The sequence below is a fragment of the Oceanisphaera psychrotolerans genome (assembly GCF_001870485.1).
Taxonomy (GTDB): domain Bacteria; phylum Pseudomonadota; class Gammaproteobacteria; order Enterobacterales; family Aeromonadaceae; genus Oceanimonas; species Oceanimonas psychrotolerans.
In genome coordinates, this window is the sequence record NZ_MDKE01000004.1 from 57,672 (window position 1) to 98,679 (window position 41,008).

Below are 41,008 nucleotides of genomic sequence, written 5' to 3' on the forward strand. Positions count from 1 at the left end.
TGGGATATGGCTTGGGTAAAATCGGCGCAAGCTGGTTGCAAGCACCTCAGCAAGTCATCCCTTTACCGAATCCCTATCCTGTTCCCGAGGAGACGACAGTGGCTGCCCCTACCACGGCCAGAACGCCGATAGTGATTGACTCCGCACCGGTACGCATCCTGCTGGATGATCCTCCCGCCCTGAGCATGAACCCTGCTCCGCCGGCCGGCGACACGGATGCACCCACCACGGGTAGTGCCCAGTCCGAACCCATGCCGTCTCCCGAGCCCGCAGTGATTCCCGAGCCGGAATTCGATCCCGGCGTGCCGGATCTGCGTGAACTGCCGGCCAGTATCAGGGCGAAGCTGCCCGAGCTTTCGCTGTCGGTTCACATCTACTCGAAAACCGCCAGCAGCCGGATGGCCAGCATCAACGGGCAGATGCTGCGCGAAGGCCAGCAACTCGGGTCATTGCGCCTGCAAAGCATCACTCCCCGCGGCGTGATCCTGAGTTTTGAAGGCAAAGAGTTTCATTTGAAATCAGTTGGAGGCTAGGCAGCAAATCCGGTCATCGCAGGCAACGCCATGATGACCGTTCGGGGCCGATACCGTGCCTGAACGGCTCATATCCGGTACCGTCGCGCCGCTCATATGGTGTTAATATCGCCGGAATTGTCTTTATCAAGGAACTGTATGAGTCACTTCACTCTGCTGGTGGGCTCCACCCTCGGCAATGCGGAAGATCTGGCCGATGAACTGGCCGGGATCCTGCAAAACCGTGGTCATCAAACGGTTATTCACACTTCTCCCCAGCTTGATCACATCTTGATCAGACCCGATCACTACCTGCTGCTGGTCTGTTCTACCCATGGCGCCGGTGATCTGCCCGACAATATTCAGCCTCTCTCCCGCCAGCTGGATGAACAGCAACCGGATTTGACCGGACTGCCGTATCTGGCGCTCGGTTTGGGCGATTCCGCGTACGATACCTTCTGTTATGCCATCCAGATACTCGATCGACAGCTTGAGGATCTGGGTGCACAGCGGATCGGGGATCGGTTGGAAATAGATGTCAGCCAGCCGGATCCACCGGAGCAGATCGCCGGAAAGTGGCTGGATCACTGGCTGTCCCACCGCTAGATCCTGGTTATTTCCCTCACGTTGCGGATCGATTTACCCGAAGATCCGCAACCGGCATCATTTCTTTCCACCAAGTTATCAACAGATCCCGCCGCCAGATCCATTCGTCCTCATCCCGGTGAAACACCAAGCCATGTGCATAACTAGGCTGTAAACCGGTGTTAAACCTATAGTTATCCTATTAATGAAATAAATATCCGCGGCCACCTGTTGATAACATGCCGGGTTACCCACCGGTCCAAACCGAGCTCCGGGAAGGTTGTCCACATCAATCGATCGCAAGTAACCGCATGATCTTAAAGATCAAAAAACGGTTATTCACAGATCTGGACGAGACTAATAATAGATCTAACAGAAGATCGATCTAGAGATCTAAGATCTATTAACGATCACGAGATCCTCTCGATCCGGTTTCCATCCGTTCGGTAAAACAGCTAAAATATCCGCCCTTCGGGATCCTTACACCTGCATGTTTCAAGAGTATCTGTTATGCAATATGAAGAATGGTTTGACGTCATTGTCGTGGGCGGTGGTCATGCCGGCACAGAAGCGGCCGCTGCAGCTGCACGTATGGGGGCAAACACCCTGTTATTGACCCATAACATAGATACCCTGGGACAAATGTCGTGCAACCCGGCGATCGGGGGTATCGGCAAGGGCCATCTGGTCAAGGAGATCGATGCCCTGGGCGGGATCATGGGCCAGGCTGCCGACAACGCCGGGATCCAGTTCAGAACACTCAACGCTTCCAAAGGACCGGCCGTTCGCGCCACCCGGGCTCAGGCCGATCGGCAGCTGTATCGTCAGGCCGTCAGAACCCGTCTGGAAAACCAGCCAAATCTGAAGATCTTCCAGCAGGCCTGTGATGATCTGCTGCTGGAAGGCGATACCGTGGTCGGTGTCGTGACCCAGACCGGCCTTAAATTCCGCGCCAAAACCGTGGTATTGACCGTAGGGACTTTTCTGAACGGCCTGATCCACATCGGCATGGACAACTACAAGGGCGGACGAGCCGGTGATCCTCCCTCTGTCGCCCTCGCCCAGCGTCTGCGCGAACTGCCGCTGCGTATCGATCGACTGAAAACCGGTACCCCGCCCAGAATCGATGCCAACAGCGTGGATTTTTCGGTAATGCAGGTTCAACCAGGTGATAACCCGACGCCGGTCTTTTCGTTTATCGGCAGCCGTGAGGATCATCCGCAACAGATCCCCTGTTACATCACTCACACCAATGAGCAGACCCATGAGGTGATCCGCAAAAACCTGGATCGCAGCCCTATGTATGCGGGGGTGATCGAAGGGATCGGCCCTCGCTATTGCCCCTCGATCGAAGACAAGATCATGCGGTTTGCCGACAAGAACTCCCATCAGATCTTCGTTGAACCGGAGGGCCTGACCAGCACCGAGCTGTATCCCAACGGCATTTCCACCAGCCTGCCTTTCGACGTTCAGCTGGCGATCGTGCGTTCGATCAAGGGCTTCGAACAGGCGCATATCATGCGACCCGGCTATGCGATCGAATACGATTATTTCGATCCTCGTGATCTGAAGATCAACATGGAAAACAAGTGCCTGCATAACCTGTTTTTCGCCGGCCAGATCAACGGCACCACCGGTTACGAAGAAGCCGGAGCCCAGGGACTGCTTGCCGGTCTGAACGCCGCCCTGCGTGCCTTCGACAAGGACGCCTGGTCACCGCGTCGGGATCAGGCCTACATGGGCGTGATGATGGATGACCTGTCCACCCTGGGTACCCAGGAACCCTACCGCATGTTTACCAGCCGGGCCGAGTATCGTCTGCTGCTGCGGGAAGACAATGCGGACATCCGTCTGACCGAAGAAGGCCGCAATCTGGGTCTGGTCGACGATCACCGCTGGGCCCTGTTCTGCGACAAGATGGAACGCATTACCCAGGAAAACCAGCGCCTGCGGGAAAACTGGATCAGCCCCGCTCATGCCGCCGCACCGGCGCTGAACGAATTACTGAAAACTCCGCTCAGTCGCGAGCACAATCTGGAAGAGCTGCTGCGCCGGCCCGAGGTGAATTACGCCAGCCTGATGGCGGTGGAAGGCATCGGTCCCGGTATCGAGCACGAACAGGCTGCCGAGCAGGTGGAAATCCAGATCAAGTACGCCGGTTACATCGAGCGGCAGAAAGACGAAATCCAGAAGCACCTGCGCAACGAGCACACCCGCCTGCCGCTGGATCTGGATTATGCCGAAGTCCCCGGACTGTCCCATGAGGTGATCGCCAAGCTCAATCAGGCCAGACCCGAAACCTTAGGGATGGCCTCGCGCATTGCCGGCGTCACGCCGGCGGCGATTTCGATTCTGCTGGTACATCTCAAGAAGCGCGGCCTGCTGCGCAAGTCGGCGTGAGGGCGGTGATGAACGACAATATGCACGACAAGCTGCAACGATTGCTCGGCAAGACCGAGCTCTCGGTGACCCCGGAACAGACCGACAAGCTGCTAGCTCTGGTTGCCTTGCTGGACAAGTGGAACAAGGCCTTCAACCTGACCTCGGTGCGGGACCCGGAGGCCATGCTGGGCCGTCATATCGTGGACAGCCTGGTAGTAAGCCCTTACCTGCAGGGCCGGCGTTTTATCGATGTGGGCACCGGTCCCGGCCTGCCGGGACTGCCGCTGGCCATCATCAATCCCGACAAGCAGTTCGTGCTGCTCGACAGCCTGGGCAAGCGCATCCGTTTTATCCGCATGGTGGTGCATCAGCTGGGGCTGACCAACGTCGAAGCGGTGCAGAGCCGGGTGGAAGCCTTTCAGCCCGAGCAAAAGTTCGATGGTGTGCTGAGCCGGGCCTTTGCTTCGCTGGATGACATGGTAAGCTGGTGCGCTCATCTGCCGGCTCCCGAAGGTCGTTTTCTGGCGTTGAAGGGACAATATCCGGAGCAGGAGTTACAATCATTGCCTGCTCATCTCGCGTTGGACCGGGTTTATCCGTTAACCGTGCCCGAGCAGGAAGGAGACCGCCATCTGGTGGTCATCAAACTAGCCAGCCAGTAGAGGTATTCGGTGGGAAAAGTCATCGCCATTGCCAACCAGAAAGGTGGGGTCGGCAAAACCACAACCTGTGTCAATCTCGCTGCCTCCATGGCCGCGACCAAGCGCAAGGTACTGGTGATAGATCTGGATCCCCAGGCAATGCCACCATGGCCAGCGGCATCGACAAGTATCAGGTCGCCAATACCGCCTATGAACTGTTGGTGGATGAGGTGCCGGTCGAGCAGGTGGTCGAGCGGGAAACCAGCGGCGGTTATGATCTGATTGCCGGCAACGGCGACGTCACCGCCGCCGAAATCAAGCTGATGGAGTTTTTCGCTCGCGAGGTGCGGTTGCGCAATGCCTTGGCGCCGGTCCGCGATTATTACGATTATATTTTTATCGACTGCCCCCCTTCCCTCAACCTGCTGACGGTGAACGCCATGTCGGCGGCGGATTCGGTGCTGGTACCGATGCAGTGCGAATATTTCGCCCTGGAAGGGCTGACCGCCCTGGTGGACACCATCAGCAAGCTGGCGTCGGTGGTCAATCCGGCGCTCAGGATCGAAGGCATACTGCGTACCATGTTCGATCATCGCAACCGGTTGTCCAATGAGGTGTCCGATCAGCTTAAATCGCACTTCGGCGACAAGGTCTATCGTACCGTCATTCCCCGTAACGTCCGTCTGGCCGAGGCACCCAGCTTCGGTACTCCGGCGATGTATTACGACAAGTCGTCATTGGGAGCCAAGGCTTATCTCGCCCTGGCCGGTGAAATCCTGCGCCGGGAAGAACTGGCAATGGATTCTAATGAACCTTCGGAACAAACAGCATGACCATCAAACGACGCGGCCTGGGCAAGGGCCTGGATGCCCTGCTCAGCACCAGTTCGGCCGCCAACCTGCGTCAGCATCAGGCCGATGTCCATTCTCAACCCGGCGCCAACGGCGAACTGCAAACCCTGGCCTTGAACGAGTTGCAACCGGGCAAATATCAGCCACGCCGGGACATGTCCCAGGTGGCGCTGGAAGAACTGGCAACGTCTATCCGTCAGCAAGGCATCATTCAGCCCATCGTGGTGCGCGCACTGGAATCCGGCGGTTACGAGATCCTGGCCGGTGAGCGGCGTTGGCGGGCGGCACGTATCGCCGGCCTGAGTCAGATACCCTGTTTGATCAAGGACGTGGCCGATCGGGAAGCCATGGCCATCGGTCTTATCGAGAATATCCAGCGCGAAGATCTCAACGTCATCGAAGAGTCCCGGGCCCTGTCGCGGTTGATCGACGAATTCGGTTTTACCCACCAGTCGGTGGCCGAAGCGGTCGGCAAGAGTCGCAGCACCGTCTCCAACCTGTTGCGTCTTGCCCAGCTCAACGACGACGTGAAACAACTGGTGGAGCATGGCTCGCTGGAGATGGGCCACGCCCGGGCGTTACTGGCGATTAGCGGCGAACAACAGACCGAGCTGGCCCGGCTGGTGGCCCAGAAAGCGCTGACGGTGCGAGAAACCGAAAGTCTGGTCAAGCGGAGCCTGGCGCCGAAAAAAGAGAAAGTCGAACAACCGAGATCCTTGCTGATGAGCCAGCTTGAGCAGGAAATCGGTGAAAAACTAGGATCAAAAGTAGAAATCAGATCTACCCACAAGGAGAAGGGTAAACTGGTGATCTCTTATAACTCTTTGAATGAGTTGGATAAAATAAGTCATTTTTTCGGAATTAACGATAATCCCGAAATCTGAGATGTAGTAAATGTTCAATCAATTTAACTCGTTGTAAATGGTCGGGAAAACCGCAGTAAGCCGTTAAAAATAAGGTTTTACTGCAATTGCATTTACGCCGTTCACGGGTATAATTTGACCTGCTTTTTTGGGGCTTACCTGACAACACCTCGGTGTGGCCAGCAAGCCCCTAACTGTGTCAGGAGTGTTTGTGAAGCAAATGAAGTGGCACCTGAGCGACAAGCAAGTGGCGCTGGTGATTTTGTCTGGTCAATTGCTCCTGGTGGTGGCTGTCGCCACCCTGTTTTTTCATCTGCAGGGAGAGGCAGCCGCTCGTTCCGCCCTCATTGGGGGCGGAATCTACTGGGTTCCCCAATGTCTGTTCAGCGTACGGGTTCTGGCGTTCAGCGCCGGGCGCGCCACGCCACGCAGTGTTGTGGCGGACTTTTACAGCGGGGCAGGGATTAAGTTTGGCAGCACTATCTTGTTGTTTGTGATAGCGCTCAAGTACATGGAGGTGCTTCATGCTCCTCTGTATACGGCTTACGCCCTAGCATTGCTGATGCAGTGGATTCTTTCATTCACTCTCAACAACCGTTACTAGGAAAACACATGGCTGCAACAGGAGATGTCTTAACTTCCCAGGGTTATATCTCTCACCATCTGCAACATCTGCAGGTTGGTTCGGGTTTTTGGGCGTTAAATATCGATTCTTTGCTTGTTTCCGTTGTCCTGGGAATGCTGTTCTTGTGGGGCTTCAACAAGGTTGCATCTCGTGCAACAAGTGGAGTTCCGGGCAAGTTGCAATGTGCCGTTGAGCTGCTGGTTGAATTCGTGGATAAATCCGTCAAGGACGTCTTCCATGGCAAGAGTGCGTTGATTGCGCCCCTGGCGCTGACCATTTTTGTCTGGGTCTTCCTGATGAACCTGATGGACCTTATCCCGGTCGACTATCTGCCCTATGGTGCTCAATTGCTGGGTGTTCCCTACCTGAGGGTTGTTCCTTCCGCCGATGTTAACATCACCATGTCCATGGCGTTCGGTGTCTTCTTCCTGATCATTTTCTACAGCATCAGGATGAAAGGCGTGTCCGGCTTCGTTAAAGAGCTGACCATGCAACCGCTGAACCATTGGTCCATGATTCCCGTTAACTTGGTGCTTGAGACCGTATCCATGATCGCCAAGCCCATCTCCCTGGGTTTGCGACTGTTCGGCAACATGTATGCCGGTGAGATGATCTTCATCCTCATCGCCGGTCTGCTGCCGTGGTGGTCTCAATGGGTCCTTAATGTGCCGTGGGCGATTTTCCATATTCTGGTCATCACCCTGCAGGCTTTCATCTTCATGATCCTGACCGTCGTCTATCTGTCGATGGCTTATGAAGAACATTAATAACAAAAAGATAACAACATATTAACAAGCAGTCGTTCTAACCGCTAACAATTGGAGAAAAAAAATGGAAATGATTTTCATCGCTGCCGCTCTTATGCTGGGTCTGGCTTCTATCGGTGGTGCTATCGGTATCTCTATGCTGGGTGGCAAATTCCTGGAAAGTGCGGCTCGCCAGCCGGACATGCTGCCTGCCCTGCGCGGCAACTTCTTTATCGTGGTTGGTCTGGTTGACGCCATCCCCATGATCACCGTTGGTATGGCTCTGTATCTGATCTTCGCCGTAGCTTAATGGCTCGGTCTATCAATCAGTCTGCTAACCATTTTAAAGGAGAGTTGCGATGAACATGAACGCAACAATCCTCGGTCAAACGATCGCGTTTATCCTGTTCGTTTGGTTTTGCATGAAGTTTGTATGGCCGCCCATCATGGCTGCCATTGAAAGTCGCCAGAAAGAAATCGCCGAAGGTTTGTCCTCGGCGGAACGGGCCAAGAAAGACCTGGCTCTGGCACAAAACAATGCAACCGAACAGTTGAAAGAAGCCAAGCTGCAGTCCGCTCAAATTGTTGAGCAGGCGAACAAGCGCAAGGCCCAGATCGTCGAGGATGCTACACGTGAAGCTCAGGCCGAGCGTGAGAAAATTTTGGCACAGGCCCAGGCGGAAGTTGAAGCCGAACGCAATCGTGTCAAAGAGGAACTGCGTAAGCAGGTTGCTGCTCTTGCCCTGGTGGGTGCAGAGAAGATCCTCGAGCGTCAGATTGATGCCGCTGCCAACAGCGACATTGTTGAGAAAGTAGTAGCTGAACTGTAAGGGACATAGAGCTATGGAAATGAAAACCATTGCTCGCCCCTATGCCAAAGCAGCTTTCGATTTTGCCGTTGAGAAAAAAGCGGTTGATAACTGGTTGACCATGCTGAGTTTTGCCGCCGAAGTGGTGCAAAACAAACAGATGGACGAGGTTATCAACGGCAATCTGAACGCGGAAAAGATGGCCGACGTGTTTTTGGCTGTCTGTGGCGAACAGCTCGATGAGCAAGGCCAGAACCTGATAAAGGCGATGGCCGCAAACGGACGCTTGAGTGTGTTGCCAGCAGTGGTACTGGAATTCGCCGCGATGAAGGCGGAGCTGGACCGGGAAGTGGAAGCCGATGTGGTTTCTGCTGCCAAACTGACCAAGCAACAAATGGCCAAGATTCAGGCTTCACTTGAAAAGCGCCTGGAGCGCAAGGTGAAGCTGAATTGCAGCGTCGATAAGAGCCTGATGGCCGGCATCATCATCAAAGCCGGTGACATGGTAATCGACGGAAGTGTTCGGGGCAGGCTGTCCCGCTTGGCTGAAACGCTGCAATCTTGATTGGGGAATAGAGCATGCAACTGAATTCAACTGAAATTGCCGAGCTGATAAAACAGCGTATCGAGCAATTCAACGTTGTCAGTGAAGCACGAAACGAAGGTACCATCGTCTCTGTAAGCGATGGCATCATTCGTGTTCACGGCCTTGCTGATATCATGCAAGGTGAAATGATTGAACTGCCGGGCGGTCGTTACGCTCTGGCATTGAACCTGGAGCGTGACTCCGTAGGTGCCGTGGTTATGGGTCCCTATGCGGATCTGGCCGAAGGCATGAAGGTTCAGTCCACCGGCCGTATCCTGGAAGTACCGGTAGGTCGCAACCTGCTGGGTCGTGTGGTTAACACCCTGGGTGAGCCGATCGACGGTAAAGGCGCAATTGAAGCCGATACCTTCTCTCCGGTAGAAGTAATTGCACCGGGCGTTATCGATCGTCAGTCGGTCGATCAGCCGCTGCAAACCGGTTATAAAGCCGTTGATGCCATGATCCCGGTTGGTCGTGGTCAGCGTGAGCTGATCATCGGTGACCGTCAGGTAGGTAAAACTGCCCTGGCCGTCGATGCCATCATCAACCAGAAAGACTCCGGCGTTAAGTGTGTGTACGTGGCCATCGGCCAGAAAGCGTCCACCATCTCTAACGTGGTACGCAAGCTGGAAGAGCACGGCGCTCTGGCGAACACCATCGTCGTGGTGGCTTCTGCCTCCGAGTCCGCTGCCCTGCAGTACCTGGCACCCTACTCCGGTTGTGCCATGGGTGAATTCTTCCGCGACCGTGGTGAAGATGCACTGATCGTATACGATGACCTGTCCAAGCAGGCCGTTGCTTACCGTCAGATCTCTCTGCTGCTGCGTCGTCCGCCGGGTCGTGAAGCTTACCCCGGTGACGTTTTCTACCTGCACTCCCGTCTGCTGGAACGCGCTTCTCGCGTGTCCGTCGACTACGTAGAGAAGTTCACCAATGGTGAAGTGAAAGGCAAGACCGGTTCTCTGACCGCGCTGCCGATCATCGAAACCCAGGCTGGTGACGTTTCTGCCTTCGTACCGACCAACGTAATCTCCATCACCGATGGTCAGATCTTCCTGACCACCGAGCTGTTCAACTCCGGTATTCGTCCGGCGGTTGACCCGGGTATCTCCGTATCCCGTGTTGGTGGTGCTGCGCAGACCAAGATCATCAAGAAGCTGTCCGGTGGTATCCGTACCGCTCTGGCTCAGTACCGCGAACTGGCGGCCTTTGCGCAGTTCTCTTCCGACCTGGATGAGGCCACTCGCAAGCAGCTGAGCCACGGTCAGAAAGTGACCGAGCTGATGAAGCAGAAGCAATACCGTCCGATGTCCGTCGCCGAACAGGGTCTGGTTCTGTTCGCCGCCGAAAATGGCTACCTGGACGATGTTGAGCTGAAGCTCATCACCACGTTCGAAGCCGCCCTGCTCGCTTATGCCGATTCAGAACATGCCGCCCTGATGGCGGAGATCAACGAGAAAGCTGACTTCAACAAAGATGTTGTTGCCAAGCTGACTGCGTTGCTGGATAGCTTCAAGGCTACCCAGTCCTGGTAACCATGTGGCAGCGTATGCTGCCACCTGAATTGGAGAAGCGACATGGCCGGCGCAAAAGAAATACGTAGCAAGATCGGGAGTGTTAAAAACACTCAGAAGATCACCAGCGCTATGGAGATGGTGGCCGCCTCGAAAATGCGCAAGGCGCAGGATCGCATGGACCACAGCCGTCCATACGCTGAAACCATACGCAAGGTGATCGGCCACATCGCGCAGGGGAACTTGGAATACAAGCACCCCTATCTGGCAGACCGTGAGGTCAAGCGCGTTGGGTTTATTATCATCTCGACCGATCGTGGCCTCTGTGGTGGTTTGAACATTAACCTGTTCAAGAAAGCCATCACCGACATGAAGACATGGGCCGACAAGGGCGTGGGTGTAGACCTGGCTCTGATTGGCAGCAAGGCGGTGAGCTTTTTCAACCGCCATGGCGGCAAAGTCGTCGCACAGGCCAGTGGACTGGGTGATAACCCGTCGCTGTCTGAGCTGATTGGCTCCGTCAATGTCATGCTGGAGGCGTACGACAAGGGTGAGATAGACAAGCTGTATCTGGTGTACAACAAGTTTGAAAACACCATGATTCAGAAACCCAAGGTCGATCAACTGTTGCCCTTACCTGCATCGGAAGAAACCGTAGCCAGCCACAGCTGGGATTATCTCTACGAGCCTGATCCAAAATCGTTGTTGGACAAGCTGCTGGTACGCTTTGTGGAAGCACAGGTGTATCAGGGCGTAGTAGAAAACCTGGCCAGTGAGCAGGCTGCACGGATGGTTGCCATGAAAGCCGCCACCGATAATGCCGGCAGTCTGATAGAAGATCTGCAATTGGTGTATAACAAAGCCCGTCAGGCTGCGATTACCCAAGAGCTGAGTGAGATTGTTGCCGGGGCCGGTGCCGTATAAGGCAAGGGTATTCAAAGGTTTAGAGGATTTGACATGAGTAAGGGTATCATAGTCCAAATCATCGGCGCCGTAGTAGACGTGGAATTCCCGCAAGATGCGGTTCCCCACGTATACGATGCGCTGAAGATCACGACTGAAGGCCAGAGCCAGGGCCTGGTTCTGGAAGTTCAGCAGCAAATCGGCGGCGGCGTTGTGCGCTGTATCGTCATGGGTTCCTCCGACGGCCTGCGCCGCGGTCTGGAAATCGAAAACACCAACAACCCCATCAAGGTTCCGGTCGGTACTCAGACTCTGGGCCGTATCATGGACGTGCTGGGTAACCCCATCGACGAGAAGGGTCCTATCGGTGAAGAAGACCGCTGGTCTATCCACCGTGAAGCGCCCAGCTACGAAGAGCAGGCGAACAGCACCGAGCTGCTGGAAACCGGCATCAAGGTTATCGACCTGGTATGTCCGTTCGCCAAGGGTGGTAAGGTTGGTCTGTTCGGTGGTGCCGGTGTTGGTAAAACCGTAAACATGATGGAACTGATCCGTAACATCGCCATCGAGCACAGCGGTTACTCCGTATTTGCCGGTGTAGGTGAGCGGACCCGTGAAGGTAACGACTTCTACCACGAAATGACCGACTCCAACGTTATCGACAAGGTATCGCTGGTATACGGTCAGATGAACGAGCCGCCAGGAAACCGTCTGCGCGTGGCACTGACCGGTCTGACCATGGCCGAGAAGTTCCGTGACGAAGGTCGTGACGTACTGTTCTTCGTGGATAACATCTATCGTTACACTCTGGCCGGTACCGAAGTATCCGCACTGCTGGGCCGTATGCCTTCAGCGGTAGGTTACCAGCCGACGCTGGCCGAAGAGATGGGTGTTCTGCAGGAGCGTATCACCTCCACCAAGACCGGTTCCATCACCTCCGTACAGGCCGTTTACGTGCCTGCGGATGACTTGACCGATCCGTCTCCGGCGACCACCTTCGCCCACCTGGACGCTACCGTGGTACTGAGCCGTCAGATCGCCGCCCTGGGTATCTACCCGGCCGTTGATCCGCTGGACTCCACCAGCCGTCAGCTGGATCCGCAGGTTGTTGGTGAAGAGCACTACTCTGTTGCCCGTGGCGTACAGACCGTGCTGCAGCGCTATAAAGAGCTGAAAGACATCATCGCCATCCTGGGTATGGACGAACTGTCTGAAGACGACAAACTGACTGTATCCCGTGCCCGTAAAATCGAGCGTTTCCTGTCTCAGCCTTTCTTCGTGGCCGAAGTATTCACCGGTTCTCCCGGTAAGTACGTGTCCCTGAAAGATACCATCGCTGGTTTCAAAGGCATTCTGGACGGTGACTACGACTCGATGCCCGAGCAGGCGTTCTACATGGTTGGTTCCATCGACGAAGCCGTCGAGAAAGCCAAGAAACTGTAAGCCTCGAAGGAGGACCTGATGGCTGAATATAGCTTTCACCTGGACATCGTCAGTGCCGAGGAGCGTTTGTACTCCGGCTCTGTCAGTGCGGTGACTGTCTCCGGCTCTGAGGGTGAATTGGGGATCCGTTACGGACATGCCCCCTTGCTGACGGCTATCCGTCCCGGCCTGGTGCAATACGTTACCAAGGCCGGCCAGCAAGAAGTTCTGTATGTTTCCGGCGGCATGCTGGAAGTGCAGGGCAGCAGTGTCATGGTTTTGGCCGACACTGCGATTCGCGCCGAAGATCTGGATAAAGCCAAGGCCGAAGAAGCCAAACGAGCGGCGGAAGCCAAACTGCAGAATTCCTCACACGATGTGGATTATGCAGAAGCGGCCGCCGATCTGGCCCGGGCTATGGCGAAACTGCGCGTGCTGCAGTTGGTTAAAAGATAACGTGCGTTAATAGCCGTGCGTAAAAAAGCGACCTCAGGGTCGCTTTTTTTTTATAAAAAAATCAGAATGACGGCAGTTTTTTATGACGGGATATGAATTCTAATGACAACACAGGCAGTGATTCTGGCGGCGGGCAAGGGCACCCGCATGCGTTCGTCCTTACCCAAGGTATTGCACCCGGTGGCGGGGCAACCCATGGTCAGCCACGTGATAGCGGCGGCCCGGGCCGGCGAGGTAGACGGCATTCATCTGGTCTATGGCCACGGTGCCGATCAGCTCAAGGCGCGTATCGATGAGCCGGGCATCGGCTGGGTGCACCAGGCCGAGCAGCTGGGCACCGGCCATGCGGTGGCGGTGGCATTGCCGGAAATCAACGATACCGACCGGGTACTGGTGCTCTATGGCGATACTCCGCTGCTGCAGCCGCAGACCCTGCAGGCGTTGCTGGCGGCGCAGCCAACCGGCGGTGTTGCTCTGCTGACGGTCAAACTCGACAACCCCACCGGCTATGGCCGTATCGTGCGGGAAAATGGCCAGGTAGTGGGCATCGTCGAGCAGAAAGACGCCAATGCCGAGCAGCTGGCCATCAACGAGGTCAACACCGGGGTGCTGGTGGCCGAAGCCGGCCAGCTCAAGCGCTGGCTGGGTGCCTTGAACAACAACAACGCCCAGGGTGAATACTACCTCACCGATATCTTCGCCATGGCCCATGCCGACGGCTGCGAGATTGCCACCGTGCATCCGGCCAGCACTGCCGAAGTGGAAGGCGCCAACGATCGGGTACAGCTGGCCGGACTGGAGCGGGCCTATCAGAAAATGCAGGCCGAGCGGCTGATGCGCGAGGGCGTGACCCTGCTGGATCCGGCCCGCTTCGATCTGCGCGGTACGCTTACCGTGGGCGAAGAGGTCACCATCGACGTCAACGTGGTCATCGAAGGCAAGGTCACCCTGGGTAACAGAGTCAGTATCGGTGCCGGCGCTATCCTCAAGGACTGCGTGATAGGTGACGATGTAGTGATCAAGCCCTATTCCATCATCGAGCAGGCCGAGCTGGGCAGCGCCAGCAGTGCCGGTCCCTTCGCCCGCCTGCGCCCCGGCGCCGTGCTGGCCGAGGATGCCCATGTCGGCAACTTCGTCGAAATGAAAAAGTCCCGCCTGGGCAAGGGGTCCAAGGCCGGTCACTTGAGCTACCTGGGCGATGCGGAGATCGGTGCCGGGGTCAACATCGGTGCCGGTACCATCACCTGCAACTACGACGGGGTGAACAAGTTCCAGACCGTGATCGAAGACGGCGTCTTCGTCGGTTCCGATTCCCAGCTGGTGGCCCCGGTGCGTATCGGCAAGAACGCCACCCTGGGCGCGGGCAGCACGGTCACCAAGGACGTGGCCGAAGGCGAACTGGTCATAACCCGGGTGCGCCAGCGTCATATCAAAGATTGGCACCGGCCCGTTAAGAAAAAGCCGTAAGCCTGTTTTTTGGTCACAAATCAGCTAGTGGGATAAAGAGGCAACCCTGTTGCCTCTTATTGACGCCCGAGTTAGCTGTTGGCATCACTAACAGGCGACGCCGGAGCTGGCCCTTTGTCCGACGTTGTCTGAATCAGCAAATCCCCCTTTCCGAAACTATCGATTGATCCCTTATCTTTTGATCTGCTAGCATTAAGTTTCAAATCGAAACTTAGACGAGTCATGTCGAAACGAAACACCCAACAACGCCGTCATACCATCGTCAGCCTGCTCAACGAGCAGGGCGAAGTGACCGTCGACGAGCTGTCGCAGCGTTTTGAAACCTCCGAAGTCACCATTCGCAAGGATCTGACCGCCCTGGAAAAAAACGGTCTCCTGCTGCGTCGCTATGGCGGGGCCGTGCCGGTGCCGAGCGAAATGGTGACGGAGAATGCGAGCGAGCCGGTTTCGAAACGAAAGCAGGCCATTGCCCATGCCGCGGCCGGACGGATCCGTGACCATAACCGCATCATCATCGACAGCGGCAGCACCACGGCGGCGCTGCTGGGCGAACTGGGCCAGAAGCACGGCCTGATCGTGATGACCAACTCGCTGAATATTGCCAATGCCCTGCGCGAACTGGAGCCGGAGCCGACCCTGCTGATGACCGGCGGTACCTGGGATGCGACCTCCGAGTCGTTTCAGGGCCAGGTCGCCGAGCTGGTGCTGAGATCCTACGATTTCGACCAGCTGTTTATCGGTGCCGACGGTATTGATCTCGAGCGAGGCACCACTACCTTCAACGAACTGACGGGCCTGTCGCGGGTGATGGCGGAAGTGGCCCGGGAAGTGGTGGTGATGGTGGAGTCGGACAAGCTAGGCCGCAAGATCCCCAATCTGGAACTGCCCTGGAGCGCCATTCATACCCTGGTGACCGACAAGGGAATATCCGAAGACTTTCAACAACAGATAGAGCTGAAGGGCATTAACCTGGTTATTGCCCCCTAATCCTGAGGAAACGATTATGTGCGGAATTGTAGGGGCAGTAGCCCAGCGTGATGTGGCGGAGATTCTGGTAGAAGGCCTGCGCCGTCTTGAATATCGTGGTTATGACTCTGCCGGGGTCGCGGTGATCGACGGTGAGGGACAGCTGGGCCGGTTACGCCGCCTGGGCAAGGTGCAGGCCCTGGCCGATGCGCTGAACGAACAGCCGCTGACCGGCGGTACCGGTATTGCCCACACCCGCTGGGCCACCCATGGTGAACCGTCCGAACGCAATGCTCATCCCCATGTATCCGGCAATATCGTGGTGGTACATAACGGCATCATCGAAAATCACGAGGAGTTGCGGGCCGAGCTGCAGGCCAGAGGTTATGAGTTCAGCTCCGACACCGACACCGAAGTCATTGCACACCTGGTGCATCATCACCGTCAACACTGCGATTCACTGCTGAGTGCGCTGCAGACGACCGTCAAGGAACTGCGAGGCGCCTACGGTACCGTGCTGATGGATACCCGGGACCCATCGCGCGTCGTGGTGGCCCGTTCGGGCTCGCCGCTGGTGATCGGGCTAGGCCTGGGCGAAAACTTCATCGCCTCCGATCAGCTGGCACTGCTGCCGGTCACCCGTCGCTTCCTGTTCCTCGAAGAGGGCGACGTGGCCGAAGTGACTCGGCGTGAAGTTCATGTCTACGATGTCGACGGTAACCCGGTGGTGCGCGACGAGCTGGAGTCCGACGTCACCCATGATGCGGGTGACAAGGGTGAATACCGTCACCATATGCTGAAGGAAATCTACGAGCAGCCCAAGTCGATCACCGATACCCTGGAAGGCCGGATCACCGACTCGGCGGTGGTGGTGGAGTCCTTCGGTAATGGTGCTCGCGCCATCTTCGAAAAGGTCGAGCACATCCAGTTGATCGCCTGTGGTACTTCCTATCACTCCGGCATGGTGGCCAAATACTGGTTCGAAGCCCTGGCCGGGGTGTCTTGCGATATCGAAATTGCCTCCGAATTCCGCTACCGCAAGTCGGTGGTGCGGCCGAACAGCCTGCTGATCACCCTGTCCCAGAGTGGCGAGACCGCTGACACCCTGGCGGCGCTGCGCCTGGCCAAGGAGTCCGGCTTCATGGGCAGCCTAGCCATCTGCAATGTGCCCGGTTCATCCCTGGTGCGGGAGTCGGATCTGGCCTTCATGACCCGGGCCGGTGCCGAAATCGGTGTGGCCTCCACCAAGGCGTTTACCACCCAGCTGGCGGGACTGCTGATGCTGGTGGCCGCCGTCGGTCGCTGCCGTGGCAACATGGATGCTGCGACCGAAGCCGGCCTGGTACAGTCGCTGCGCAGCCTGCCGGCCCATATCGCCGATACTCTGGCCCTGGCCAAGGACATCGAAGCGCTGGCAGAAGAATTTGCCGACAAGCAGCACAGCCTGTTCCTGGGGCGGGGCGATCAGTACCCCATCGCCATGGAAGGGGCGCTCAAGATGAAGGAAATTTCCTATATCCATGCCGAGGCCTATGCCGCCGGCGAGCTCAAGCATGGCCCGCTGGCGCTGATCGACGCCGACATGCCGATCATCGTGGTGGCGCCCAACAACGACCTGCTGGAAAAACTGAAATCCAACGTGGAAGAAGTGCGTGCCCGGGGCGGCATTCTCTATGTGTTTGCCGACAAGCAGGCCGGCTTCAAGGGCGATGGCACCATGCGGGTGATGCAGCTCAACCATGTGGACGAGGCGATTGCCCCCATCGTCTACACGGTGCCGATGCAACTGTTGTCCTACTATGTGGCGTTGATCAAGGGCACAGACGTGGACCAGCCCCGTAACCTGGCAAAATCCGTTACGGTGGAATAATCCGTAGCGTACTGCCGATAACTGTTGTGGGAGAGTAATAAAGTATCATACTAAGTATTAAAGTATCATACTAAGAAATAAAGTTGCATACTGAAACCGCCGATTCTATGCTCGTTTAATGAGCAGAGTCCGGCGGTTTTTTCATGGCGTCACACAATAAGAGATTTACTGAAGCCTTGTTTGCAAGGTGGATGAAAGAAGGTCGAGGCAGCGGCCAGCATGCTGACTACAAACCCTGGCTGACGGTTAGGGATTTGCCTTCCCTGGGGCGGGTCCATCGCGTCTTCGGCCACAAATCCAGGCGTACCCACCACCTGTTATCCGATCTCGAACTTTCCGTCTTTCTGCTTCTGGAGTGGCACAGCGACATTACCCAAGTCCGCGAGCAGTTTCCCCTTGAAAGAGATGTTACCCGTCAGCTGGCCACTGAGGCCGGAATAAAGCACCCGTGTATTGCGGGGGTCGATCAGTATATGTCGTCGGACTTTTTGGTGGACTCGGCCGATGAAAAAGAGTCCAGGTTTGTGCTGCAGGCGAAATACCGAGAGGCGCTTAACGATGTTCGAACGGTGGAAAAGCTGGAACTGGAGCGCCGATATTGGAAGGAGAAGGCCCTGCCCTGGTATCTGGTCACGGAAGCAGATGTGCCAGCCGTGGTGACTCAAAACATCAAGTGGTTCTATCAGGCACAGCGGGAGGAAGAAGAGGATGAAGAGCTGACGTTGCAGCAGATCGAGTTCTACGCCCATCACTTCGAAAGGAACCCGAACAAGACAGTACTCGCTATCTGTAAGGAACTGGATGCAGCCTACAGCTTGCCACTTGGCGAATCGCTTTACGAGGTGAGGCGGTTGTTGGCCAAGCGCTATTTTACCTTCGATATTTTTATTCCTACCACCAAGCTTAAAGCGAAGGACTTGAAAGCCGGAGATCTGGGGTTTATCCGGGAGGTGTATCTTGTTTCGAATCAATGAGGTGCTACAGATCGGTGAACGCCGTTACCGTGTGCTTCAACTGCTCGGCGAGCATCTGGTCTGGATCGACATAGACGATGACTCGGCCTTTCCTGAGATCACGTCGGTCGGTGAGCTGGTAGAAGCCATAGAGCTGGAGAATTTGCAGCGTACGGAAGACCCTTGCAAGGAACTTGCCTTTGAATCCCCGCAGGAGGGCAGTATCGCCAGAACCAAACGGAATAATAACTATGCTCTGATCAAACCTCTGCTTGAGCTGCCCGATTTCTTTGAGCCGAAAAGCCGGGGCAAAGTGATAAACAGCATTCTTGCCGAAAAGGGTTCTACCAAGCAGACGCTGTACCGGCTAGCCCGGCGATACTGGCAGCGGGGGCAGATGCCGAATGCTCTGTTGCCTGACTACAAGCACTCAGGGGGCAAGGGTCAACGACGGATTGCCAAAGACAAGAAACTGGGGCGTCCTCGCAGGGACATGCCGGGAGTCGGAGCCAAAGTAGACGAGTTTACTGAACGCCTGTTCCGTATGGCCATAGACAGATACCTGCTGAAGGATAAGGGGCACTCTTTTCCCTATGCTTATCGCCGCTTTCAGACTTTGTATCGCAACTATTTTCCGGATGTTCCGGAAGAGGAGCTGCCCAGCAATTGGCAGATGATGCACTTCTACAAACGCGAATATTGCCAGACGGAAACGCTTAGCAAGCGCGTGTCGAATATTGAATACAACAAGGACATCAGGCCTTTGCACAGTACGGCGAATACCCAGGTGCTTGGTCCCGGCTCCCGCTACGAAATCGACGCTACCATTGCCGATATCTATGTGGTTTCCGACAGCGAACGGGGAAACATCGTTGGCCGGCCCGTGGTCTACATGGTGATTGACGTATTCAGCCGCATGGTGGCCGGCTTCTACATAGGGTTCGAGACCCCTTCCTATGTAGCGGCCATGCAAGCCCTGTATATGGCAGTGACGGATAAAACGGGCCATTGCAGGAATCTGGAGTTCGATATCACTCTCGAGGACTGGCCGTGTGTGGGTCTTCCGGATGCCATACTGGCAGACAGAGGTGAACTGCTGGGGCATCAGATAGAAAGCCTGGAAAGCAATTTTACGGTCAGAATAGAAAATACGCCGCCTTATCGGGGCGATGCCAAAGGTATAGTGGAGCGCAATTTCAAGGCGATACAGGCGTCCTTCGGTCCTTTCGTGCCCGGTTTTGTATCCGGCACCAAGGTAAAAAAGCGAGGCGGAAAGGATTACCGGCTGGATGCCAAGCTGACAGTAAGGGATTTCGCTCAGATCATCTTGTCGTCCGTGCTCTACCACAACCAATATGCCCTCCTGGAGAAGTACGACCGGGATGCTGACATGCCTGCGGATTTGCCCTCCACTCCCATTCACCTGTGGAACTGGGGCTTGCAGCACAGAACCGGACGTTTGCATCAGGCTGATCCGGATGCCCTGCGTGTAGCCCTGTTACCGCGACAAAGGGCTACCATATCCGATAAAGGGGCCTGTATGTTCGGCATCTATTACACTTCATCGGAGCTGTTGCAGCAGGGCTGGTTACACCGGGGCCGGGGTGTTAAACGGCCGGCGAGTATTGCAGCTGCCTACGATCCTATGGTTGCCGATCAAATCTACCTTTTCCCGGAAAAGGACAGCATCAAGTACTGGACTTGCAACCTGGCTGATATATCCCGGGAATTTCGGGGCGCTTCGTTCTGGGATGTCTGGCAGATCAGAGACGAACAGAAGAAAACGATGGCCAAGGCCAAAGTGCTTTCGGGTTCTAAAAAGCGACAGCACGAGGAATTTGTCATCGACAAAATCGCGCATGCTGAAAAGTCGGCACCTGATACATCCGGCATCTCCAATGCTCAGCGGATCAGAGACATAAACGAAAACAAACGCAAGGAAAAGGAAAGGGAGCGATCCGAGAAGGCGTATCGTCCTGACACGGATAAAAGCCAGCCTTCAGGAAAGGTTATTCATATTTCCGAATCCGAGCCGGATCTGGACTATCCGGATTACATCGACGAATTGTTTGAGGACGACTGATGCCTTTGCCAGAAAACTTTGTTGATGCCGTTTACATCGACCCGGGTCTCGATCGTTATCGTGGTAATCCGTTAATCGAGGCCCTTCCACCCATCATGGATCTGCAAGCGCTCAAGGTTAAGCTGACCGGCAAGCTCACATTCAACCCACAGGATTGCTATGAAAAAGGGCATCTTCGTGCCCACCAGATCAGTGCACTGCTTGACGACTTCTTCCAGCCTTTGTCGATCCATAAGCAGCTGGAAGAGAAAATATCGGTGATGATCCGCGGAGGCTATGTGGGCCGCAACATAGCGGACGGTTCGTTGAATAAGAGGATGCAGGAAGGCTACCAGCGCATCATGTCCGGTGCTACAAACGACTTCCGCTTCGCTCAATCAAATTCTACCGCCAAAAGTCTGTCGCTGATCGGTTGTTCCGGCAGCGGTAAGAGTTCGACCATCAACCGGATCCTGGCAACCTACCCGCAGGCCATTTACCACCAAGAATACAATTTTGTTCAGCTGACCTATCTGAGAATCGAGTGTCCCTCTGACGGTTCGCTGAAGAGTCTGTGCCTGAACTTTTTCCGCGAGGTTGATCGTACACTCAGTACCGGCTACGAGGAGAAGTATGCACGCAAGCGCCACAGCACCGAAGTGCTCCTATCGCTGATGGGGCAGGTGGCAACACAGCGGGCGCTTGGTGTTTTGGTTATCGACGAAATACAGCGACTGACGCTGAAGCGTTCGATCAGCAAGGAAGCCATGCTGGAGTTTTTTGTTGCTCTGGTAAACGTGATCGGTGTTCCCGTGATTATGGTCGGCACGCCCAAGGCCAGATCCATATTTGAAATGGAACTGCAGGCCGGCAGGCGTAGCGCCGGATTCGGCTCGTTGTTCTGGGAGCCGGTACAGCGAGAGCCGGGCAGGGTCGATCCCAAGACCGGCAAGCCAAGAAAAACCGAATGGCAGGCTTTTACCGACAAGCTCTGGCAATACCAGTGGCTGACTCACCGTGACGAGGTACTGAGCGAAGAAATTCGTGATTGCTGGTTCGAACTGTCACAGGGCGTGCTCGATATCGTGGTTAAGCTGTTTGTCCTGGCACAGATGCGGGCCATATCGACCGGTCTGGAGCGAATAACCGTTAAACTGCTGCGTACCGTGTATGAGCAGGAACTGAAGCCGGTGCACCCCATGCTGGATGCCCTGCGCAGGGGAGATCCTGAGCTTATCGTCAAATATTCTGACCTGCAGTTGCCGGCGATGGACAAACGCCTTCTTGAGCTGAGAAAGCGGATCGACGAACGGCAGGCCGAAAAGGAAATCGACCCGGCCTTCAACGGTAACGATAAGGCACTGCGGTTGTATAACATGCTGCAGGCGATGGGCTGTGAATCGGAGCTGCTGCAACCCCTGATCGAAAATGCCTTCAAACAGCATCCAAACCTTTCCTTGCCGGAATTGAGCAAGCTCATACTGGAGTGGTACTCCGAACCACCCAAGCCCAAGAAGGCCCAAATCGAGAAGATGAAACCTTCCAACTGGCACACGCTGCCTTCCGAAGATTTGAGGTTCAAATTCTCCCAGACTGAAAAGGGGCGACTTTACGACGACTTGATGTACGGCAAGGAGCTGTTCGATGTGCCGAGTTGGTTGAAGAAAGTAGGGTGACATGCTGGGTTTCCCTCTGCCTTATTGCGACGAGCTTTTGTACAGCACCATCGCGAGGTACGGGATACACAGCGGCATAGTGTCGCCGAAAAAATTGCTGCAGGAGGTATTTGGCGATACCAAGATTATCGCGACTCCTGATTTACCCGGTCATCTGAAATGCATAGCAGATCTCTATCCCGAAGTTGTTGGAATCACGCCGGGCGACCTGCTTTATGAACATACCCTCTTCCCCCTTTATGCTCCATTTATCGATGAAGAACGGCGCAGGTGCCTGACCCGTGAGCTCATAGCAAACAGAAAAAGTACGGTTCATCTCACGGCTGGAGTTGCAGCTTCCCGGATCAAGCAACCTGCATTTCTCAGATATTGCCCTGGTTGCATAAAAGAACAGATCAACCTGTATGGGGAGTGTTACTGGCGGAGAGACTGGCAGGTAGCCGGGGCTGAGAGTTGTTCGGTACACGGATTACTGGTCGAATCTGATATTCGTCGTCACGATATGCACAGACATCTTTTCCAGGCCGCCAGTGAGAGTGCTTGCCCATCGGTCGTACAGCAGCCCGGAAGCTGGCAAAGTGACTTGATACTCAACAGCGTAAGAGAATTGCTGAAGCTTAAGAGTGGGTCTGTACCTGAACTTTGCCAGTGGAGCCTGTGGTATCGAAACCTGGCGGCTGATAACCATCTAAACAGAGGCACTCAAGTACGCCACGATTTGGTTGTTAACAGGATCGTCGAGTTCTGGGGAGAAATGTGGCTTGGCCAGTACGGACTGTTGCCTAATGGCGGTGAACCCTGCTGGCTGCGCAATATGTTCCGAAAGCACCGCAAGGCGTTCAGCTATCTCGAGCATTTGGTTGTACTCCATGCCTTATTGGAGTCAGGCTGGAAGCTGGCTGATGTCTTGCGAATCGTTGTTGGGTTTAATCCGGCTGCAAAGGCTTTTAACGAGGCGTTGAAGGGGACGGATAAGGCTCAGCTGAACGAATACCGAAACAAATGGCTGGCTGTAGTCGCACAGCATGGCACCAAGCGTGCCCGCAGGCATGGATACGGGAGTATTTATGCCTGGCTCTACCGCCGTGACAGAGACTGGTTAATGAAGATCAACGAAGCTCACAGAAAGCCGGAATATGAGCATCAGCCCAAGGTTAGTTGGGCTCAGCGGGACAGGCGAGCGGTCAGGAGGCTGATAGATCTTCGAGAGCAGAGCGAGGTGCAACTGAAAGCTCCCAGGCGATCGATGAACTGGTATTTAAATCAATTAGAGCACAAGGCAAGCGTTGAAAAACACCTGGATGTGCTACCTTTGTGTAGTTTGTTTTTTGCTCGGTACTGTGAAAGTATATTTGAATATCAAATAAGAAGAATCACCCGCACCGTCATACACATAACACGGGATGACGAGCCACTGAAACGTTGGCAGGTGCTGAGGGGAGCTGGCTTGAGCGAGCAGCGGCTTACCAACCTGGCCCGTCGATTTATTGAGGAGGTACTCGAAATTTGAACAGCAGCACCTACCTGAAAGGGTTCAAGGACGATACCTGGCTCAACGGGATTGGCGATTTTTTCTGCAGAATGGACGGAGTCAGGTGGGGGATCAACTTAAGCATCTACCCCAGCAAGGAGCATGGAAAGGATGCGATTTCTCTTTCCAATGCACCAATTTTGATACGCAAGAAAATAATCAATCCAACCAAAGACTATTACCGCAAGAATTACGAGATAACCTTTATAATAACCTCAACTCGTGAATGGCGAGATGATGAACTTGGTAACTGCCCAGCCATTGAACGGCGGTTGCATCAGGAAACCAAGCAACATTGCTTCGTGTTCCACCATCCGGACGGTACCAGGATCTATCTTCCCCAGTTCGAACTGGCGAGGGCGCTCTTTTTTCATAATGGCTATCTGGCCCGTTCTTCGGTAATTCACGACGTATTGAATAATGAGTTCACAGTTGAGTACGACAACGTGTGGGAAAAGGCCATCATCAACGTACTGGATACCTGCAATTGTCCGGCAGAGCTGTTTAACGATTATGGCTATCGCCGGGTACTTGCCTGGTTGCTGATGGATGCAGGTGCCAGACATTCATATGACAGCATTGGAAATATTCAGTTGCGTGAGGGAGAAGATAAAGGGCAATACAGAATATGGACCTTTCAGTTCGAGCCTCCAGCATTGGAAGGAGCCAGCCTGAAGTTGAAAGGCAATTTTGATCCGGAAAGCCAAACACTCTTGGTTTATGAGGTCACCAGCATAATAAATATTCCCGCCAACTTACCAGAGCATATCGAGTTTTATAGTCCCAAGTTTTTCACTCAAGTCACCGGGAAAGGAGTGGTAGCAGGCTCTGCTGCTGAGCGGCCGCCTGGGTATAACGTGGATGATGCGGCGGAAGGAAGCCGGGAAAACAAGCCGGTCATGATCAGGGAAAACACGACGGAGCTCGAGTTCAATCGTGCGGTGGAGACGTCGAAGATCAGCAAAAAGAGAAAAACCACGGGGAAAGGCCGCCAGGATGATGGCGAGCTGGGCGAGGCTTACAAGGACGTCAGTACCGAAGAGCAAGGGCCATACGGACATCTGACAAGCGCCGAGTGGAACAATCTTGATGATCAAACTGATGATGCTTACCTGTATCTGAATAAATTCAAGAGTTACTTAAAAATGCTCGGTTTGCTTGAGGATAGATATGGCTTTCAGGTCATCACCTACCAGCTCAGAAAGCTGCCGAGTATAGGAAAATGCAAAAAGCATATACTGGAAACTGATCAAAATCCGAGATGTATGTCGATATCCCATGTTACAGCTGGCCTCACAGGGTACTATCTGCTGGAAGTCGATACCTCGGATGCAAGCAAGGCCTTGTCGACTAAAGTGATCTTGGCCAAAGCCATTGGCGACATAGAGCCTCACTTGTTTGAGATAGAAAAGCAGTTGCTTAAGGCATCTTTATCCTGGCCGAAGCAGCATTTGGATAATCTGGTCGGTACGGAAAACCACACCTGGATTCCACACCAGAAGTCTGATAAGCCAGGAGCACTTATTGCTGAGGACATTAATAAGTGGGCTGAAAGAGTGTTTTTGAGGTTGAGTACTACCGGATAATAATGTCACTTGCCGGAACGCCGCAGCACTCGGTCAGCTTCAGCAAGGTGTCACCGGCAAGCAACGGGTTGGAGGTGGGTGCCAAGGTGTAAGTTGATTCAAAGGGTTGGAGTGAATTTTCTCCTTGGGAACACAAGGCATTTCTTGTGTCACAACTGGGATTCCCCTTTGATCGCTTTATCTTTCTCCCCACACCCGTAGGCACGCATGAATGTCGTAACGGTAGTATTTACCCAATGGTCAATCTGTACTGCCGATGCTGTCGCTTCTGGATGAGTAAAACACCGTAGTTGAGGTTCACTACGAACCAAGTTGATAAAAAGGCTGGCGGCTGTATCTGGACCTATTTCTCTAAGATCAACCTCACCAGAAGCCGCTGCACTTGCCAGTTGCTCGGACACCATGGCCGTTATGACCTGTGGCCCGGCCTGGTAGAAAGTTTGTGCTAGTTTAGGAAAACGTAGTCCCTCTGACACCACGGCACGAAACAATGCCAATCCCGAAGGGGAAAGCACAATATCCAGGTAGGTTTTCGCCAAAGTGGTCAAGGCTTCACCCAAGAGTGTTGAATGGAACTCTATCTCCTTCAATCTTTGTGTATGCGCGGTGCATTCCGCTTCAATTACTGCGGCAAAGAGCGTTTCCTTATTGGCAAAATGCGCGTAGACCGTGGATTTAGAGACACCTGCCTCTCGTTGAATCATATCAGTTGTTGCGGCGCTGAAGCCATGGGCCAAGAAGACATTCCTTGCAGCCAGCAGGACAGTAAGTGCCTTGCCGCTCAGTTTGGCTTCATTCGGGGATGAAACACTCTCAGGTGGATTGGCTTGTCGCATCTGATCAGCTTCCAGGCGTTGATGTATTGATTGAGGCTTGACATCGTACCAAACCGCTCGGTACGATTCAAGGTGTTCCATCGTTTGAGGAGCGCGAGATGGCCACGCTAATAGCGAATAAATCTTGTCACAGTCTTGTCTTTTTATTTTAACTCGAACCGAGCGGTTCGGTTTGATTTTTTGTAGGCTCATATGACGTCACAACCGTTATTTTCACCACGACTGTTTAGAGCCAGCGCGGCGCTAAGCATGCTTCTACTGGCCGGTTGCGCGGTAGGCCCCGATTTCGTCAAGCCCGACGACAGGCTTGCCAATGCTCGACTGTCGTCCGGAACGGACAACGCGTCCCTTCACGAACTGTTAGCAGTGAACGTTCCCGTTCAATGGTGGACATTGTTCAATGATCCAATACTGACCGACCTGCAGGATCGTGCACAGGTCGACAACCTGGGCCTGAAAATAGCATCGGAACGTATTGAACAAAGCCGGGCACAACTGGGCATCGCTTCTTCACAGTTACATCCCAGTGTTGGAGCAAGCGCCAGTTATTCTCGCAACGCTCTCAGTGAACACGGTCGATTCGCCGCGCTTGGTGCGCCAACGAATGCAAACGATTTCTGGCAACTGGGATTCGATGCCAGTTGGGAAATCGATCTGTGGGGTCGTGCGCGGCGTGCTCGTGAGGGCGCAGCAGCTGCGTTCGAAGCCACGGTGTACGATCGCGAGGCGGCACAAGTCGCATTATCTGCCGAAGTGGCCAGGGTCTATCTTCAATTGCGTGGAACGCAGGCACAACTGGACATCACACGACAAAACCAGTCAGTGGCCGAACGCACCCTGGAACTGACGGAAAGTCGCGAAGGAAACGGTGTCGCCACTCGCTTCGAGGTGTCTTCCTCCCGTGCGCAGGTGGCGACGATCAAAGCCATGATTCCCGAGCTGATCCAACGCCGAAATACGTTGATGAATGCGCTCGCCCTATTGCTGGGTGAGGAGCCGCGCGCACTTGATACACAGTTGCTTGAGACCATGCCTTTACCTTCGTTGCCAACCCGTGTGCCAGTGGGTGTTCCTTCTGAATTGGCACACAGGAGGCCGGATATCCAGCGGGCCGAAGCCCAGCTTCATGCGGCAACAGCAGCTATTGGTGTCGCCAAGGCAGATTTCTATCCCCGGGTCGGTTTGAGAGGGAGAGTGGGCGTAGAGGCCTTCGAGGCTGACGAACTCGACAGTTGGGACTCGCGTTTTTTCTCCGTTGGCCCAACCGTCTACCTCCCTATTTTTCAGGGAGGGCGCTTGAAACAAAGATTGGCTCTGAATGAAGCACGGCAAAAAACAGCTGCTCTCTCATATCGTCAAACGGTGTTGAAGGCCTGGCATGAAGTGGACAACGCCTTGGATGCGTGGGCCTCACAGCACAATATCCACGGGAACCTATTCGTTTCGTACGAGGAGAGCAAACAGGCACTGCATGCTGCCGAGCGAAGGTATCAGGAAGGTGCGGCTGACTATCTGAGGGTCTTATCGGCCCAACGCAATGTGCTTGCCAGTGAAAGCCGGTTGAATACCAGTGCGACCAATGCAACGCTTGTTTTGGTCAACCTCTACAAATCGTTGGGAGGCGGATGGAGCCCAGATGCATTTGACACTGCACTGCAAGCTTCCGTCGATAGTCAGCCGGCGGTGGCCGTGTCATCGGTAGTTTCACCTTTGAAGGTTGCTCAATGACTACCACAGCATTGCCATCGACCCCAAGTCCGTCCCCTGTAGCAGCAAAGCCTTCAAAGCGTGCGATCGCTGGGCTGGTGGGGATTCTTATCGCCGCCATGATGTCGGGCTTGAACAACCGTGTCGGTGCGCTGGCGTTGGCGGATGTGCGCGGTGTGCTGGGCTTCGGCCTGGACGATGCGTCATGGCTCACAACGGTGTATAGCGCAGGGGAATTGATCGCCATGCCCTTTGCTGCCTGGTTTGCCATTACGCTGTCCATGCGGCGCTTTGAGCTGTGGATGATTGGCACCTGCGCATTATTGGCCGCGGTGATGCCCTTTATTCAGCGTCTCGACCTATTGCTCGCCCTACGCTTCGTGCAAGGTGTCGCCAGCGGAACCATGATTCCCTTGTTGATGATGGCGGCATTGAAATTCCTCCCGCTCCATATACGGCTACATGGTCTGGCGTTGTATGCACTGACGGCTACCTTCGCACCCAATGTGTCGATCTGGTTGGCTGGGCATTGGACTGACGGGCTGCTCGACTGGCGCTGGGTGTATTGGCAGATCATACCCTTGGCCCTTATCGCAGGTGGGCTGATTGCCTGGGGACTGCCGAAGGATACCATTCAGACCGGGCGTTTCCGGCAAGCCAACTGGGTTGGCCTGGCACTAGGTGCGCCTGCGTTGGGTCTTATTGCGGTCGTTCTGGATCAGGGAGTGCGGCTTGATTGGCTCAACTCCCCCCTGATTGTCGTGTCATTGGTGGCTGGTTTCACTTTGCTGGGTGTCTATCTACTTACTGAATGGTACCACCCTTCGCCGTTCATCAAGTTGCAATTGCTGGGGCGGCGCAACCTGGGACTGAGCTTTACACTGTTTATCTTTCTGCTGGTGGTTATGAGCTCCGGGGTGATGTTGCCAATGCACTACCTCGGGCCATTACAGGATTACCGCCCCCAGCAGATAGCTCCCATTGGTTTGATTATCGCCTTGCCGCAACTGATCTTTGGCTCAGTAGTAGCGGTCTTGCTTTACCAGAAATGGGTCGATGCTCGCTTCGTTTTCAGCCTTGGCCTGCTTTTGATTGCGCTAGCGTGTTTCTCGGGCAGTCGGCTTACCCCAGATTGGAATCGGGATCAGTTCGTGATGGTACAGATGCTGCAAGCACTCGGCCAGCCCATGGCGGTGGTATCAATGCTGTTCCTTGCCACCAGTGTGGTGCACCCTAGTGAAGGCCCTTATGTGTCGGGAACCATCAATACGCTGCGCGCTCTGGGCTCATTGATAGGCGGTGCCGTGGTCGGGCAGTCCCTGGCGGTTCGCGGACGCTTTCACGGGGAAATGTTGCTGGATCATGCCGCGCTAGCTGGGTCCTCTCTCCCATCGGTGCCTGAGCCGTCTCAGTTGGTGGGCATTATCAGCCAACAAGCATTGGTGCTGTCGGTGGCGGATGCCTATCGCGCCTTGGGGATTCTGGCACTGCTCTTGATTCCTTTCGTGCTGCGGCTGACCTACATCCCTGCGCCTGACCTGCAGGCCAGTACTCCTTTATCATCATCTTCATAAGGATCATTTCATCATGCATTGCCAAAGAAAGCCAAAATCACCAGTGCAGTACTGCTATTGGCAGTCGCGATAGGCTGTGTGCTTTATCTCAATCGGCCAGAATCAAGCACATCAAGTCAGTCCACAAAAGATGCTTATGTACAGGCAGACTTCACTTTTGTTGTCCCACAGGTTGCTGGGAAGGTCGGCCAGGTATTCGTGGAGGAGAACCAGCAGGTGAAGGAAGGGAACTTGCTCGCGACCATTGACGACCGGGATTTCGTCGTCGCCGTGGATGCCGCTAAAGCACAAGTTGCCAGTGCCAACGCCAGTGTCGCCAGTCTGGAAGCTCGTCTGGCACAGCAGCAAAACGCGATACACCAAGCGCAGGCAGTCGTTGCCATGGATGAGGCCGAGTTAGTATTGGCGAGAGCTAACCACGAACGCTATCGCAACCTGGCCGCTGATGGTTCAGGTACTGTCCAAGCCATGCAACAGGCCCAATCACAGTTGAATATCCGTCGGGCGAGCCAAGAGAAGAACAAGGCGGGACTAAAAGCGGCCCAGCAGCAGGTGGCTATTCTGCAAGCTGAACTGGAAAAGGCCAAAGCAGCGCTAGCCCAAGCCCAGGCCGCTCAAGCCGCAGCGGAATTAAAATTGTCCTACACGCGCATCACGGCCCCAGTTGACGGTACCGTGGGACAGAAATCGGTTCGTGTCGGAGCCTTCGTCAATACCGGTACCCCACTGCTGGCAATTGTTCCACTTGATGCCGTCTATATCCAAGCGAACTATCGCGAAACGCAATTGGCTCATATCCAAACAGGGCAAACGGTGGACATCAAAGTAGATGCCTTGCCCGGCGTCGCCCTGAAAGGGACAGTAGAAAGCTTAGGCCCTGCTAGTGGGGTCAGCTACTCTGCCATTGCGCCACACAATGCAACTGGCAACTTTACCAAAATTGTGCAACGTTTCCCCTTACGCATTCGCGTGGATTCTGGTCAGCCTGAGGCGGATAAACTACGCGTGGGTATGTCTGTGGTGTCAACCATCCAAACCCGGAACTAATGAAGCGTAAGAGTTGAGTTTGAACTTGCTGCTGCTCAGTGGCGATTAAACCGGTGGTAGTTTAGGTCGGTCAAGGTCAGCCGAAAGCTGAATGGTTGCAGGCCTCTTTCCGACAGGAACTGCCGCTAGATTAATAAACGACGGCGCATATAAGAGTAGTTATTTATGTGGGATAAGCGATATAAAAGCGAAATCTTTGCCTACGGCACAGAGCCTAGGGTGTACTTGTAAAGTATTTTATTTATGCACAAGTGCGGCTTGGGGGCAGGGCGAGATCATGAACGAACATAGATCACACTTTTCAAAATACAGGACACTGTGATTGTTCGTAATTTGTCCACTTTGATAGGGGGCTCCCGAAATATTGAGCGATAAAAACGGGGGTGATTAAAAAAGCAGACACTCATGCTCTCACCCTGGGCTTGATGGTATTTGTCACTAGTAGTGGGCAAATAAACCGAGCTTTATAAAGGCTATGGCGTACATTGTAACTTTTCATAGTGTTTTTACATTCTTCTTAATTTCTTCAGCCAACCAAAGCAGCGTTACACTCCATTGCGGCGGCGATAACGAATACCTTCGCCATTGAGCTTAGAATTACTTATAGAGTACCAGATGCAGTATGAATCTTTATTATTCATAAGCCGATGTTCCGAGGATATAATCGACTGATGAGTATGATACTTTATTTTGGCAGGGAGTAGTTTAGGGGGTTGCATACTGGGAGCTGTAGGGATTTACAGTATGATACTTTATTACTCTCCCACAACTGTGTGGGATGAAAGTAAAGTGTCATCCCACACAATAAGGTCTCATCATTGAAAACAGCCGGTAATGCCCACCCTCTGATCCTCCTTCATCCCCCGCAGACGACTATTTTCCATTCGGTTACGAAACCAGGCTTGTCGTACTCGCTGGCCATGACGACATATACGTAAAATTATATATGCATTAAATTGAATATCTTATTTTTCAGATGTAATATCTAGCCAACTACATCGGGAATAGCTGGGTATGCCATGAAACGAGTCCTGTTTGTCTGTACGGCCAATTCCGCCCGCTCGCAGATGGCGGAAGCCCTGCTGCGTCACTTTGGTGGCGACGATTTCGAAGTGTTCAGTGCCGGCACTGCCCCTTCCGAGGTGGATTCGCGCACCCTGCAGGTACTGCAGGACTTCGGGCTGGACATCACAGGGCTGGCATCCAAGTCGATCGAGCGTCTTGAAGATCAGCATTTCGACTTCGTGATCAGCCTGTGCGACAAGGCCCATCGGGAATGCCGGCACTGGCCCGGCAGCGGCGTTGTGATGGCATGGGACTTCCCCGACCCCAAGGCCAGCAGCGACCCCAAGGCGTTTGCACTCACACTGCAGGAAATCAGTGAGCGGATACGGCTGTTTGTGCTGGTTAACAGCAAGGCGGTGAAATCCGAGGTCAAGACCATTGAGCCGCTGGACTTTTTCAAGTCGCTGGCGGATGAAACCCGCCTCCTGAGCATGCTGCTGATCGAGCAGGAAGGAGAGCTGTGCGTGTGTGAACTGATGGCAGCACTGGAATTGCCTCAGCCCAAGATCTCACGGCACCTGAGCCAGTTGCGCAAGGCGGGCTTGCTGCTGGACAGGCGGCAGGGCCAGTGGGTGTTCTATCGCATTCACCCCCTAATGAACGACTGGATGCGGAACATTCTGAAAGACACCCTGGAACACAATCCACAATTGCTGGAATACCCCCGTACGCGCCTTGGCGGAATGAAGTCCCGCCCGTCTTCGGAAGGCAACATCTGTAGTGAGGAGAGCCTCAATGGCATATGACATAAACGATCTGCCCAATCTGGATGCCGAACGGTTTTCGGCGCTGGATCATGACGCCCTTATGGCGCCAGGGCCCGACCATGCGCCAAGAATTCTGCTGTTATATGGATCCTTGCGTCAACGCTCCTTCAGCCGCCTGGTCACCGAAGAGGCGAGCCGCCTGCTGCGTGCCTTTGGCGCGGAGACCCGCACCTTTGACCCCAGCGGTCTGCCCTTGCCGGACGATGCCGATGACAGCCACCCCAAGGTGCAGGAGTTACGGGAGCTGGTGCAGTGGAGCGAGGGCATGGTGTGGTGTTCGCCGGAACGCCATGGCGCCATGACATCGGTGATGAAGGCGCAGCTCGACTGGGTCCCGCTCAGCATCGGGGCCGTGCGCCCGACCCAGGGCAAGACTCTGGCCGTGATGCAGGTCAGTGGCGGCTCCCAGAGTTTCAATGCGGTCAACCAGATGCGCATTCTCGGGCGTTGGATGCGGATGATCACCATCCCCAATCAGTCTTCCGTGGCCAAGGCCTTTATGGAATTTGACGACAATGACCGCATGAAGCCCTCCGCCTATTACAACCGCATTGTCGATGTGATGGAGGAGCTGATGAAATTTACCCTGCTGACCCGGGGCAGCAGCGATTACCTCACCAACCGCTACTCCGAGCGGGTCGAAAATGCCGAGAAGCTCTCCGCCCGTGTCAACCAGCGTTCCATCTAAGGGGTAACGATTCATATGGGTATATTCGAGCGCTATCTCACCCTCTGGGTCGCACTGTGCATTCTCTCCGGCGTGGGGTTGGGCAATCTGGTTCCTGAGCTATTTGGTGCCATCGCACGGCTGGAGCTCGCTCACGTTAATCTGGTGGTGGCGCTGTTCATCTGGGTGATGATCTACCCGATGATGGTGCAGATAGACTTCAGTGCCATCAAGGATGTGGCAAGAAGCCGAAGGGACTGGTGCTGACGCTGATCATCAACTGGCTGATCAAACCGTTCACCATGGCGGCGCTGGGCTGGCTGTTTTTTCGGGTGCTCTTTGCCGACTGGGTCGATCCGCACAGTGCCGGTGAATATATCGCCGGCATGATCCTGCTGGGGGTGGCCCCTTGCACCGCCATGGTGTTTGTCTGGAGTCAGCTGACCCGAGGGGATCCCAATTACACCCTGGTGCAGGTATCGGTCAACGATATTATCATGATCTTCGCCTTTGCGCCGATCGCCGCCTTCCTGCTGGGTGTCAGCGATATCCAGGTACCCTGGCAAACACTGCTGCTGTCCGTCGTGCTGTATGTGGTATTGCCGCTGGTGGCCGGAGTATGGACTCGCCACCGGCTGGAGCGCAACGGGAGTGGTGTTCGTCTCAACACCTTTTTACATACTCTCAAGCCCTGGTCGATATTAGGCCTGCTGGCCACCATAGTGCTGCTGTTCGGGTTTCAGGCTGAAACCATCCTCGAACAACCCCAGACCATTGGTCTGATCGCCATTCCTCTGCTCATCCAGACCTACGGTATCTTCATCATCGCCTATGCCGCGGCCTGGTGGTTGCGCCTGCCACACAATGTGGCGGCCCCGGCCTGCATGATTGGCACCTCCAACTTCTTCGAGCTGGCGGTGGCGGTGGCGATCTCCCTGTTCGGGCTGCACTCGGGGGCGGCACTGGCCACCGTGGTCGGGGTATTGGTGGAAGTGCCCGTCATGTTGTCTCTGGTTTATTTCGTCAATCGAACCCATCGCTGGTTTGCCCATTAAGAGGATTGGTTATGTCTGTTTCATCTCACCCGTGCTGGTCGCTGCCGGTTGCGCAGGGCACCCTGTTGCTGACGCCCTGCCCGGGCACCCAGGGGGTGGCATTGAGCGAATCACTGTCACAGCTGAAAGCAAGCGGGGCCACCGCCGTCATCACCCTGATGACAGAAGCCGAGCTGAGCCATGAAGGCCTGCAGGGCTTTTCCTCGGCCGTACAGGCCGCCGGGCTGGACTGGTTTCATCTTCCGGTACCGGATGATGATCTGCCGGGCGCAGATTTTGACCTTGCCTGGCATGCCTGTGGCGCAGAGCTACTGCAACGCCTGCAATCCGGTGACACCCTGGCCCTGCATTGCAAGGGCGGCTCTGGCCGTACCGGGCTGGTGGCGGCCAAACTGATGCTCGCCGCCGGTTACACAGCGGAAGACGCCATCTCGGCCATTCAGGCTCTGCGGCCCAAGGCCTTCAGCCACCCGGCCCAACGTTCCTATATTCTGAACTCAGTCAACAGTTAAGCGGAGCAACACCATGACCATTAAAGTAGGCATTAACGGTTTCGGCCGCATGGGCCGCCTGACCATGCGGGCACTCTTTGAGCAGGGTGATGTCGAAATCATTCACATCAACGACCCCGCCGGTGATGCGGCCACCCTGGCCCATCTGATGAATTTTGATTCGGTGCATGGCCGCTGGCAACACGATGCCACCACAGACGGCGACAGCATGCTGATTGGCACCTCGCGGATCGCCGTCAGCAGCAACAAGACCATTGCCGACACCGACTGGTCGCGCTGTGATCTGGTGATTGAAGCCTCCGGCAAGATGAAGAGCAAGGCGGTGCTGCAGGCCTACCTTGATCAGGGCGTCAAGCGAGTGGTGGTAACCGCGCCGGTCAAGGAAGAGGGTGTGCTCAATGTCGTCATGGGGGTCAACGATCACCTCTATGATCCCGCGCAACACCGCATCGTGACCGCGGCGTCCTGTACCACCAACTGCCTGGCACCGGTGGTGAAGGTGATCCATGAGCAGCTGGGCATCCGGCACGGCTCCATGACCACCATTCACGATATCACCAATACCCAGACCATTCTGGATGCGCCGCACCAGGATCTGCGCCGTGCCCGCGCCTGTGGCATGAGCCTGATCCCGACCACCACCGGCTCGGCCACGGCGATTACCCATATCTTTCCGGAGCTGAAGGGCAAGCTGAACGGCCACGCCATCCGTGTGCCGCTGGCCAATGCGTCGCTTACCGACTGCGTGTTTGAAGTGGAACGCGAAACCACGGCGGAAGAGGTGAATGCCCTGCTGAAAGTTGCCGCCGAGGGTGAGCTGAACGGAATTCTGGGCTATGAAGAGCGCCCGCTGGTTTCCATCGATTACAAGACAGACCCGCGCTCCAGCATCATCGATGCCCTGTCTACTCTGGTGGTGAATGGCACCCAGGTGAAAATCTACGCCTGGTACGACAACGAGTGGGGCTATTCCAACCGCACCGCCGAGCTGGCACTGAAGGTGGGACGTTCATAAATGCTGACCCGGCTTGCTCCCGCCATTCGCCAGTATCTGGTGGTGACCGGCAACTACTGGGCCTTCACGCTCACCGACGGCGCCCTGCGCATGCTGGTGGTGCTGCACTTTCATGGCCTGGGCTATTCACCACTGGAGATCGCACTGCTGTTTCTGTTCTACGAGATTTTCGGCGTGATCACCAATCTGGTGGGGGGCTGGCTCGGCGCGCATCTGGGCCTTAATCGCACCATGAACATTGGCCTCGCCCTGCAGGTGGTGGCACTTGTCATGCTGCTGGTGCCTGCGGTCTGGTTGACCGTGCCCTGGGTGATGGTGGCTCAGGCGCTGTCGGGCATGGCCAAGGATCTCAACAAGATGAGTGCCAAAAGCTCGATCAAGCTGCTGGTACCCACCGGGGCTCAGGGCAGACTCTACCAGTGGGTGGCCCTTCTCACCGGCTCGAAGAACGCGCTCAAGGGCGTCGGCTTCTTCCTGGGGGGAGCACTGCTCATGTGGTTGGGTTTTGCTGGCGCTATCGCGGTGATGGCGATGGCGCTGACGCTGGTGTGGCTGCTGAGTCTGGTATTGCTCAAGCAGGATCTCGGCAAGGCGAAAAACAAGCCCAGATTCCGCGACATCCTGTCCAAAAGCCGGGCGGTCAATATTCTCTCGGCGGCGAGAATGTTCCTCTTTGGCGCCCGGGATGTCTGGTTTGTGGTGGCGCTGCCGGTGTTTCTGTCCCAGACACTGGGTTGGAATCACAGCCAGACCGGCGGCTTTCTGGCCTTGTGGGTGATTGGTTACGGCCTGGTGCAGGCACTGGCACCGCGCATTACCGGCAAGGCGTCGGGAACGGTGCCCGATGGCCGGGCCGCCACACTCTGGGCATTGATGCTGACACTGATACCGGGGTTGATTGCGCTGGCACTGACCATCGAGCTGGATCCCGCCACTGTGCTGATTGGCGGCCTGTTGCTGTTTGGTGCCGTGTTTGCCGTCAATTCATCACTGCACAGCTACCTGATCGTCAGCTATGCCGGCAGGGATGGCGTCTCGCTGGATGTGGGCTTCTACTACATGTCCAATGCCATGGGCCGCCTGCTCGGCACCGTGCTGTCGGGCTGGGTCTTCCAGTCGGCGGGACAAGGCAGCGCCGGCATCCAGGCCTGCCTGTGGGTGTCACTGGTATTCCTGCTGCTGGCAACGCTTATCTCCGTCAAGCTGCCGCGCTCGGAGCAGGCGGTCTGATACAAGGCGCTTCACGCACACAGTCGGGTTGAGTGAATCCGTTCGGGCGGTTCTGGTTATCGTGGCCGGAACCGCTTTCTGTTTATGGGTTCCGCTGTGCTCAGGTTCCCGTTTTCGGGCTTGGCAGCGGTGTGGGTCTGCCTGCTGCCTCAGGGGTTGTTGTATCCCGAGGTTGCTCCCGAGAGTCCTTGAGGGTGGATATGTCCGAGAAGACCACCATGTAGTGACTGGTCTCGCCATCGCGATCTTGAAGAGCGGAGATCGACAACCAAAGATGGCCGGGGCGTCTGTTTTTCAACCGGCTGGCGACTTCTCCCTGCCAGTATCCGGTGACGCCGACCCTTTGCCATGGACGTTGCCAGGCCTGGTCTCCCAGTGTTATCCGTAGCACGCTGGATAGCGTCATGCCGATAACCTCATCCAGACGATGGCCGGTAATATGGGTATAGGCAGGGTTGGCATAGATCAGCCGATGGGCACTATCGAACATCACGACGGCTTCCATCATGTTTTCGAGAATATTCCCGTGAAGGTGCCGTGATGTGTCGGCCTGCTGCAGGCGGGGGCCCGGAAGCTTGAGCTCCTCGATGTGCCCGGCCTGAGAAGAGCCGGGGTGGCCATGACCTGCCTGCCCGACAGACCGGCCGAGGCCGTTCAATGGCGAAGTGAGCCGTTTCAGCGTGTAAAGGGTCAGGGCGAGGGTGATCATCAAGACCAGTATCAAGGCCTGCAGGCTGTGGTAGCCATAGGTCTGTCGTAATTGCTGGAACAGGGTGTCATCGGTCAGCAGCAATAGCTGTAATTCGCTCTGCTCACCATTGATAAGCAGGGGCTGCAGACTGAAATAATGCCCCTGTACCCGGCCTCGGGGGCGCTGGCTGGACAGCGCCCGGGTAAACATATCGGCTGAAACATCGCTGTTGGTGAGGCTTGGCCCTACCGGCTTTCCGCGCAAGACCAGTTGCAGATTGATGTTCTGGGTGTCCTGTCCCAGCAAGCTTAACAGGGTCAGGTTGTCATTCAGTACCAGGCCTCCGAACAGGCTGCCTATCATTTGCCCCGAATCCGGTGACAGGACAGGATAACGCTGTATCAAGGCCGTCAAGGGGGCGGGCAAGGGAGTCAGCTCGACACCGGCCCATTTGTTATAGAAGGGGGTGTCGGCAATCAGCGTTTGCAGCCGGTGTTCCAATATGTAGAGGGGAGAGTTCATATTGGTCCAGTACTGACCCTGTCGCGTCAGTATCAGCAGGTCCAGGTATTCACCGTGATTGTGATTGAGCGTGTTCTGCAGTTGTATCCTGGCAGCGTGCCGGTCGTCACTGGCGATGATGGCGGCCAGCTCCGGCTGCTCGGCGGTGGTCGACAGCAAGCTGTCCAGGCCGCTCAGGTAGCTGTCCAGGCGGCCCTGCAACAGGCTGCCGGTCTCCTGTAATTGGTGGTTAATATTGTCATCGACCATTTTTGCCGTGCTGTGATAGGTCAGCATCAGCAAAGCCACCGCCAGCAGAAGAAATGCAGGGAGCAACACCATCAGCATAAGACTGAGCAGTTGCCTGATGCGAGGGTTATTTCGAATAACGGAAAGCATGGGCTTTGAGTCGCTCCAGTTCTGCGGTGGGGGTCTTTTGGTCTATGACGGCGAAGTCTCCACTATAGACCAGGGGTACCTGATCGGCTTTTCCTTCCTGATCGAGACGGATGGCTTCCGCGATGGCGACACCGTTATCATCGTTCATGCGCATCACGGTCAAATCCAGGCTGCCCTGGGCCAGAGCATCCAGCTCGGCGCTGCCGCCTCCCCATCCGTTGAGGATAACCTTGTCTTCCCTGTTCAGTTTTTTCAGAGCGTCGATGGCCCCGAGGGCGATATCCGTGGTACAGGCATAGATCAGGTTGATATCCGGCTTGGCCTTCAGCGCCTGCAGCACCGCCTGGCTGGCTTTTTCATGGCTCATATCAGTATAAAAAGCCTGGCGCAGGGTAAAACCGGGCTGGTTTGAGGTGAGCCGGATAAATTCGTCCCCTCTGGCCTGGCTGACATAACCCCGGGTACCGTACAGCATCAGGTAGCTGGCCTGCTCTCTGGTCATTTTGTTGATGGCATCGGTCAACAGCCGGGTGCCTTCTCCATGATCGAAGCCAACATAGAAAAACGGCTGTTTATTTCCGCGGTATTTCAGCGGGGTAGTGATATTCATCAGGATGAGTTTGGGTCGGCCACGGGCCAGAATCTTGTCTATCAGGACCCGGTGGCGCAGCGTATTCAGCGTCAGTATCAGGTAGTCGGGATCACTGCTCAGGGCCTCGGCCAGCTGCAGCTCCTGTTTCCTGTTGGTACTGGCTGGCTGGAATGAGTAGTTTTGCAGGGTAAAGGGCAGGCCTATTTCCTGCAGACGGAGGCCAAGGGTTTTCCGGTTGCGTGACCAGTAATCCGATATTTGCTGGTCCGGAATAAGCATCGCGATCTGTACCGGCCTGGCCGTTGATGAGTTCAAGGGTTCGGCGGGTTGCCGTATCCGTGCCGAAAATGCATCGGACAGCGAGCGCTGTTGTGGGAAGGCATCCAGGTATTCCTGAAAAGACCAGTAGTTCTGGTCTTCTCCCTGAGCCCAGCAGGGTATCAGCAGGCAAGTCAGTATCCAGCCGAGTAACCATCGTCTTGTCAACATGGTGTTAATCGCATAAGTGATTATTCGAATGATCGTAATCGAAAAATGGACTCATTATGATCTCTTATCCGGATTGAAACCTGAATGACGATAATGTTTTCATTTATAGCATTTTCTTTAAATCAATGTTGATTCTATCCGAAATACGAAGTCGAAGTCGGCTTCTGTTAAATTTTATAGGTCATGATATCCTGAGCCTGTTTTTTCTGACTTTACTTCCCTTGCTTATTTACCGGTGTACATCACTATGACGTTATTCGAGAACCTGCTGATACTCATTCTGCTGGTTGCTGGCAGTTCATTTTTTTCGGTATCAGAAATCGCCCTGGCCGCATCACGGAAGATGAAACTGAGATTGCTCGCCAGCGATGGTGATCCCAATGCCGAAAAAGTGCTGATGCTGCAGGAGCAACCGGGAAACTTTTTTACCGTGGTGCAGATAGGTCTCAATGCCGTGGCAATTCTGGGGGGCATTCTGGGTGAAGCCGCCTTCACACCTTTTATCACCGAATTGCTGAGGACGTTCTTTGACGGTGTCTGGATTGAAAAAACGGCGTTCTTCCTGTCATTTTTCGTGGTGACCTCGCTGTTTATTCTGTTTGCCGATCTCATGCCCAAGCGACTGGCGATGATAGCTCCGGAAAGGATCGCTATCTCTGTCGTCCGGCCGATGGCTTTTTTTATCCTGGTGCTCAAGCCACTGGTCTGGTTTTTCAACGGACTGGCCAACTTGTTTTTCCGCTTGTTCAAGGTGCCAACCATGCGCAAGGATGAAATCACGCCGGAAGACATCATCGCCATGATGGATGCAGGTGCCCAGGCCGGGGTCTTGCAGGAACAGGAACATCATCTGATCGAAAACGTGTTTGATATGGAATCTCGCACCGTCACCTCGGCGATGACCACCCGGGAAAGCCTGATTTACTTTACCCTCAACGAGAGTCAGGACAGCATCAAGGCCAAGATTGCCGAGCACCCCCATGCCAAGTTTCTGGTGTGTGAAGACAGTCTGGACAAGGTGGTCGGCTATGTGGACTCCCGTGACATTCTGATGCAGGTGTTGCACCAGCAGCCGATTTCCTTGCAAAAGGAAGGCATTATCCGTAATCCGCTGATCATCCCGGATACCCTGTCCATGTATGAGGTGCTGGAGCACTTCAAAACGGCGGGGGAAGACTTTGCCATCATCATGAACGAGTATGCGCTGGTGGTGGGTATCATCACCCTGAAGGATGTAATGAGCATTGTCATGGGTGAGCTGGTGCAGTCGCAGGAAGATAATATCGTGTGTCGAGATGCCAACTCCTGGCTGGTAGAAGGCTCGACGCCGCTGGAAGACGTGATGCGCGTACTGGATATCGACAGCTTTCCCAATGATGAAAACTACGAAACCATCGCCGGCTTCATGATGTACATGCTGCGTAAAATCCCCAAACGCACCGATTTTGTACTGCATTCGGGCTACAAATTTGAAGTGGTTGATATCGACAGTTACAAGATAGATCAGTTGCTGGTGACCAGGGTTGGCTCATATGAAGCTGTTCATGATGAGCAAATGTATTAAAAAACACCTTTTTGCTTGAGTTTTGTTCGGATGGCAAGAGAGTCGATGTTTTTATCAAAAAAGCCCTTGCGCAAAATCGGGCGGTCCCTATAATGCGCATCCACTGACACGGGGCAACACGCCAACGGTCACAAGGGTTCGAAACGAACGAAACAAAGTTTGCTTCAACGCTTGACGAACAAAACGGAATGCGTAGAATACGCATCCCTGACCTGAAACAAGGTCAACGCTCTTTAACAATATATCAAGCAAACTGTGTGGGCACTCGCAGGTAGTTGAGAAACAAAAAAA

Annotated in this window: 34 protein-coding genes and 2 pseudogenes (1 of these 36 running past the window's edge); 33 read left to right on the top strand and 3 right to left on the bottom strand. The window is 54.9% G+C overall.

Annotation, left to right across the window (positions count from 1 at the left end; all coding sequences use genetic code 11):
• The 23 genes and pseudogenes from BFR47_RS01670 to BFR47_RS01780 form a co-directional block, all read left to right on the top strand.
• On the top strand, positions 1 to 533 hold the 3' portion of the coding sequence (locus tag BFR47_RS01670; protein WP_071471452.1) for a general secretion pathway protein GspB. Its footprint begins 166 nt before the window's first position; the window shows 533 of its 699 coding nt (coding positions 167-699); its start codon lies beyond the left edge, outside the window; it ends in the stop codon at positions 531 to 533.
• 138 nt (positions 534 to 671) lie between these two features.
• Positions 672 to 1,118 (top strand): FMN-binding protein MioC, encoded by a 447-nt coding sequence (gene mioC / locus BFR47_RS01675; protein ID WP_071471453.1) that lies wholly within the window; start codon positions 672 to 674, stop codon positions 1,116 to 1,118.
• A 489-nt stretch (positions 1,119 to 1,607) separates the two neighbouring features.
• On the top strand, positions 1,608 to 3,497 hold the full coding sequence (mnmG, locus tag BFR47_RS01680) for a tRNA uridine-5-carboxymethylaminomethyl(34) synthesis enzyme MnmG (RefSeq protein WP_071471454.1): 1,890 nt from the start codon (positions 1,608 to 1,610) through the stop codon (positions 3,495 to 3,497).
• A gap of 20 nt (positions 3,498 to 3,517) precedes the next feature.
• Positions 3,518 to 4,141 carry a 16S rRNA (guanine(527)-N(7))-methyltransferase RsmG gene (gene rsmG, locus BFR47_RS01685; protein WP_071471486.1) on the top strand — a complete coding sequence of 208 codons (624 nt, stop codon included), beginning with the start codon at positions 3,518 to 3,520 and terminating at the stop codon, positions 4,139 to 4,141.
• A 9-nt stretch (positions 4,142 to 4,150) separates the two neighbouring features.
• Positions 4,151 to 4,953 (top strand): annotated as a pseudogene (locus BFR47_RS01690) (ParA family protein).
• On the top strand, positions 4,950 to 5,855 hold the full coding sequence (locus BFR47_RS01695) for a ParB/RepB/Spo0J family partition protein (protein WP_071471455.1): 906 nt from the start codon (positions 4,950 to 4,952) through the stop codon (positions 5,853 to 5,855). Before BFR47_RS01690 ends, BFR47_RS01695 begins: the two are co-directional and overlap by 4 nt.
• Positions 5,856 to 6,054: 199 nt before the next feature.
• Positions 6,055 to 6,438, top strand: a complete 384-nt coding sequence (locus BFR47_RS01700; RefSeq protein WP_071471487.1) for an ATP synthase subunit I — start codon at positions 6,055 to 6,057, stop codon at positions 6,436 to 6,438.
• Between the two features lie 8 nt (positions 6,439 to 6,446).
• Positions 6,447 to 7,226, top strand: a complete 780-nt coding sequence (atpB, locus tag BFR47_RS01705) for a F0F1 ATP synthase subunit A (RefSeq protein WP_071471456.1) — start codon at positions 6,447 to 6,449, stop codon at positions 7,224 to 7,226.
• 64 nt (positions 7,227 to 7,290) lie between these two features.
• Positions 7,291 to 7,515, top strand: coding sequence for a F0F1 ATP synthase subunit C (gene atpE / locus BFR47_RS01710; protein WP_071471457.1), 225 nt, complete (start codon positions 7,291 to 7,293; stop codon positions 7,513 to 7,515).
• Positions 7,516 to 7,564: 49 nt separating this feature from the next.
• Entirely contained in the window at positions 7,565 to 8,035 is a 471-nt protein-coding gene (atpF, locus tag BFR47_RS01715) for a F0F1 ATP synthase subunit B (RefSeq protein WP_071471458.1), read from the top strand.
• 13 nt (positions 8,036 to 8,048) lie between these two features.
• The gene (gene atpH, locus BFR47_RS01720; protein ID WP_071471459.1) at positions 8,049 to 8,579 is read left to right on the top strand and encodes a F0F1 ATP synthase subunit delta; all 531 of its coding nucleotides are present in this window, start codon (positions 8,049 to 8,051) and stop codon (positions 8,577 to 8,579) included.
• A gap of 14 nt (positions 8,580 to 8,593) precedes the next feature.
• Positions 8,594 to 10,135 carry a F0F1 ATP synthase subunit alpha gene (atpA, locus tag BFR47_RS01725; protein WP_071471460.1) on the top strand — a complete coding sequence of 514 codons (1,542 nt, stop codon included), beginning with the start codon at positions 8,594 to 8,596 and terminating at the stop codon, positions 10,133 to 10,135.
• Positions 10,136 to 10,177: 42 nt separating this feature from the next.
• A complete protein-coding gene (gene atpG / locus BFR47_RS01730) occupies positions 10,178 to 11,038 on the top strand; it encodes a F0F1 ATP synthase subunit gamma (protein WP_071471461.1) in 861 nt (286 codons plus the stop codon).
• 33 nt (positions 11,039 to 11,071) lie between these two features.
• Complete coding sequence (atpD, locus tag BFR47_RS01735; protein ID WP_071471462.1) at positions 11,072 to 12,460, top strand: F0F1 ATP synthase subunit beta; 1,389 nt, start codon at positions 11,072 to 11,074, stop codon at positions 12,458 to 12,460.
• Between the two features lie 18 nt (positions 12,461 to 12,478).
• Positions 12,479 to 12,895: a F0F1 ATP synthase subunit epsilon gene (locus tag BFR47_RS01740; RefSeq protein WP_071471463.1), complete on the top strand. Its 417-nt coding sequence runs from the start codon at positions 12,479 to 12,481 to the stop codon at positions 12,893 to 12,895.
• A 102-nt stretch (positions 12,896 to 12,997) separates the two neighbouring features.
• A complete protein-coding gene (glmU, locus tag BFR47_RS01745) occupies positions 12,998 to 14,362 on the top strand; it encodes a bifunctional UDP-N-acetylglucosamine diphosphorylase/glucosamine-1-phosphate N-acetyltransferase GlmU (protein WP_071471464.1) in 1,365 nt (454 codons plus the stop codon).
• Positions 14,363 to 14,584: 222 nt separating this feature from the next.
• Positions 14,585 to 15,349, top strand: coding sequence for a DeoR/GlpR family DNA-binding transcription regulator (locus BFR47_RS01750; RefSeq protein WP_071471465.1), 765 nt, complete (start codon positions 14,585 to 14,587; stop codon positions 15,347 to 15,349).
• 16 nt (positions 15,350 to 15,365) lie between these two features.
• Positions 15,366 to 17,198, top strand: a complete 1,833-nt coding sequence (glmS, locus tag BFR47_RS01755; protein ID WP_071471466.1) for a glutamine--fructose-6-phosphate transaminase (isomerizing) — start codon at positions 15,366 to 15,368, stop codon at positions 17,196 to 17,198.
• 143 nt (positions 17,199 to 17,341) lie between these two features.
• The gene (locus BFR47_RS01760; protein WP_071471467.1) at positions 17,342 to 18,172 is read left to right on the top strand and encodes a heteromeric transposase endonuclease subunit TnsA; all 831 of its coding nucleotides are present in this window, start codon (positions 17,342 to 17,344) and stop codon (positions 18,170 to 18,172) included.
• A complete protein-coding gene (locus BFR47_RS01765) occupies positions 18,156 to 20,234 on the top strand; it encodes a DDE-type integrase/transposase/recombinase (protein WP_071471468.1) in 2,079 nt (692 codons plus the stop codon). The genes BFR47_RS01760 and BFR47_RS01765 overlap by 17 nt, the downstream gene beginning before the upstream one ends.
• Positions 20,234 to 21,889, top strand: coding sequence for an AAA family ATPase (locus BFR47_RS01770; protein WP_071471469.1), 1,656 nt, complete (start codon positions 20,234 to 20,236; stop codon positions 21,887 to 21,889). The genes BFR47_RS01765 and BFR47_RS01770 overlap by 1 nt, the downstream gene beginning before the upstream one ends.
• Position 21,890: 1 nt before the next feature.
• Entirely contained in the window at positions 21,891 to 23,399 is a 1,509-nt protein-coding gene (locus BFR47_RS01775) for a TnsD family Tn7-like transposition protein (protein WP_071471470.1), read from the top strand.
• On the top strand, positions 23,396 to 25,006 hold the full coding sequence (locus tag BFR47_RS01780) for a Tn7-like element transposition protein TnsE (protein ID WP_083398965.1): 1,611 nt from the start codon (positions 23,396 to 23,398) through the stop codon (positions 25,004 to 25,006). Before BFR47_RS01775 ends, BFR47_RS01780 begins: the two co-directional genes overlap by 4 nt.
• A 149-nt stretch (positions 25,007 to 25,155) precedes the next feature.
• Here BFR47_RS01780 and BFR47_RS01785 read toward each other — a convergent pair whose 3' ends face one another.
• Positions 25,156 to 26,034 carry a TetR/AcrR family transcriptional regulator gene (locus tag BFR47_RS01785; RefSeq protein ID WP_245748757.1) on the bottom strand — a complete coding sequence of 293 codons (879 nt, stop codon included), beginning with the start codon at positions 26,032 to 26,034 and terminating at the stop codon, positions 25,156 to 25,158.
• Positions 26,035 to 26,091: 57 nt separating this feature from the next.
• On the opposite strand from BFR47_RS01785, the gene BFR47_RS01790 reads away from it, so the two are divergent.
• From BFR47_RS01790 to arsJ, 9 genes and pseudogenes are all read left to right on the top strand, one after another.
• On the top strand, positions 26,092 to 27,570 hold the full coding sequence (locus BFR47_RS01790) for an efflux transporter outer membrane subunit (RefSeq protein ID WP_245748758.1): 1,479 nt from the start codon (positions 26,092 to 26,094) through the stop codon (positions 27,568 to 27,570).
• Positions 27,567 to 29,123: an MFS transporter gene (locus BFR47_RS01795; RefSeq protein ID WP_071471473.1), complete on the top strand. Its 1,557-nt coding sequence runs from the start codon at positions 27,567 to 27,569 to the stop codon at positions 29,121 to 29,123. The genes BFR47_RS01790 and BFR47_RS01795 overlap by 4 nt, the downstream gene beginning before the upstream one ends.
• Before the next feature lie 18 nt (positions 29,124 to 29,141).
• The gene (locus tag BFR47_RS01800) at positions 29,142 to 30,170 is read left to right on the top strand and encodes an HlyD family secretion protein (protein WP_071471474.1); all 1,029 of its coding nucleotides are present in this window, start codon (positions 29,142 to 29,144) and stop codon (positions 30,168 to 30,170) included.
• Between the two features lie 1,019 nt (positions 30,171 to 31,189).
• The gene (locus tag BFR47_RS18945) at positions 31,190 to 31,981 is read left to right on the top strand and encodes a metalloregulator ArsR/SmtB family transcription factor (protein ID WP_071471475.1); all 792 of its coding nucleotides are present in this window, start codon (positions 31,190 to 31,192) and stop codon (positions 31,979 to 31,981) included.
• Positions 31,971 to 32,690: an arsenical resistance protein ArsH gene (arsH, locus tag BFR47_RS01810; protein WP_083398966.1), complete on the top strand. Its 720-nt coding sequence runs from the start codon at positions 31,971 to 31,973 to the stop codon at positions 32,688 to 32,690. Before BFR47_RS18945 ends, arsH begins: the two co-directional genes overlap by 11 nt.
• A 15-nt stretch (positions 32,691 to 32,705) precedes the next feature.
• A pseudogene (arsB, locus tag BFR47_RS01815) lies at positions 32,706 to 33,724 on the top strand (ACR3 family arsenite efflux transporter).
• An 11-nt stretch (positions 33,725 to 33,735) separates the two neighbouring features.
• Entirely contained in the window at positions 33,736 to 34,236 is a 501-nt protein-coding gene (locus BFR47_RS01820; protein ID WP_071471476.1) for a phosphatase domain-containing protein, read from the top strand.
• A 13-nt stretch (positions 34,237 to 34,249) separates the two neighbouring features.
• The gene (locus BFR47_RS01825) at positions 34,250 to 35,251 is read left to right on the top strand and encodes an ArsJ-associated glyceraldehyde-3-phosphate dehydrogenase (RefSeq protein WP_071471477.1); all 1,002 of its coding nucleotides are present in this window, start codon (positions 34,250 to 34,252) and stop codon (positions 35,249 to 35,251) included.
• Positions 35,252 to 36,481: an organoarsenical effux MFS transporter ArsJ gene (gene arsJ, locus BFR47_RS01830; protein WP_071471478.1), complete on the top strand. Its 1,230-nt coding sequence runs from the start codon at positions 35,252 to 35,254 to the stop codon at positions 36,479 to 36,481.
• Between the two features lie 100 nt (positions 36,482 to 36,581).
• Here arsJ and BFR47_RS01835 read toward each other — a convergent pair whose 3' ends face one another.
• A complete protein-coding gene (locus tag BFR47_RS01835) occupies positions 36,582 to 38,072 on the bottom strand; it encodes a LuxQ periplasmic sensor domain-containing protein (RefSeq protein ID WP_083398967.1) in 1,491 nt (496 codons plus the stop codon).
• A complete protein-coding gene (locus tag BFR47_RS01840) occupies positions 38,050 to 39,153 on the bottom strand; it encodes a substrate-binding domain-containing protein (RefSeq protein ID WP_083398968.1) in 1,104 nt (367 codons plus the stop codon). Before BFR47_RS01840 ends, BFR47_RS01835 begins: the two co-directional genes overlap by 23 nt.
• Before the next feature lie 247 nt (positions 39,154 to 39,400).
• On the opposite strand from BFR47_RS01840, the gene paeA reads away from it, so the two are divergent.
• Entirely contained in the window at positions 39,401 to 40,717 is a 1,317-nt protein-coding gene (gene paeA / locus BFR47_RS01845) for a polyamine export protein PaeA (RefSeq protein WP_071471480.1), read from the top strand.
• Positions 40,718 to 41,008: the final 291 nt, after the last annotated feature.

What these genes read in the sequence shown, in the direction of transcription:
- mioC (WP_071471453.1), top strand. Translation starts at nt 672, where the DNA reads ATGAGTCACTTCACTCTGCTGGTGGGCTCCACCCTCGGCAATGCGGAA.
- mnmG (WP_071471454.1), top strand. Translation starts at nt 1,608, where the DNA reads ATGCAATATGAAGAATGGTTTGACGTCATTGTCGTGGGCGGTGGTCAT.
- rsmG (WP_071471486.1), top strand. Translation starts at nt 3,518, where the DNA reads ATGCACGACAAGCTGCAACGATTGCTCGGCAAGACCGAGCTCTCGGTG.
- BFR47_RS01695 (WP_071471455.1), top strand. Translation starts at nt 4,950, where the DNA reads ATGACCATCAAACGACGCGGCCTGGGCAAGGGCCTGGATGCCCTGCTC.
- BFR47_RS01700 (WP_071471487.1), top strand. Translation starts at nt 6,055, where the DNA reads ATGAAGTGGCACCTGAGCGACAAGCAAGTGGCGCTGGTGATTTTGTCT.
- atpB (WP_071471456.1), top strand. Translation starts at nt 6,447, where the DNA reads ATGGCTGCAACAGGAGATGTCTTAACTTCCCAGGGTTATATCTCTCAC.
- atpE (WP_071471457.1), top strand. Translation starts at nt 7,291, where the DNA reads ATGGAAATGATTTTCATCGCTGCCGCTCTTATGCTGGGTCTGGCTTCT.
- atpF (WP_071471458.1), top strand. Translation starts at nt 7,565, where the DNA reads ATGAACATGAACGCAACAATCCTCGGTCAAACGATCGCGTTTATCCTG.
- atpH (WP_071471459.1), top strand. Translation starts at nt 8,049, where the DNA reads ATGGAAATGAAAACCATTGCTCGCCCCTATGCCAAAGCAGCTTTCGAT.
- atpA (WP_071471460.1), top strand. Translation starts at nt 8,594, where the DNA reads ATGCAACTGAATTCAACTGAAATTGCCGAGCTGATAAAACAGCGTATC.
- atpG (WP_071471461.1), top strand. Translation starts at nt 10,178, where the DNA reads ATGGCCGGCGCAAAAGAAATACGTAGCAAGATCGGGAGTGTTAAAAAC.
- atpD (WP_071471462.1), top strand. Translation starts at nt 11,072, where the DNA reads ATGAGTAAGGGTATCATAGTCCAAATCATCGGCGCCGTAGTAGACGTG.
- BFR47_RS01740 (WP_071471463.1), top strand. Translation starts at nt 12,479, where the DNA reads ATGGCTGAATATAGCTTTCACCTGGACATCGTCAGTGCCGAGGAGCGT.
- glmU (WP_071471464.1), top strand. Translation starts at nt 12,998, where the DNA reads ATGACAACACAGGCAGTGATTCTGGCGGCGGGCAAGGGCACCCGCATG.
- BFR47_RS01750 (WP_071471465.1), top strand. Translation starts at nt 14,585, where the DNA reads ATGTCGAAACGAAACACCCAACAACGCCGTCATACCATCGTCAGCCTG.
- glmS (WP_071471466.1), top strand. Translation starts at nt 15,366, where the DNA reads ATGTGCGGAATTGTAGGGGCAGTAGCCCAGCGTGATGTGGCGGAGATT.
- BFR47_RS01760 (WP_071471467.1), top strand. Translation starts at nt 17,342, where the DNA reads ATGGCGTCACACAATAAGAGATTTACTGAAGCCTTGTTTGCAAGGTGG.
- BFR47_RS01770 (WP_071471469.1), top strand. Translation starts at nt 20,234, where the DNA reads ATGCCTTTGCCAGAAAACTTTGTTGATGCCGTTTACATCGACCCGGGT.
- BFR47_RS01775 (WP_071471470.1), top strand. Translation starts at nt 21,891, where the DNA reads ATGCTGGGTTTCCCTCTGCCTTATTGCGACGAGCTTTTGTACAGCACC.
- BFR47_RS01785 (WP_245748757.1), bottom strand. Translation starts at nt 26,034, where the DNA reads ATGAGCCTACAAAAAATCAAACCGAACCGCTCGGTTCGAGTTAAAATA.
- BFR47_RS01790 (WP_245748758.1), top strand. Translation starts at nt 26,092, where the DNA reads ATGCTTCTACTGGCCGGTTGCGCGGTAGGCCCCGATTTCGTCAAGCCC.
- BFR47_RS01795 (WP_071471473.1), top strand. Translation starts at nt 27,567, where the DNA reads ATGACTACCACAGCATTGCCATCGACCCCAAGTCCGTCCCCTGTAGCA.
- BFR47_RS18945 (WP_071471475.1), top strand. Translation starts at nt 31,190, where the DNA reads ATGAAACGAGTCCTGTTTGTCTGTACGGCCAATTCCGCCCGCTCGCAG.
- arsH (WP_083398966.1), top strand. Translation starts at nt 31,971, where the DNA reads ATGGCATATGACATAAACGATCTGCCCAATCTGGATGCCGAACGGTTT.
- BFR47_RS01820 (WP_071471476.1), top strand. Translation starts at nt 33,736, where the DNA reads ATGTCTGTTTCATCTCACCCGTGCTGGTCGCTGCCGGTTGCGCAGGGC.
- BFR47_RS01825 (WP_071471477.1), top strand. Translation starts at nt 34,250, where the DNA reads ATGACCATTAAAGTAGGCATTAACGGTTTCGGCCGCATGGGCCGCCTG.
- arsJ (WP_071471478.1), top strand. Translation starts at nt 35,252, where the DNA reads ATGCTGACCCGGCTTGCTCCCGCCATTCGCCAGTATCTGGTGGTGACC.
- BFR47_RS01835 (WP_083398967.1), bottom strand. Translation starts at nt 38,072, where the DNA reads ATGCTTTCCGTTATTCGAAATAACCCTCGCATCAGGCAACTGCTCAGT.
- BFR47_RS01840 (WP_083398968.1), bottom strand. Translation starts at nt 39,153, where the DNA reads ATGTTGACAAGACGATGGTTACTCGGCTGGATACTGACTTGCCTGCTG.
- paeA (WP_071471480.1), top strand. Translation starts at nt 39,401, where the DNA reads ATGACGTTATTCGAGAACCTGCTGATACTCATTCTGCTGGTTGCTGGC.